Raw genomic sequence first — 57,012 nt, 5'->3', positions numbered from 1 at the left:
TGTCCGACCGCTATGGCTCCGATGTCCTGTCCGGTGACTGGAAGGTCCCCCCACGGGGTCGCTCCCGCGAGGTCGAGGCCGAGACCGGGCTGGTCGTCGAGGACGTCGAGACCGGCTGGTGCGGCGCCGTGGTCCGCGTCGAGAAGGCCGGCGGCATGCGCGTCGTCCACCTCGAGGACCGGCGCGGGCGCACCAAGGGCTTCCCGATGGGACCGGGCTTCCTGCTCGACGGCGCCCCTGTCGTGCTGACCCCACCCACCGCGGCGGCCCGCGCCCAGCTGGCCGAGGCACGGATGGCCGCCTCCCGCACGGCCTCCGGGTCACGGACCGTCGAGGGCGCCCGCGCCAAGGTGGCCAGCGGGTCGCGGATCTTCGTCGAGGGCCGCCACGACGCCGAGCTCGTGGAGAAGGTCTGGGGCGCCGACCTGCGGGTCGAGGGAGTGGTCGTCGAGATGCTCGACGGCGTCGACGACCTCGTCGGGGCGATCGCCGAGTTCCAGCCCGGGCCCGGGCGCCGGATGGGCGTGCTCGTCGACCACCTGCTCCCCGGGACCAAGGAGCACCGCGTCGTCCAGGCCGCCGCCAAGGGGCCGTATGCCGCGCACGTGCGGGTCCTCGGCCACCCGTACGTCGACGTGTGGCAGAGCGTGCGCCCCGAACGGCTCGGGCTCACGGCGTGGCCGGTCATCCCGCGTGGGCAGTCGTGGAAGGACGGCATCTGCGACCACCTCGGCTGGCCCCACGACAGCCAGGCCGACATCGCCCGCGCCTGGAAGCAGATCCTCGGCACGGTCCGCTCCTACGCCGACCTCGAGCCGACGCTGCTCGCAAGCGTCGAGGAGCTGATCGACTTCGTGACGGAGTCGCGAGATTGATACAGCGTGACGGAGTCGCGAGATCAATACAGCGTCACAGAACCTGGCCATTGAGCCCTCGGGTCAGGGTCGGCCCTGACTCGCCCCTGACCACACCCCCGAACCCACCCCGAAAGAGCAGCTCTGCGCCCGATCATGCGTTTCACTGGGTACAGACCCACGCAGACCACGGAGAGAGCCATGACCGACCAACCCCAGCAGCCGCAGTCGAACATTCCGCCACCGCCGCAGCAGCCACCGCAGCAGCCGCCACAGGGCTACGGCGTGGCGCCCCGGCCCATGTCGCCGCAGGACGAGAAGACCTGGGCCACCCTCGTGCACCTCGCGCCGTTCGTGGCGGCTCTGGTGGGCATCCCGTTCCTCGGCCCACTGATCGTCTTCCTCATCGTCAAGGACCGGGGGCCGTTCGTGCGGTTCCACGCGGCGCAGGCCCTCAACTTCCAGATCATCATCACGATCGCGTTCTGGGTCTTCGGCCTGCTGTCGTTCGTCCTGATCGGGATCCCGTTCCTCATCATCACCGCCGTCGCCTGGGTGGTCCTGTCGATCGTCGCGGCGATCAAGGCGAACAACGGCGAGTGGTACCGCTACCCGCTGACGCCCGAGCTGGTGAAGTAGTCGCCTGGTGAAGTAGTCGCCTGGTGAAGTAGTCGCCTGGTGAAGTAGTCGCCTGGTGAAGTAGTCGCCTGGTGAAGTAGTCGCCTGGTGAAGCAGTCGTCTGGGCGAGGAGCTCAGCGCAGACCGAGCAGCCGTCGCACGACGGTGTCCGTGAGCAGCCGGCCCTGCCTCGTCAGCACCACCCGCTGACGACGCAGGGCCGCTGTCGCGTCCACCAGGCCGTCGGCGATCAGGCCCGCGACAGCGACCCGCCCCTCGTCGCGCAGGTCACCGATCGGGAGCCCGTCGACCAGTCGCACGGCCAACAGGACGCGCTCGTCATAGCGCTGCTCGCCGGTGAGGGTCTCGCGGCCGTGTGCGGGGCTGAGTCCCTCGCCGACTCGGGAGGCGTAGGCGTTGGGGTGCTTGACGTTCCACCACCGCACTCCCCCGACGTGGCTGTGCGCTCCGGGGCCGATGCCCCACCAGTTGCCGTCGGCCCAGTAGCCCTCGTTGTGGCGGCAGCGGGCGTCGTCGCGCAGCGCCCAGTTGCTGACCTCGTACCAGCCGTAGCCGGCCGACGCGAGGTGCTCGTCGGCGATCTCGTACTTGGCCGCCTCGTCGTCGTCCTCGGGCGCGGGCACCTGGCCGCGTCGCACCTGGGCGGCGAGCTTGGTGCCGTCCTCGACGACCAGCGCGTAGGCCGAGACGTGGTCGGGCGCGAGGGAGGTGGCGGCGTCGAGGCTGGTGCGCCAGTCGTCCAGCGACTCACCCGGGGTGCCGTAGATGAGGTCGAGGCTGACCTGCAGCCCAGCCGCCCGCGCGGCCTGCACCGCGCGCTCGACGTTGGCCGGGTCGTGGGTGCGTTCGAGCGTGCGGAGCACGTGGGGCACGGCCGACTGCATGCCCAGCGACACCCTCGTGAAGCCGGCCGCGGCGAGCACCTCGAGCCCTTCGGGCGTCACCGAGTCGGGGTTGGCCTCGGTGGTCACCTCGGCGTCCGGAGCCAGCCCGAACCCCGCGCGGATGCCGTGCAGCATCCGGGCCAGGTCGCCGGCGGCGAGCATCGTGGGGGTGCCCCCACCGACGAACACGGTGTCGACCCGGGGGGCGTCACCCAGGACCGCCTCGGCCAGGGACAGCTCGGCCAGGGCGGCATCGGCGAAGGTCGCCACGCTCGCGCCGTCGACCCCCAGCTCGGTCAGCGTGTAGGTGTTGAAGTCGCAGTAGCCGCAGCGCACCGAGCAGAACGGGACGTGCAGGTAGATGCCGAACTGGTGGTGTCCGAGAGTCGCGAGTGACGCGTGCGGCAACCGGCCGTCGGACGGTGCCGGGTCACCATCGGGCAGGGCGCTGGGCATGGCTCCATCCTCGCAGGCGACCGCCCGTGGCCCTGACACGGCGTGTCTCGGCGACACGCCGGAATGGGGTGAAACTGGACCGAGAAACTTGGGGAAACTCTCGCGAAACCCCTTGTGGCGCGGGGGTTGCTCGACTAGAAATACGCCTACGCAATCGCTTCGGCGAGAGCGTCGATCAGGACCTCGGTCTTGATCGTCGAGGGCCTCGGAAACTCATACTTTCCGAGGCCCTCACCTATTGGTCCAGCTCCCCACGTAGGGTCGAGCGGTGACCACTCCCCGCTGGATCGAGCTCGACGGCGTCGTCAACATGCGCGATGTCGGTGGGCTGCCGACGACCGACGGTGGCGTCGTGGCCACCGGCCGCCTGCTCCGGTCCGACAACCTGCAGGACCTCAGCGAGTCTGACGTCGAGGCGCTCGAACAGCTGGGGGTCACCGACGTCGTCGACCTGCGCAGCCATGCGGAGCTGACGCTGGAGGGCCCGGGCCCCCTCCGGGCCCGTGACCTCACGCACCACCACCACTCGCTGTTCCGCGACGACGTCCGCGCGGTCACGGCGCAGGAGGCCCTGGCCCTGCCCTGGTCGACGAAGGACCAGGAGAAGGCCGACGCCCAGCCCCGCCTCGACGACGACTACTGGGCGAGCCACTACCTGGGCTACCTCACCCACCGGCCCGACTCCGTGAGCGCCGCCCTGGCGGTGGTCGCGCGCAGCCGCGGGGCGACGATCGTGCACTGTGCCGCAGGCAAGGACCGCACCGGCACGGTGGTCGGCCTCGCCCTCTCGGTGGCTGGGGTGAGCGATGACGACGTGGTCGCCGACTACGTCGCGACCGGCGAGCGCATCGAGCTCGTCATGGCCCGGCTGATGGCCCGTCCCGCGTACGGCGAGGCGCTCCAGGACCAGCCGGTCGACCACCACCGCCCCCGGCCCGAGACCATGCGACGGATCCTGGAGGTGCTGGCCGAACGCCACGACGGCGCGGCCGGGTGGCTGCGTGCCCAGGGATGGTCGCAGGACGAGGTCAGCGCGCTGCGGGCCAGCCTGCGCGGCTGAGCCGGCCACCCGGCATACCGGCGCCTGTGCGGCGGAGCAGCACGGTCAGCGGGCCGGCTTGTCGGTCACCCAGAGGCGGATGGTGCCCTGTACCACCGCGGTTCCGTCGTCCCGGGTCCCCTTGACCCGCACCGGGATCTCGACGTCGCCGGCGCGCGCCCAGTCGGCCGGGTCGGTCTCGGCGACGCAGGTGATGTCGCTCGTCGCCTTGGCGGTGTACTCGACCTCCATGCCCTTCGGGATCCACCGACGGGTGCTCGGGATCGTCGCCTCGGCGAGCGCACCCATCGCGGCCTCGAGCCCGTTGCAGATCGCGATGACGTGGACCGTGCCGAGGTGGTTCTGCACCCGGCGACGCTTCTTGATCGTCAGCTCGGCGCGGTGGGGACCAAGCTCGACGAACCGCGGACGCGCCGTGCGGAAGTAGGGCGCTGCCTGCTCGAAGACGAGCGAGAACAGCCGCTTGCCCTGCGGGTATGCCGCGAGGCGCCGGTACAGGGCGTAGGTGTCAGTCATGGACCTGACATTACCCGTCGGTAACGTCAGTGGGCAGGCCCCCTACTTCTTGGTGACCGCGTCGTTCGACAGCGCGGCGATGAAGGCCTCTGGCGGCACCTCGACGCTGCCGATATTCTTCATCCGCTTCTTGCCCGCCTTCTGCTTCTCGAGCAGCTTGCGCTTGCGGCTGATGTCACCGCCGTAGCACTTCGCGAGGACGTCCTTGCGGATCGCCCGGATGTTCTCGCGGGCGATGATGCGTGAGCCGATGGCAGCCTGGATCGGCACCTCGAACTGCTGGCGCGGGATGAGGTCCTTGAGCTTCCCGGCCATCATCACGCCGTAGGCATAGGCCTTGTCCTTGTGGACGATCGAGCTGAACGCGTCGACCGTCTCGCCCTGCAGCATGATGTCGACCTTGACGAGGTCGGCCACCTGGTCGCCGTCGGGCTCGTAGTCGAGCGAGGCGTAGCCGCGGGTGCGCGACTTGAGCTGGTCGAAGAAGTCGAAGACGATCTCGGCGAGCGGCAGCGTGTAGCGCATCTCGACGCGCTCCTCGGAGAGGTAGTCCATCCCGCGCAGCGTGCCGCGCTTCTGCTGGCACAGCTCCATGATCGCGCCGATGAACTCGCTCGGCGCGAGCACGGTGGCGCGCACGATCGGCTCGGTGACCGAGCTGACCTTGCCGTAGGGGAACTCGCTCGGGTTGGTGACCGTGAGCACCTTGCCGTCGTCCATCGTCACGTCGTAGACGACGTTGGGCAGTGTCGAGATGAGGTCGAGGTCGAACTCGCGCTCGAGCCGCTCACGCACGATCTCGAGGTGCAGCATGCCGAGGAAGCCGATCCGGAAGCCGAAGCCCAGCGCCGCGGAGGTCTCGGGCTCGTAGACCAGGGCAGCGTCGTTGAGCTTGAGCTTGTCGAGGGCGTCGCGCAGGTCGGGGTAGTCCGACCCGTCGATCGGGTAGAGGCCGGAGAAGACCATCGGCTTGGGGTCGCGGTAGCCCCCGAGCGCTTCCTTGGCCGGCTTCGCCGCGTTGGTGACGGTGTCGCCGACCTTGGACTGGCGCACGTCCTTCACACCGGTGATGAGGTAGCCCACCTCCCCGACGCCCAGGCCCTTGGCCGGAGTGGGCTCGGGCGAGCTGACCCCGATCTCGAGCAGCTCGTGGGTGGCCTTGGTCGACATCATCGCGATCTTCTCGCGGGGGTTCAGGTTGCCGTCGATGACGCGGACGTAGGTCACGACCCCGCGGTAGGTGTCGTAGACCGAGTCGAAGATCATCGCGCGGGCGGGCGCGTCGGGGTCACCGGTCGGCGGAGGCAGCTGCGTGACGATCTGGTTGAGCAGCGGCTCGACGCCGACGCCGGTCTTGCCCGAGACCCGCAGGCAGTCCTCGGGCTCGCAGCCGATCAGGCCGGCCAGCTCCTCGGCGAACTTCTCCGGCTGCGCAGCGGGCAGGTCGATCTTGTTGAGCACGGGGATGATCGCGAGGTCGTTCTCCATCGCGAGGTAGAGGTTCGCCAGGGTCTGCGCCTCGATCCCCTGCGCCGCGTCGACGAGCAGCACCGCACCCTCGCAGGCGGCCAGCGACCGCGACACCTCGTAGGTGAAGTCGACGTGGCCCGGGGTGTCGATCATGTTGAGCGCGTAGGTCGTGCCGTCCAGCTCCCACGGCATGCGCACGGCCTGGCTCTTGATGGTGATGCCGCGCTCGCGCTCGATGTCCATCTTGTCGAGGTACTGGGCGCGCATGTCACGGCCGTCGACGACACCGGTGATCTGGAGCATGCGGTCGGCCAGCGTCGACTTGCCGTGGTCGATGTGGGCGATGATGCAGAAGTTCCGGATCAGGTCCGGCGGCGTTGCGTGCGGCTGCAGCGCGGTGCGGGCCATCGGGGACACGGGTGCTTCAAACCTCACGAGCGTCGGGGAAGAACGGAACGGCCCATCCTCCCATGCGACCGAGGGTGTCAGTGACGCAGCACGGCGCAGGAGGCGTCAAACGGGTCGGCGCCGGGCGGGTTCGTAGGGCTAGACGGGCTGCGCCTGCGGCGGGGTGCGCCGCGTCGAGCGCTGCAGGAGCGCCGACCAGACCGCGATGCCGATCCCCGCGACGCCAGGATGCCCCCGACGCGCGAGGGCCACTCGTAGCCGAGCCCGGCGGAGAGCACGATCGACCCGAGCCAGGCGCCGAGCGCGTTGGCGATGTTGAGGGTCGAGTGGTTGAGCGCGGCCGCGAGCGCCTGCCCCTCGTGGGCCACGTCCATCAGACGCGTCTGGAGCATCGGGACGAGGATGCTCGGCAGCAGGCCGAGCACGAAAACGGCGATCAGGCCGGACCACTTCGCGGCGTGCACGGCCGGGCCGAAGAGGAAGAGCATCACCGCGATCGCGCCCAGGAGGACAGTGATCCCCCGGAGCAGGCCGAGGCGGGAGGCCGGCCCGGAGAGGAGGGCTCCGACCGTCATCCCCACCCCGTACAGCGCGAGGATGAACGGGATCGTGGCCCGGCCGAACCCACCGAGCTCGGTCATCGTCGGGGAGATGTAGGAGAACGTGGAGAACATCCCGCCGAAGCCCACGGTGCCGATCCCCAGGGCCAGCCAGACCTGCGGTCGCTTGAGGGCGGACAGCTCCGACCGCATGGTCACCCCGCCGTCGGGCGGGCAGAACGGCACCCAGCGCCACACGGCGAGGACGGTCAGCAGCGCGATCACTCCCACGGCGGCATACGGCCACTGCCACCCGTAGGCCTGGCCGATCCGCGTGGTGACCGGCACGCCGACGATGTTGGCGACCGTGAGGCCGGTGATCATCATGGAGACGGCCCAGGTGCGCCAGTGTGCCGGCACCAACGACGCCGCCACGAGGCTGCCGACGCCGAAGTAGGCGCCGTGCGGCAGGCCCGACAGGAAGCGCGCCGCCATGAGCAGCCCGTAGCTGTTCGCGAACGCGGACAGCACGTTGGCCACGGCGAAGGCGCCCATCAGCCAGAGGAGCAGGCGCTTGCGCGGCATCTTGGAGCCCAGGGTGGCGAGCACCGGGGCGCCGACGACGACCCCCGCTGCGTAGGCGGAGACCACGTGACCGGCGGTCGGGATGTCGATGCCCACACCCTCCGCGACCTCGGGCAGCAGGCCCATCGTCACGAACTCGGTGGTGCCGATCGCGAAGCCTCCGACGGCCAGGGCCAGCAGCGCGAGGTTGACGTGCGTCGGGCGCACGACGGCGTCGACGCCGAGCTCGCGGGAGGGGTCGGCGAGGGCGTCGGTCACGCGGGTGCAACGACGGGGCGCGCCCGGGACATTCCCGATCAGGGAGGGCCTTTAGAGTCGGACCGACCACCGACAGCTCGAGGGGACCATGTCCGAACCCATCCAGTACGCCTCGCCGCCCGAGACGCCGCTTGGGACACCGCCCAGCACGCCCAGCGCGCCGCCTGGCTACCGCAAGCAGATGCGGTCGCACCTGCGGCACCCCCTGGAGAACCTCTGCCTCGTGGTGGTGATCCTCGGGTCGTTCCTCGTGTGGACGATCTCGACCTACGAGGTCGTGTCGGCGATCATCGACCGACGCCAGCCCGACCCGTATGCCGTGTTCTTCCTGGCCGCGCCGGTGCTCATCTACTTCCTCCGTGGCCAGCTGTATGCCGGGCTGCGGCTGTCCGGAGTGAAGATCTCCCCCACGCAGTACCCCGAGGCGCACCAGATGCTCCTCGACGCCTGCGCCCACTACGGCCTGCCCAAGGTGCCGGACGCCTACGTGGTCCTCGGCAACGGGATGATCAACGCCGCAGCCTCCGGACACGGGTTCCGGCGGTTCATCTTCGTCTACAGCGACCTATTCGAGATCGGCGGCCAGGCCCGCAACCCTGACGCGCTGCGGTTCATCCTCGGCCACGAGGTCGGCCACATCGCGGCCGGCCACACCAGCTACTGGCGGGTCCTGGCGATCAGCGGCGCCCAGTGGATCCCCTTCGTCGGGTCGACCCTGAGCCGCAGCCAGGAGTACACCGCCGACAACTTCGGCTACTCCCTCGTCCCGCACGGCAGCGCCGGGGCCATGTCGACGCTCGCCGCGGGCAAGTACCTCAACCGGACCGTCGACGTGAACGCGCTGGCCGACCGGGCCACCACCGAGAAGGGCTTCTTCGTCTGGGTCGTCAACGCCCTCGCCTCCCACCCCGTGCTGGTTTGGCGCTCGCACGCCCTGCGTGACCGTCGACGCCCCGGCCGCCTGCTGTGGCGGCCGAGGGTCCGCCCGTGACGACGGAGCTCGACTACCGCCACACCTCCACCCGGCCGGCCTTCGCCGACCTACCGGCCTTTCCCGCCCCGGCGGCCACGCCACGCCGCTAGCGTTGCCGACATGGGGGACACGACACGTTCGGCGGTCGCGCAGACCACCTGGCTGCGACGGCTCGTCAGATGGCTGACCGGGGCCTATCCGGGCGACTACACCGGCGTTCCCGAGATGGAGTACTCCCCGGTCGCCGACGGGCGGCCCGACCCCGGCGAGGTGGTCTGGACCTGGGTGCCGTTCGAGGACGACCATCGCCAGGGCAAGGACCGTCCGGTGCTGCTCATCGGGCGCGATGGTCGCTGGCTGCTCGGGGTCATGCTGACCACCAAGCTGCGGGCCGGCACTGACCCTCGGAGACGGACAGCGCCCGACCGGGTCTCCATCGGCGTCGGCGCGTGGGATCGCCAGCGGCGGCCCAGCGAGGTGCGCGTCGACCGCATCATCCGGGTCAAGCCCAGCCGGATCCGGCGGGAGGGCGCGGCCATCGACGCGGCGCGCTTCGCCGCCGTGGCCGATGGCGTGCGCCGCAACGCCTGAAGGCACCGGCTGGGAGCCGTCCTTCGCGAGTCGCCGCGGCAGGCTTGGGCCGCCCCGCCCTCTTCCTTGAGCTCCGCTCGGGCCAGTCGCCTTGTCAGACCCGGGCCGTAGACTCGAACGCATGTTCGAATCATCCGTCATTGCCGAGCCGCTCCGCGCGGAGCTGGTTCGACTGCGTGTGGACGGTCGGCGCCGTTCGGTGGCGGAGCTGGTCGCCCTCGTGCAGCAGTGCCAGTCGATCGCGAACCAGACCGCCGCCCTGCAGGTGCTGGCCATGACCCACCTCGCCGCGATCGAGGACGTCGAGCTCGAGGACGGCACGGTGGTCGAACAGCACCGCGGCCTGGGGCACCAGCGACTCGACGCACCCGCCCTGGTCAGCGACCAGCTCGGCCTCAGCGACGCGGCCGCGACCAGTCGGATGACCAGTGCCGTAGAGATCGTGATCCGAGCGCCCGTCGTTCACGAGGCGATGGCCTCCGGTCGCTTGGACGCCTACCGCGCCGGGGTCGTCTGCGAGGAGCTGCGCGACGCGGACCCGGAGGTGTGCCGCGAGGTCACCACCAGGATCGAAGGAACCCTGGGCACGGAACCGCCCGCCGCCCTGCGCCGCCGCGTGCGGCGCGTGCTGGGAGCCGTCGACGCCGACCTGGTGCGGGCCAAGGCGGCCCGGGCCCGGGCTGCGCGGAGCCTTCGTCGGTGGCCCGGTGACGAGCCCGGGGTCGACACGTGGATGGGGAGCTTCCCGGTGGAGCAGGCCCGCAGCGGTTGGGCAGTCATCGACGGGTTGGCACGGCAGTACGTCCGCGATGGCCGCGCGAGCGGGGTCGACGAGGCCCGGGCCGACGCGCTGATGGACCTGATCCACTCCCGTGCCAAGGGCACCTTCGTGGTCCAGCTGGCCGTGCCCGCTGATCGACGGGCGTCGCACCAGTCAAGTGCGCCCCAGACCGGCCGCACCACCGCCCCGCCCGAGCCGGTGACTGGCCCGGTCACAGGGCCTGGTGAGGATGACGGGCTGGTGACCGTGATGGGGCTCGGGATGCCCGGCGAAACCGTGGTTCGCAGCGCGTGGCTTCGCTCCCTCCCCGACTGCTCCGGCGGCCCTGACGGCTCCGGCGGCCCTGACAACTCCGTCGGCCCTGACAACTCCAACGGCCCTGACGCTTCCGGGCCAGCCGTAGTCGCCTGCCATGCCGACACGGGCGCGCTGCTCGCCACCGCCAGGCGTCCCGGTGACGACCCCCGCGTCGACCGCCGGAGGGGGCGATCGACCGAGTCGCAGGCGTACCGGCCGCCGCCTGCACTCGTCGAGCTGGTCAAAACCCGCGACGGACGATGCCGGTTCCCGGGGTGCACCGTCAGCGCCGTGTTCTGCGACCTCGACCACGTCAGACCGTGGCCGTCCGGTCCGACCGAGGCGGGCAACCTCATGTGCCTGTGCCGCCGTCACCACCGGATCAAGCAGACCGTGGGATGGCGAGTGGGCATCGATCCCGACGCCACCGTCACGTGGACCGACCCGTCCGGGCGCAGGCGCACCACCCTGCCGATCGACTTCCTCCAGCTCGACAGGACCAGACAGCACCGAGACCCGTCTGAGGAGCGTCAGGCGTCCGTCGATCCGTCGTGCCCCACCGAGCTGTCTCGTTCCGACGGCCGGGACGGCAGCCCGTCTTCAGTCCGGACGCCATCACCTGCGACGCGCCGAAGGGAGCAACAACCCTCCGACGAGGTCGGCGTGCTCTGGTCTGCGTGGGAGGACGAGCTCAGTCACGACCTGGCCCGGGCCGAACGCAACCGACGGCGAAGACCTCGCCCGACCTTGCGGCTGAGCCGCCTGTTCCTCCACGGCCCGCCTGCGTCTCGGCACGAGGGTCCGCGCAGCCGATCGGAGCGGGCCGGCGCCGACGGGCTGCCGCCGTTCTGACGGAGACGTTCCGACTAGCGTGAATGGCATGGCCTCTCTGCGTTCGCGACTGACCCAGCTCTGGCGAAGGGGTGCCCCGGCCGCCCCGCCACCGGTGGAGGCACCGAGAACCCGGCAGCCCCAGCCCCAGCCCCAGCCGCAGCCCGGCTCGCAGGCGCAGGTTCGGTCGACCTACCCGGGCGACTTCACCGGGACCCCCGACCTGGCGTACGCGCCCACGCCCGACGGTCAACCCGATCCCGGCGAGATCGTGTGGACCTGGGTGCCGTTCGAGGAGGACCATCGTCAGGGCAAGGACCGGCCGGTGCTGCTGGTGGGACGCGACGACCGGTGGTTGCTGGCCCTGATGCTCACCAGCAAGGACCACGACCGCGACCACGCCCAGGAGGCGCGGCACGGTAGGCACTGGCAGGACATCGGGTCGGGGGCCTGGGACAGCAAGGGCCGCGCGAGCGAGGTGCGGGTCGACCGCATCCTGCGCGTGGACCCTGCGGCAGTGCGGAGAGAGGGTGCTGTCCTCGACCGCGACCGGTTCGACGAAGTGGCCGCGGCAGTCCGCGCGGCGACCTGAGCCACGGCGAACGCGAAGGGCCGGTCACCCCGAGGGGCGACCGGCCCTTGCTGCCGTGGAGGCGACTCGCGTCAGAGCGAGGCGGCCTTCTTCGCCATGGCCGACTTCTTGTTGGCGGCCTGGTTGGCGTGGATGACGCCCTTGCCAGCGGCCTTGTCGAGCTTCTTGCTGGCGGTCGCGAGGGCATCCTTCGCCGCCGCTGCGTCGCCGGCGTCGACGGCCTTCTGGAACTTGCGGATCCAGGTCTTGAGCTCGCTCTTGACGGCCTTGTTGCGCTCGGTCGCCGTACGGTTCGTCTTGATCCGCTTGAGCTGGGACTTGATGTTTGCCACAGGTGTGTCTCTCTTGGTTGGTCGGTGGTTGCCGTTAGAGGGCGGCAGAAGCCTCTCGGGACCAGGCGTGGGGCACCTGTGGTTGAGTGGCTCTGGATGAAGCTGCATGCGCGCACGACCATGCGCGCACGCGACGGGTAAATCTACCAGCGAGTGGGCCACTCCCCCAAAACGTCACCGGCGGGCGTCACCGGCGGGCGTCACCGGCGGGCGTCACCGACCGGTGCGGGCCCGGGTGATCGTGAGCACGGCACGTTCGACGGCGTAGACCGGGTCGCGGCCACCACCCTTGACCTCGAAGTCGGCGTGGGCGACCGCCTGGATCGCCTCGGCCAGGCCCTCCGGACCCCATCCGGACAGACCGCGCCGCGCCTTGTCGACCTGCCACGGCGCCATGCCGAGGTCGCGGGCCACCTCGGCCGACCGACCGCGCCCCGCCGCGCCGACCTTGACCAGCTGGCGCAGCTGCTGGGCGAGCACCGCCACGATGGGCACGGGGTCGACCCCGGTGGCGATGGCGTGCCGCAGCAGGCGCAGCGCGTCACCCGCATTCCCGGCCACCGCGGCGTCGGCCACCTTGAAGCCCGTCGCCTCGACCTTGCCCCCGTGGTACTTGGCCACGAGCTCCTCGTCGATCGTGCCGGTCGTGTCGGCGACGAGCTGCTGGCAGGCCGCAGCGAGCTCGCGCACGTCCTTGCCGACCGCCTCGATGAGCGCACGCACGGCGTCGGGGGTGGCCCGGCGACCCGCCGCCCGGAACTCGTGCGCGGCGAAGTCGGTCTTGTCGCGGTCGGACTTGATGGCCGGGGCCTCGAGGACCCGGGCCTGGGACTTCTTGAGGGTGTCGAGCACCTTCTTGCCACGCTGCCCCGACTTGTGGGTGACGACCAGGGTGACGTCGGGCTCGGGCGCCGCGAGGAAGGCCAGCAGGTCTTCCTGCAGCTCGTCGGGAGCCTCGTCGAGGTCGGCGACGACGATGCACTTCGCTCCCCCGAACAGCGACGGGCTCGCGTGCATGCCGAGCGCGCCGGCCTCGTAGGTCTCGGCGGCGAGCCGGATCACCTCGACGTCGGGGTCGACCACCCGCAGGTCGTCAATGGTTGCGCTCAAGGCCCGGTCGGCGATGACGGCCTCGGGCCCCGAGATCAGCACGAGGGGCGGGACGGTGCGCGTCGCAGTGGCGGTCACGGGCCCAGCCTCCCACGACGGACCGACACCATCGGGAGCGCCGGGGTCACCCGCCGGGGCAGTACGCGTCGCCAGCGGACAGGTCCGGGTGGATCGGTCCCTCCCGGTCCGCCACCGACCCGGCTGCGGTCCGCCCGGCCCGGACCGCGATGACCTCGGCCAGGATCGCCACGGCGATCTCGCCCGGCGCGTTGGCGCCGATGTCGAGCCCGATCGGCGCGTGCACCGTCGCGAGCGCCTCCTCGGTGACGCCGTTCTCCAGCAGCCAGGCCCGCCGCCGCGCCTGGGTGCTGCGCGAACCCATCCCCCCGATGTATGCCGTGCCAGCGTCCAGCCCCGCACGGATCGCCGGGCCGTCCACCCCTTCGTGGTGGCTGGTCACCACGAGGGCGTCGACACCTTCGGGAACGCCGGGGTCGTCCGTCGAGGCCGTCACCGTCCAGCCGAGCGGGGACGCCAGCGTCAGCAGGGCCTCGGCCACCGGCCCGTCACCGACGACGTGGAGCGTGCACGTGTCCGTCATCGCGCCAGTATCGCTCACGGACCGACTGCGTCACTCGAACGACAGCGTCACTCGAACGACAGCGTCACTCGAACGACAGCGTGGCCGCCCCGGACGCCTCCAGGCCGAGGCCCTTGAGCCGGGCAGCGACCACGTCGGCGGGCAGCTCCAGGCTCTCCGCCAGCTCGTCGACCGAGAGCCCCAGCTCCAGCCCGTCGCGCAGCTCCTCGTCCGACTCGGCCGTCCAGGCATGACCGGCCGTCACGGCGGTGCGGGCCGACTCGGCGGGCGGGGGCGCGTCGGCCACCGGCCGCGGGTGCTCGGCCGCGTCCAAGGATCCAGTGATCCCCCGCAACGCCGGCTCGTGCACCTCGACCGGCGGAGCCGCCGTCTCGTCGAGCCGCTTCAGGGCGGCGAGCACGCGCTCGCGATCGGTCGTCGGCCAGAACGGGGGCAGCGAACGCTGGAGGAACCCGGCATACCTCGCGGTCATCATGCGGGAGTCGAGGAAGGCGACCACGCCCCGGTCGTCGGCCCGGCGGATCAGCCGCCCCGCGCCCTGGGACAGCCGCAGCGCGGCGTGGGTGGCGGAGACAGCCATGAAGCCGTTCCCGCCCATCCGGGCGATGGCCTGCGAGCGCGCCGACGACAACGGGTCGTCGGGTCGTGGGAAGGGGATCCGGTCGATGATCACGAGCTGGCACGCCGAGCCCGGCACGTCCACGCCCTGCCACAGCGTCAGGGTGCCGAAGAGGCAGGTGCGGGGGTCGCGCGCGAACTGGCGCACGAGCGTCGTGATCTGGTCCTCGCCCTGGCAGAGGAAGCCGATGTCGCCGTCGAACCGCTCGCGCATGGCCTCGGTGGCCTCCTTGGCCGCCCGCATGGAGGAGAACAGTCCGAGGGTGCGGCCACCCGCTGCCCGCACGAGCGCCTCGATCTCGTCGAGGGTCTGCTCGCTGAGGCCGTCGCGGCCGGGTGCGGGCAGGTGCTGGGCGACGTAGGCGATGGCCTGTTGGGGGTAGTCGAACGGGCTGCCCACGTCGAGCCCACGCCACTCCGGAGCTCCCTCGCCGCGCAGCCCCATCGTGCCGGCCACGGCGTCGAACGTGCCACCGAGCTCGAGCGTCGCCGACGTCATGACGACCGTGCGGTCACCGAAGATCTTGTCGCGCAACAACATCGCCACGCTCATGGGCGCGACTCGCAACACCGAACCGCGGCGCTGGTCGCGGCTGACCCACACGACGTCGAGGTCGCGCTGCTCCAGGATGCGTGACGAGTTCTCGAACATCTCGTCGATGGCGGCCTGGGCCACCTTGCGGGCGCCGTCGGGCTCGACGCCCTTCTCGGGCTTGAGCTCCGACTGCACCTGCCGCGTCGTGTCCCTCACCCGGGCGAGTGCCAGGGACAGCGCGTCGGGTATGCCGTTGAGCTTGCCCTCGGGGAGCTCGTCGAGGACGCCCTGGAGGAAGACCGAGGCGTCGTCGACGGCGTCGGTGGACTCGGCGATGCGCGCAGCCCGCTTGGCTGCCGCCGCGACCATCGAGGGGGTGATCTCGTCGGTGATGGTGGAGGTCACCCGGTCGACCAGCTCGTGCGCCTCGTCGACGACGAGCAGGTCGTGCTCGGGCAGCATCTGCCGGCCCTCGAACGAGTCGATCGCCATGAACGAGTGGTTGGTGACGATGACGTCGCAGTCCTTGGCGGCCTCCCGGGTGCGCTCGACGAAGCAGTCGGCGAACGCCGGGCACTTGCTCCCCATGCACTCGTGGGCGCTGACGGACACCTGCCGCCAGGCCCGTTCGCTCACGCCCGGCACGAGCTCGTCGCGGTCGCCCGACTCCGTGGTCTCGGCCCACTCCCGCAGGCGCACGACCTCCTGGCCGAGCCGGGACGCGGCCCGGTCGACCTCGCCGACCTCGAACAGCCCGTCCTCGTCGTCAGGGAACCCACCCTCGAGCTTGTGGGCGCACAGGTAGTTGCGCCGCCCCTTGACCAGGCCGTACGTCGGCCGCTTCCCGAGCAGCGGGGCGATGGACTCGGCCAGCCGCGGCATGTCACGGTCGACGATCTGGGCCTGCAGCGCCAGGGTCGCGGTCGCGACGACGGCCGGCTTGCCCGTCTTCTGGGCGTGCATGACGGCCGGGATCAGGTAGGCCAGGGACTTACCGGTGCCGGTGCCCGCCTGCACCAGCAGGTGCTCGTCGGTGGCCACGGCATCCTCGACCGCGTGGGCCATCTCGACCTGGCCCGGTCGCTCGACTCCCCCGACTCCCTGGACGGCGGCGTGCAACAAGTCGTCGAGTGAAGCCATTGGGTCAGCGTATGCCGTGGCTCGGGTTCCTCGGGCCAGCGTCCCCAGCGTGCCGCGAACGGCCGTGACCCCGGCGCTCCGAGGAGCGCCGGGGTCACTGGTGGGGGCCGTGTCGTGTCACCTCTCATGCACCCACGTTGGGGCCGGGACCCCGTTCCCGGTCAGGTTGTCGCACGCGACGAACTGGGTGCCCACCCGCTCCGGCGTGCAGAAGTGCGAGGAGGTGGCCTGCGACGGCTGGTCGATCTGGCCCGCGTCCTGCCGAGCGGCGGCGGGCAGCGCGCTCAGGGCGACGACGACGGTCGCAGCGGCGATGACGCCCCAGGCGCGGCTGTTGCGTCGGGTCGAGGTGACGGTGCTCTGGCTTGCGTTCACGGTGTGCTCCTGGTGCTTCGAGAGGTGATCCCTGCTGACACCTCCACGGTCCGGCCGACGGCACCTGAGCCACATCGGGAGCACCCCCTGAGAAACAGCCCTCGACCCCCTCAATATCGGCTGTCGCCCGAGGTCCGGCGGCGACACACTGGAAGACGTGTCACCACCGGACTCGGCACCTGACGACGTCTTCGTCGGCCGAGCCGAGGCGCTCGACGAGCTCGCCTCGGCCATTGCCTCGGCGCGCGCCGGCCAGGGCCGAGCCGTCCTGGTCCTGGGTGACGCCGGAGTGGGCAAGACCCGGCTTGCCCAGCACGCGTGCTCACTGGCCTCGGACTTCCTGGTGCTGAGCGGCGCCTGCCTCGCGATGACCTCGGTGACCGTCCCCTTGCTCCCCCTGCGCGCGGCGGTGGCCACCGTTCCCCCCGGCGAGCGCCCGACGATGACCGGGGTGGACAGTGCACGGACGGCCGAGGACTTCGACGCCTGGCTGGAGCGCCGATGTGCCGAACGCCCGGTTGCCCTGGTGGTCGACGACCTGCAATGGGCCGACCCGGGCACCCTCGACGTCCTCATGTGGGTCCTGGCAGGGCTGACCCCTCGTCGGCTGGCCCTGCTGATGACCGTGCGGCGCGGAGAGCTGGTGGCCGGCCACCCTTTGCACGGTTGGCTGGCCGACGTGCGGCGCCTGCCCGGCTTCGCCGAGATGTCGTTGGGACCGTTGACCCTCGAGGAGACCCGCGAGCAGCTCCGGGGCGTCCTGGGCGACGTGCCGCACCAGAGCCTGGTCAGAGAGGTCTTCGGACGCACCGGCGGGAACGCGTATCTCAACCGGCTGCTGGTACGAGGGGTTGACCCTGCTGCCACGGTCCTCGGACCCGGGGTTCCCGACGACCTTGCCTCGGCAGTGCTCAGGGCCTGGCACCGCCTGGACCTACCCGCCCGTGAGCTGTCGCGGGTCCTGGCGGTCGGAGGGAGGGTGGCCCGCGGGACGATGCTCGACCACGCCGCGGGCCTGGCCGGGGTGACCGACCTGCGGTCGGCGTTGCGGGAGTGCGTGGAGGCCGACCTCCTGGAGGTCGACACCCAGGGTGGGTACTGGTTCCACCACCCTCTCCAGGCCGAGGCTCTCGAGAGCAGCCTCGACCGGCCCGAGCGGCAACGGCTGCACGCTGCCTTCGCCGCCTCCCTGGAGCTGGAGGTGGAGCTGGGGCTGGCCGACGACGTCCACATCGAGACCCTCAGCCTGATCGCCGAGCACCACCACCGGGCCGGTCAGGTTGCGCAGGCGCACGACTGGGCCCTTCGGGCCGCTGACCAGGCAGCGGCCGCCGGCGCGCCTGAGACCGAGCTGCGCCTGCTGCTGCGCGCACTGGCCGTCCAGAGCGAGCCCCCACCTCCGGCCGCCCTCTGGCAGCGGCTGCGCGAGGTGGCCGCGGCCGCGGGGGACGTGCAGGAGGAGCTGCTGGCCGTCGAAGCGCTGCTGGCCACCCTGCAGCCCACGGGGGACGCCTTGGCGCTGAGCGAGCTCCTGGTCCGTCGGCAGCACCTGCGCTTCTCGACGGGCCAAGGCTTCCTCGACCCCACCGAGCTGGGGCGCGCCGTCGAGCTCGCCGCACCCGAACCCGATTCCTGGCAGTACGCCCTCGCGCTGGCGGAGCTGGCGCACGCGAGCCTGTGGCAGGATGATCCGGCCGCCCCCGAGATCGCCGCCCGCGCCCTGGAACGCGCGAGGGCCTGCGCCCACCCCGAGGCGCTGGCCTACGCCCTGGCCGCGAACTCGATGCTGGCCGTCTTCGAAGACCGTTTCGACGACGCCCGACGGATGGGGGGCGAGGCGGTCGCGGCTGCCGCCGAGGCACGGGACGGATGGGCGTTCGTGCACGCCACCCTCTGGGAAGCCAACGCCGTCGACGGCGCGATCACCCCCGAGTGGCGGGCCATGGTGGGCCGTCGCCGGGTCGAGCTGGCCGCTCTGGGCCTGCCGTCCACCTACGTGGCCTGGCTGGCCGGCAACGAGGCCTTCGGACACCTGCACGCCGGGGACCTCGACACCTCGGCCCGGCTGATCCGGGAAGCCCTCGGCGCGACCCCCAGCGCGCTCGTCGACGTGCAGAGCCGACTCAACGCCGCGTGGCTGGCAGCGTTGCAGGGTCGCATCCACGAGGCAGAGGGGCACCTGGCGCGCGCCGACGAGCTCTTCGCGGACACGTCGACCTTCCTCGCCTTCGAGTTCGACGCCGTGCGGGCCATGGTGCTCCTGTGCGGCGGCCACCTGCGCGAGGCCGTCGACGCTGCGGTGTCCGGGACCGCCCTCCCGGGCGCCCCACCCACCATGTGCGAATGGCTGCTCCCGATCGCCGCGCGAGCCCTGGCCGAGCTGGTGCAGCAGGCCCGCGATGCCGGTCGGGACCCGGCTGCGGAGCTCGCCGAGATCGATGCCCTGACCCGCGCGTTTCCGCACGTCCTGGCCGACAAGGGTGGACTGACGCCCGGCTACCGCAACCAGCTGGACGGTCTGGAGGCGATGTACCAGGGAGAGGTGGCTCGGGCCCGGCGCGACGAGGAGGCTCCCCAACGATGGGTCGAGGCGGCCACCGCCCTCCACGGCGTCCTGGCGTGGGAGGAGTGCTACTCCCTGTGGCGTCGGGCGGAGGCGCAGCTCAGTTCCGGACAGCCCCACCGGGACGCGGCCGCCGACGCGCTCCGGCGCGCCCACGTGATGGCCCGCGAGCTCGGGGTGCGGCCGATCGTGGACGAGCTGGAGGCACTCGCTCGGGGCGCGCGCGTCCCGCTGGCCGAACCGCCAGGCCCCCACGAGCTACTCCACGTCGCGGGCACCGCAGGCCTCACCAGGCGCGAGTCCGAGATCCTCGGCCACATCGTGGCCGGCCGGACGTACGGGGAGATCGCGCGGGAGCTGGTGCTCAGCGAGAAGACGGTGAGCTCGCACGTCAGCCACCTTCTGGGCAAGACCGGTACCGCCAACCGGGTCGACCTCGCCCGCTGGGCGAGCCGGCGCAGCGGCTCCCCCGACGGCGGTTGACCCCGTCAGTCGCCGCCGTGGACCTGCAGCGGGCAGCCGTCGAGTCGTCGCGCCATGAAGACCTCGTCACGGTCATCTCCCGGAGCGACCCGGATCACGCCCGGCACCCGACCGACCTCGTCGTAGCCGTGCCGGGCGTAGAACCTCGTCACTCCTGCGCCGCTGCGGGTGCTCAGCAACAGCAGCTCAGCGCCGTCCTCGCGAGCCAGCCGGTGCAGCCCTGCGAGCAGGAGCCCACCCTGTCCGGAGCCCTGCCTGCCCGGCTCGACCATCACGCGGTAGAGCCATGGCGCGTGGCGCCGCAACGGGTTCGGACCGACCACGCACCATCCCCAGCCGACCAGAGCACCATCGGGGTCCCTCAGGGCCCCGGCGAACCCGTCCCCGTCGGCCATCTGCCGCTCGTGCACCGAGAGCAGCTCCGCGACGGCCGAACGTGGCGCGCCCGGCAGGAACCCGACCGCTCCGCCGGCATCGTTGACCCGCTGCCAGAGATCGAGCAGCTCCTCACGGCCGGCGTCGTCGAGGTCGTCGACGCGCGTCACGCGAGGTGCCTCGAAGACCACGGAGTGCGGCTCGTCGGGCAGGTCGTCGGAGAGCACCTCGGTGACAGCCGTGCGCACCAAGCCGCCGGCGAGCGCGGTTCGGACCGAGGCGGTGTTGTGCTCCTTCACCAGGGCGCGCACGGCCAGAGCGGGATACCACTCGGTGGCCATCGCGACGGCTGCCCGGGCGGCTTCGCGAGCCAGTCCGCGCCCCTGCGCCTCGGTGACGAACCGGTAGTAGAGGTTGAGGTGCTCGTCGCGGCGCTGCACGCCCACCCAGCCCAGCGGCATACCGGAGTAACGGTCGCGCGCCACCCAGTAGCCGAAGCCCTGCGTCGCCCAGTGGTCGAGGATCGCGTCGAAGAAGTGCGCGTTCGTCTCCGGTGTGCCGAGGACGTGGGGCGCATGCGTGGAGAGCCGCGCATCACTGTGCACCGCCGCGTGGAAGGCGCGATCCTGCTCGGTGGGACGGGTCAGCCGCAGGCGGGCGGTGCGGGGTTCGGTGTGGTCCTGGGTCACGGCGAGGACGCTACCGAGGGCCACTGACGGCGGTCTCCCTGAGCAGGGTGAGAGGATGGCCGGCGATGCCTTCCGCCCCGCCGCTGACCCTCGACGCCCTGCTGCCCGAGGGGGCCGGGCCCGACGAGGTGTATGCCGCGTTCGAGGGCTGGGCGCGCGACCAGGGCACCCCGCTGTACCCCCACCAGGAGGAGGCGTTGATCTCGCTGCTGGCCGGTGAGAACGTCGTGCTCTCGACCCCGACGGGCTCCGGCAAGTCGCTGGTCGCCACCGGCGCGCACCTCGCCGCACTGGCCACTGACCGGGTCAGCTTCTACACCGCGCCCATCAAGGCGCTGGTGAGCGAGAAGTTCTTCGCGCTCTGCGAGGTGTTCGGCGCCTCCGAGGTCGGCATGCTCACCGGCGACGCCTCGGTGAACCCGGACGCCCCCATCATCTGCTGCACCGCCGAGATCCTGGCCAACATCGCGCTGCGCGAGGGTGCGAACGCCGACGTGGGCCTGGTCATCATGGACGAGTTCCACTTCTACGCCGAGCCCGACCGCGGCTGGGCTTGGCAGGTCCCGCTGCTCGAGCTGCCCCAGGCGCAGTTCATCCTCATGTCGGCCACGCTCGGCGACCTGACCGAGCTGTCGCAGGACCTCAGCCGGCGCACGGGTCGCGGCACCGCGCTCGTGACGGGCACCGAGCGACCGGTGCCGCTGAGCTTCAGCTGGGCCCTCACCCCCCTGCCGGAGACGATCGAGGAGCTGCTCACCACCCACCAGTCCCCGGTCTACGTCGTGCACTTCACCCAGGCCGCGGCCCTGGAGCAGGCCCAGGCACTGCTCTCGCTCAAGGGCACCGTCAAGGCCGACCGGGCCGCCATCGCCGAGCGGATCGGCGGCTTCCGGTTCACGGCGGGCTTCGGTCGCCCCCTGTCCACGCTCGTCCGCTCCGGCATCGGGGTGCACCACGCCGGCATGCTCCCCCGCTACCGCCGGCTGGTCGAGCAGCTCGCCCAGGACGGCCTCCTCAAGGTCATCTGCGGCACCGACACCCTCGGCGTCGGCATCAACGTGCCGATCCGCACGGTGCTGTTCACCGGACTGGTGAAGTTCGACGGGTCACGGCAGCGGATCCTCAAGGCGCGCGAGTTCCACCAGATCGCCGGGCGCGCGGGCCGGGCCGGGTTCGACACCAGCGGCTCGGTGGTCGTGCAGGCTCCTGAGCACGTCATCGACAACGCCCGCGCGATCGCCAAGGCGGGCGACGACCCGAAGAAGCTCAAGAAGGTGCAGCGTCGCAAGCCCGCCGACGGCGAGGTCTCGTGGACCGAGCAGACCTACGACAAGCTGGTCGCGGCCGACCCCGAGCCGCTCGTGTCCCGCATGCGCGTCGACCACTCGATGATCCTCAACGTGGTCCAGCGCCCCGGCGACCCGGTCCGCGCCCTGGGCCATCTGCTGCGCGACAACCACGAGACGCCCCGCAACCAGGCCCGGCTGTCGCGTCGAGCCATCACCCTCGGCAAGAGCATGCTGGACACCGGTGTGCTGCAACGGATCTCGCCGCCGGCGCCCGACGGACGCACCATCGAGGTGCGTGGCGGGCTGCAGGACGACTTCGCCCTCAACCAACCCCTGGCTCCGCTCGCTCTCGCGGCGTTCGACGTCCTCGACCCCGAGTCGCCCACCCACGCGCTCGACGTGGTCTCGGTGATCGAGGCGATCCTCGACGACCCGCGCCAGGTCCTCATGGCCCAGCAGTTCAAGGCCAAGGGTGCGGCCGTCGCCGAGATGAAGGCGGACGGCGTGGAGTACGAGGAGCGGATGGCTCTGCTCGAGGACGTCAGCTGGCCGCGACCGCTCGCCGACCTGCTCGAGGCCACCTTCGAGATCTTCCGGCAGAGCCACCCCTGGGTGTCGGAGTCGGCCCTCTCCCCCAAGTCCGTCGTTCGTGACATGTACGAGCGGGCGATGACGTTCACCGAGTTCGTCTCCACCTACCAGCTGGCCCGGTCGGAGGGGCTGGTGCTGCGCTACCTCACCGACGCCTACCGGACCCTGCGCCAGACGGTGCCGGCTGCGCATCGCAGCGAGACGTTCGACGACCTGTTCGAGTGGCTCGGCGAGACCGTGCGCCAGACCGACTCCTCGCTGCTCGACGAGTGGGAGGCGCTGTCCGATCCCGACGCGAACGAGCGGCTCGAGGAGCTCGAGGGCCTGGCCGCCCACGGCGGCACCCGACCGGCCCGTCCGATCACGGCCAACGAGCGCGCGTTCCGGGTCATGGTCCGCAACGCGATGTTCCGCCGCGTGGAGCTGGCGGCGCTGGACCGGTTCGGCGACCTCGCCCAGCTCGATGCGGCCAACGCCGCCCTCCCCGAGCCCGCCCGGCACACCCTCATGGACCGCGACGCGTGGGACGAGGCCCTCGGCGCCTACTACGCCGACCACGACAGCATCGCCACCGACTCCGACGCCCGAGGACCTCAGCTGCTCGCGGTCACGGCGGCCACCGGGCCTGCGCCGGGCACCGACGAACCCGACCCCGACCACCGCCTCTGGGAGGTGCGCCAGACGCTGCACGACCCCGAGGGTGACCACGACTGGGTGATCGAGGCGGTCGTCGACCTCGACGCCTCCGACGAGGCCGGCGAACCGGTCGTGCTCACGCGGGCGATGCGCCGCCTCTGACGACGACCGTGGGTCAGTGGGTCAGGTCGGCGAAGCGGGCCAGGAACAACGGCCAGGCGTCCTCGGCCGCGAGACCCGTGGCGTAGTCCTGCCATCCCTCGCCATGTCGGTCGATGTGCCGGTGCTCGAGGAGGACCCTGGTCCGGCCGTCCCCCTGGGCAATGAAAGAGACCTCGACCTCACTGGCCTTGTCGGGATCGGTCTCCAGCTGCCACCGCGGGGTGATGTCCCAGGTGAAGACGACTCGCTCCGGCGGGTCGAAGGCGAGCACGCGGGCCCATCGGCAGATCGAGCCATCCGTGGCGCGGTCATAGATGTGGCCGCCGACATGCGACTCGAAGACGGTCTGCTCGATCGGCGCCGAGAGCAGGTTGTACTCGCGCGGCTTGACCTGGTCGAACTGTTCGGTGAAGAGGCGGAAGGCGGTCTCCGCCGGAACGTCGACGGTGATGTCGAGGCTGACGGAGGTGGCGGCTGCGGTGCTGGTCATCGTTCGGTCTCCTTGCGGTGCTGTTCGGTGAGCTGGGCGAAGTTGGTCAGTGCGGCACCCCAGAAGCCGTCCAGCTCGCTCCGGAGGGCGGCCACTCCGACCGGGTCCACCTGGTAGATGCGCCTGGTCCCTTGCGGGCGCACGGCGACGAGCCCGGCGTCCTTGAGCACCTTGAGGTGCTGCGAGACGGCGGGCCTGCTGACAGGGAGGCGCTGGGCCAGCTCCGTCACCGAGGCCGGCCCTGCGGCGAGCAGGCGGACGACGGAGCGGCGGGTGGGATCCCCCAGGGCGATCCACGGGTCCCCGCGTCGTGACGTCTCTACGTAAGTGCTCACTTACGGTAAGTTACGACTTACCGTTCGTGGCGTCAACCCTTCGACCGGGCCACTCCGCCAGGTCCAGCGTCATGAAGACGCTGAACTCGTCGTCGAGGTAGGGACCGAAGGGGCCACACGACGTGAAGCCGTACGCGGCATACAAGGTCCTGGCGGGGGCGAACTCGACCGGCGAGCCGGTCTCCAGGCTCAGGCGTCGGTAGCCACGGCGTCGGGCCTCCGCCACGACGTGGTCGAGCAGCGCAGCGGCGACGCCGCGACGGCGGTGCGCCGGGGCGGTGCGCATCGACTTGAGCTCGCCGTGCGTGGCGTCGAGCTCGCGCAGGGCGGCGCAGCCGAGCACCTGCTCGCCGTCCCAGAGGCTCCAGAACGTGAGGTCCGGCGTGCGCAACCGGTCCAGGTCGAGGGTGTGGACGCTCTCGGGTGGGGAGTATCGCCGCATGTCCTCGACGTGCTCGGCGAGCAGGGCAGCGACCTGCGGTGTCTCGAGGCCGCCGAGGCGGATCTCCACGTCGGTCGGTGGGTCAGGCGGCAAAGGCCGCGAGCTCACCGGCCAGGTCGGGGTGCACCCGGGCCTTCACCAACGTGCCGCTGCCGGTGTGCTCGCTCGAGAGCACCTCGGCCTCCTGGTGCAGCCGGCTGACCAAGTCACCCCGGTCGTAGGGCACCAGCACCTCGACGTCGATGGTCGGTCGCGGCAGCTCCTCGGCGATCAGGGCCCGCAGCTCCTCCATCCCGGCACCGGTGCGAGCCGAGACCACGATCGAGTGCTTCTCGTGCCGCTGGATCCGATCCAGCACCTCGGGGTCAGCGGCATCGGCCTTGTTGACGACGATGACCTCGCGCACCGAGGCCGCGTCGACATCGGCGAGCACCGCGCGGACCGCGCTGATCTGGCCTTCGGGGTCGGGGTGCGACCCGTCGACGACGTGCAGCAGCAGGTCGGCGTCGGCCACCTCCTCCAGCGTCGAGCGGAACGCCTCGACCAGCTGGGTCGGGAGCTGGCGCACGAACCCGACGGTGTCGGCCAGCGTGAAGAGGCGGCCGTCCTCGGTCTCTGCGCGGCGGACGGTCGGGTCGAGGGTCGCGAACAGCTGGTTCTCGACGAGGACGCCGGCGCCGGTGAGCCGGTTGAGCAGCGACGACTTGCCGGCGTTGGTGTAGCCGGCGATCGCGACGCTCGGCACCTCGTTGGCCTTGCGGGAGAGGCGACGCGTGTCGCGGCTGGTCTTCATCTCCTTGATCTCGCGGCGCAGCTTGGCCATCCGGGTGTTGATCCGCCGACGGTCCAGCTCGATCTTGGTCTCACCCGGACCACGCGAGCCCATGCCCTGGCCACCGGCGGCCTGGCCACCGGCCTGGCGGGACATCGACTCACCCCAGCCACGCAGCCGCGGGAGGAGGTACTGCAGCTGGGCCAGCTCGACCTGCGCCTTGCCCTCCTTCGACTTCGCGTGCTGGGCGAAGATGTCGAGGATCAGCGCGGTGCGGTCGATCACCTTGACCTTGACGACGTCCTCGAGCGCGCGCCGCTGGCTGGGCGTGAGCTCGGTGTCGCAGATGACCGTGTCGGCTCCCTCCGCGATGACGACGTCGCGCAGCTCGACCGCCTTGCCGGAGCCGAGGTAGGTGCCCGTGTCGGGCTTGGCCCGGCGCTGCACCAGGCCGGCGAGCACGGTGGAACCGGCGGTCTGGGCCAGTGCCGCGAGCTCGCGCATCGAGTTGTCGGCGTCCTCGGCGGTGCCCTCGGTCCAGACCGCGGCGAGCACCACCCGCTCCAGGCGCAGCTGGCGGTACTCGACCTCGGTGATGTCCTCGAGCTCGGTGGACAGCCCTGCGACCCGGCGCAGTGCAGCGCGGTCCTCGCGCTCGTACTGGTCCCCGTCATAGCCGGCCCCGTCGCTGGGGAGGAATCCGTCCTCGGTCGCCAGCGCGGTGGCCTTCAGGTCAAAGATGTCTGATCGCTTCAGTGTCATATCCCCTCAAGAATCTCACCTTTTCAACGACCGCAGCGACCGGTTTATGTCCTTCCGTCTACCGTTGGGCCCGATGAGCACGCAAGACCACTACTTCACGGCCGAACCCGCGAGCCCTGCCCAGCAGCGCACGATCACCGTGCGGCTCGCGGGCCGCACCGTCGAGGTGCGCTCGGCGGCGGGCATCTTCAGCCCCGGGGGGGTCGACCAGGGCACCGCGGTGCTCCTGCGCCACGCCCCCGCGCCACCGACCGAGGGCACCCTCCTCGACCTCGGGTGCGGCTGGGGACCGATCGCCCTCACCCTCGCGCTGCGCTCACCCGAGGCCACCGTGTATGGCGTGGACGTCAACGAGCGTGCCCTCGACCTGCTCCGCACCACGGCGGCGTCGCTGGGACTCGACCGGCTGCACGCGAGCCAGCCGGACGGCATACCTGAGGGTGTGCGGTTCGACGCGATCTGGTCGAACCCTCCGATCCGGGTCGGCAAGGCGGTGCTGCACGACCTGATGCTCACCTGGCTGCCCCGGCTGGCCCCCGGCGGCGTGGCGCACCTCGTGGTGCAGAAGAACCTCGGCTCCGACTCGTTGCAGCGCTGGCTCGGTGAGCAGCTCGACCCCGACACGTATGCCGTGACCCGGTTCACCTCGGACAAGGGCTTCCGCATCCTCGAGGTGCGGCGCGCCGCCAGCTAGACCAGGTCGGTGGTGCCGTCGGCGACCAGGGCGGCCGGGCCGGCCAGCTCGACCTCCTGGCCGGGGAGCGCGCGCACCCGCAGCCGCCCGCCCGGCACGTCGACGGTCCACGTGTCGGTGACGTCGCCGGCCCAGAAGCGGGTGGCCAGCGCGGCCGCAGCCGCACCGGTGCCACAGGAGCGGGTCTCCCCCACGCCCCGCTCGTGGACGCGCATACGGACGTGGCCCGCACCCATCGGCCGGACGAACTCGACGTTCGTGCCGTACTCGGGAAGCGGGTTCACCACCGGCGGCAGGTGCAGGTCGAGGGACTCGAGGTCGACGGTCTCCGGCAGCGCCACGACGGTGTGCGGGTTGCCGAGGTCGAGCGTCAACGCCGAGAGGGGTTCGTGGCGCTCGAGGTGGACCAGCGCGTCGAAGCCCTCCTCGTCGGCGATGGCCGGTTGGGCCAGGCGCCACGGACCGAGGTTGACCGCGATCAGCTCGGGTGACTCGAACCGCACGACCTTGGTGCCGGCCCGCGTCGCGATGGCGAACTCGTCGGCGGTCTCCAGGCCCTCGCGTCGCAGGTAGGTCGCGAAGACCCGGGTGCCGTTGCCGCACATCTCGGCGACACTGCCGTCGGCGTTGCGGTAGTCCATGAACCAGCGCGCCCCGGCCGCCTGGGACAGCACCCCGGGCTCGGTGGCGAGGGCGGTCGGGACGACCCGGATGACACCGTCGCCGCCGATGCCGGCCCGACGGTCGGCCAGCAGGGCCACCTGCTGCGCCGAGAGGTCGCGGACGCCCTCGAGGTCCGGCACGAGGACGAAGTCGTTCTCGGTGCCGTGGCCCTTCGTGAAGGCGGTCTGGTCAGCCATGCGCACCATTGTCGCTGATGGCGGCCTGCACCACCGCAACCGCCTGCTCGGCGAGGTTCGGCGCCAGGGCATCGAGCCAGGTGATGCGGGGGTCCGGGTTGAACCACGACTCCTGTCGACGGACCAGCCGGCGGGTCAGCGCGGTGGTTTCCTCCTGGGCCTGCTCGGTGGTCATCAGGCCATCGAGCTCGGCGAGCGCCTGCGCGTAGCCCAGCGCCCGTGCGGCGGTCCGGCCCTGCCGGAGCCCGAGCGTCTCCAGGTGGCGCACCTCGTCGAGCAGCCCCTCCTCCCACATCCGGCGGACCCGCGTGGCCACCCGGTCGTCGAGCAGGTCGCGCGGCAGCCGCAGCCCCAGCACGACGGTCGGCTGGAGGTAGGTGCGGGTCGGCATCGTGGCCGAGAACGGTCGACCGGTCAGCTCGATGACCTCGAGCGCGCGGACGATGCGGCGCGTGTTGCCGGGCTCGATGGCCGCCGCCGCAGCAGGGTCGAGCTCCTCCAGCCGGGCGAAGGTGGCGGGCGTGCCCTCGGCCTCGGCGCGGTCGGCCAGCCTCGCCCGCACCGCGGGGTCGGTCGGGGGGATCTCGAGCACGTCGAGCGCCGCCCGGACGTAGAGCCCCGAGCCGCCGGCCAGGATCGGGTGGTGCCCCCGGGACTGGATCGCCGCGAGGTCCTCGCGCGCCGCGACCTGGTAGGCGGCCACGCTGGCCTCCTCGACGACGTCGAGCACGTCCAGCTGGTGGTGCGGTATGCCGCGTCGCTCGCCCGGCGGCACCTTGGCGGTGCCGATGTCCATGCCCCGGTAGAGCTGGCTGGCGTCGGCTCCGACGACCTCTCCGCCCAGGGCTTCCGCGAGGTCGAGCGCGAGGTCGGACTTGCCCGTCGCGGTCGGGCCGACGACGGCGACGACCAAACTCACAGGTCGTGCTCGTGGTCGTGGTCGTCGTCGTGGCCGAACGGGTCGGGGTCCACTCCCGGGAGCCACGCGAAGCCGGGCTTGCCCCAGCCCTGCTTCTTGACGGCCCTACGGGCCTTCTTGCCCCAGCGCTCGTTCAGGCGGTCGACGTAGAGGAAGCCGTTGAGGTGGTCGTACTCGTGCTGCATGCACCGGGCGAACCAGCCGCTCGCCTCGAACGACACCTCGGCGCCGTCGACGTCGAAGCCCGTCACGGTGGCCCGCTCACCACGCTTGAGGGGGAAGCTCTCACCCGGCACCGACAGGCAACCCTCCGCCTCGTCGTGCGGGTCGGGCTCGTCGACCGACGGCTTCGTGGCGGTGACGTAGGGGTTGACGATGACGCCGCGGGTCGGCACGCCGTCGTCGTTGTCCATCTGCCAGGTGAAGACGCGCAGCCCCACGCCGATCTGGGGTGCGGCCAGCCCCACACCGTGCGCCGCGTCCATGGTCTCGAACATGTCGGTGACCAGGTCGCGCAGGTCGTCGTCGAACTTCTCCACGGGTTCGGCGCGACGGTGGAGCACCGGCTCCCCGGTGATGACGATGGGGCGAACTGTCATGCGCGGGAGTCTTTCAGATCACCCACAGGTCACCGGCACGAAGGGTCTGGAGCGGCCGTCGGTCGGCCCAGACCCGGCATCCCGAGGGAGACGGCAGGCTTGCCGGGGACGGGCGCGTCCTGCAGTGCCGCCCACGCGTCGCCGCCCGAGGTGCGACGCACCGAGTAGCTGCCACCCCCCAGGGCCGCGTCGGCGACGAGGTGGTGCGGGGCGCCGTAGGTGACGCCCACCGTCACCAGATCGCCCGGACGCGGGCGCTCGGCACTGTCGGGCACCGCGAAGTGGACCAGCCGGTTGTCCCGCGCCCGTCCCGACAGGCGGTGGGTCTCGGTGTCCTTGCGACCCTCGCCCGTCGCCACCAGCACCTCGACGTCACGGCCCTCGACGGTGCGGTTCTCGGCCCAGGAGATCTCCTCCTGGGTGGCCAGCAGGCGTTCGTACCGCTCCTGCACGACGGCCTTCGGGAGCTGGTCGGGCATCGTCGCGGCGGGCGTCCCCGGGCGGATGGAGTACTGGAAGGTGAAGGCGCTCGCGAAGCGCGACTCGCGCACCACCCGCAGGGTCTCCGCGAAGTCCGCCTCGGTCTCCCCCGGGAACCCGACGATGATGTCCGTCGTGATCGCGGCGTCCGGGATCTGCTCGCGGACGCGGTCGATGATCCCGAGGAACTTGGCACTGCGGTAGGACCGGCGCATCGCCCTGAGCACCCGGTCGGAGCCCGACTGCAGCGGCATGTGCAGGCTGGGCATGACGTTGGGCGTCTCGGCCATGGCGGTGATGACGTCGTCGGTGAAGGCGGCGGGGTGCGGGCTGGTGAAGCGCACCCGCTCCAGCCCGTCGATGTCGCCGCAGGCGCGCAGGAGCTTGCCGAACGCCAGGCGGTCGCCGAACTCGACGCCGTAGGTGTTGACGTTCTGGCCGAGCAGGGTCACCTCGACGACTCCCTGCTGGACCAGCGCCTGGACCTCCGCCAGCACGTCCCCGGGGCGACGGTCGGCCTCCGTGCCGCGCAGGCTCGGGACGATGCAGAACGTGCAGGTGTTGTTGCAGCCCACCGAGATCGACACCCAGCCGGCGTAGGCCGAGTCGCGTCGGGTCGGCAGGGTGCTCGGGAACACCTCGAGGCTCTCGAGGATCTCGACCTCGGCGCGCTTGTTGTGCCGGGCCCGGTCGAGCAGGGCCGGCAGGCTCCCGATGTTGTTGGTGCCGAAGACGACGTCGACCCACGGCGCCCGCTGCACGATGGTCGCGCGGTCCTTCTGGGCCATGCAGCCACCCACGGCGATCTGCATGTCGGGGTTCCTGGTCTTGGCCGGTCGCAGCTGGCCGAGGTTGCCGTACAGCTTGTTGTCGGCGTTCTCCCGCACCGCGCAGGTGTTGAAGACGACGACGTCGGCCGCCTCCGGGCGGGCGCCCGAGGGCAGGCTGTTGACGTCGACGTACCCGGCCGTCTCGAGCAGGCCGGCGAGGCGCTCGGAGTCGTGCACGTTCATCTGGCACCCGTGGGTGCGGACGTCGTAGGTCTTGGCAGCGCTCGGGGGCGCGGTGGCGTGCGTCGTCATGGCACCGCCAAGGGTACGTGGTCAGTGGGTGCGGAGGTCGACGAGGAGCGGAGGCGACGCGACCAGGAGCAACACGAGCGCCGGCGCGATCAGGACCGGGAAGCCGACGGCGAGGTAGCCGGCCGCGCCGAGCACCCCGCCGACGAAGAACAAGCCGACCAGACCCGCGAGCATGCCGAGCTTTCCGAGGTCGGCTCGCACCGGAGGCTCACCCGACCTGCGGCTGCGGTAGACGAGCTTGCCGAGCTCGATCCCGATGTCCGTGACCATCCCGGTGACGTGGGTGGTGCGGATCTGAGCGGCCGAGATCTTGGTGATGATGGCGTTCTGCAGACCCATGGTGAAGCAGAGCACGACCACGAACACGTGGTCACGGTGTTCCCACACCAGCCGGTCCGCGACGGCACCGAAGGCCAGGATCAGGAGCGCCTCGACGACGAGCACGTTGGCGTAGCGCCCGTGCAGGCCACGACGTCGCCCCCAGTTGAACAGCAGCGCGCACGTCATGGCCCCGAGCACGAAGGCCGAGATGGCCTCCACGCCCACCCAGACCAGCGAGAACGACCCCAGGACGAGGTGGTCCGCGACGGACGCGGTCAGGCCGGTCATGTGCGAGGTGTACACCGACACGGCGACGAACCCGACCGAGTTGAGCGTTCCGGCGATGAGGGCCAGCAGCGCGGCGAGGTACTGGTTCCGGCGGAGGGTGCGCTCCGGGCCGGCCAGGGTGCGCAGGCGCCGGGCGACGACCGTGCCCCACCCCAGGGGAGCTGCGGGCACGTCGGGAGCGGTCACAGCCGGAGGGTACGCCCGGGACAGTCAGGTCAGTCGCGTTGGTGCTCGGGGGCCGAGTTGATGGCCTCCCGGATGACGGCCATGGCCAGGTCGGCCGGGTAACCCTTGCGGGCGAGCATGCCGGCCAACCGCCGCTTCTGCACCAGCGGCTCCAGCCCGTGCATGGACCGGAGCTTCTTGGCGACGAGCTGCGCGGCCCGGTCACGCTCGGCCTCGGGCTCGATCTGCTCGAGGGTCGCCCGGGCCGTCTCGTCGTCCACGCCCTTGGTGCGCAGCTCGCGCGCGAGCGCCCGCTTGGCCAGGCCTCGACCGGCCTGTTGGGAACGCACGAGCATCCCCGCGTACGCCTCGTCGTCGACCAGCCCCACGTCGGTCATCCGGTCGAGCACTGCCTCGGCGACGTCGTCGGGGCAGTTGCGGGTCCGTAGCTTGTCGCGCAGCTGCTGACGGCTCTTGGGTGACAGGGCCAGCTGACGCAGCACGATCTGGCGCGCCACGTCGTAGGCGTCCGGCTCGCCGTCGCGGGTCTGGAGGTCGTCCTCGGGGTCGCCAGGGGGAACAGTCGTCGCGGCCAGGGCAGTCTCGAAGGCTGCCCTGGCCGCGTCGTGTCGATCAGTCATGTCGATCTGGGTGGTTCAGAGCTCAGAACTCGACGGGAACCTCGGGCACCGCTGCGTCAGCAGGCTTGTCGACCTGCGGGCCGATGCCGAGCTTCTCCTTGATCTTCTTCTCGATCTCGTTGCCGAGGTCGGGGTTGTCCTTGAGGAACTGCCGGGCGTTCTCCTTGCCCTGCCCGAGCTGGTCGCCCTCGTAGGTGTACCAAGCGCCCGCCTTACGGACGAAGCCCTGCTCGACCCCCATGTCGATCAGGCCCCCCTCGCGGGAGATGCCCTGGCCGTAGAGGATGTCGAACTCGGCCTGCTTGAACGGCGGGGCCACCTTGTTCTTGACGACCTTGACCCTGGTGCGGTTGCCGACCGGGTCGCTGCCGTCCTTGAGGGTCTCGATGCGACGCACGTCCAGGCGCACCGAGGCGTAGAACTTCAGCGCCTTGCCACCCGTGGTGGTCTCGGGCGAGCCGAACATGACGCCGATCTTCTCGCGGAGCTGGTTGATGAAGATGGCCGTCGTGCCGGTGTTGTTGAGGGCACCGGTGAGCTTGCGCAGGGCCTGCGACATCAGACGGGCCTGCAGACCCACGTGGCTGTCACCCATCTCGCCCTCGATCTCGGCGCGCGGCACGAGCGCGGCCACCGAGTCGATGACGATGATGTCGATGGCGCCGGACCGGATCAGCATGTCGGCGATCTCGAGCGCCTGCTCCCCGGTGTCGGGCTGGCTGACCAGCAGGGCGTCGGTGTCGACGCCCAGCTTCTTGGCGTAGTCGGGGTCGAGGGCGTGCTCGGCGTCGATGAAGGCCGCGATGCCGCCGGCCTTCTGCGCACTGGCCACCGCGTGGAGGGCGACCGTCGTCTTGCCCGAGGACTCCGGGCCGTAGATCTCGACCACGCGGCCGCGCGGGAGACCGCCGATGCCGAGCGCGACATCGAGCGCGATCGAGCCGGTCGGGATCACGTCGATCGGGGGGCGGACGTCGTCGCCGAGACGCATGACCGCGCCCTTGCCGAACGACTTCTCGATCTGCCCCATGACGCTGTCGAGGGACTTTGCCTTCTGGTCCACCGTTGCGGAGTTCGCTCCAGCCATTCTGGCCACCATTCCTTCTTTCGCTTCGAGTCGGGCGCGCCTGCCTTCGACCCTCGGGCAGCTGCTCTGCTTCGGGTCAGACGCTAGGTGTCGGCACCGACAGCCGTCCGGGTCGCTCGCACGACCTGTGGACGGTGGCTCTGTGGCAGTTCCACCTGGGGATGAATCTACCGAACACCTGTTCGAAATCCGGCATGCGACACGCGACACGCCGCGAACCACGATCCAGTCAGCTCGGCGGTCAGGGCAGCGGTCAGGGCAGCGGTCAGGACAGCGGTCAGGACAGCGGTCAGGACAGCCGTCAGGTCAGCGGTCCGGATCCTCGACCCGTGCGCCGCATCGGCGTGTGCGGAATGCCGTCCTCGAGGAACCCACGCCCACTGGGAGCGAAGCCGAACCCGGCATACCAGTCCACGAGGTGCGACTGCGCGTCCAGCACCACGGCCCGCTCCCCGGCCAGGGCCAGGGCCGCCCGCACGAGGCTGGCGGCCAGCCCCCGGCCGCGGGCCGACACCGCCGTGGCGACCCGTCCGATCCGCAGCTGGTCGCCGTCGTCGAGCAGCCGCAGGGTGGCCACCGGCTCGCCGTCCTGCTCGACCCACAGGTGCCGCGTCAGCGGTTCGAGGTCACGACCGTCGAGGTCGAGGTAGGGACAGTCCTGCTCCACCACGAAGACCGCCGAGCGCAGCGCCCACAGCCGGTAGGCCGTCAGGGGGTCGAGGTCGGCGAAACGCGCCGTCCGGACGTCGGGGGTCGGGGTCGATGACGTCATGAGAGCAGCAGCTTCTCGAGCCGGCGCGCCGCGCCCACGACCCCGATGGCGCCGAGCGCGGCGAGGTAGCCGACGTGGGCCAGCACACCCCAGCCGACCTCCCCGAGCATGAGCGCCCGCTCGAGCGCCACCCCGTGGTAGAGCGGCGTCACGCGCACCACCCACTGCAGCGCCTCGGGGTAGGTGGAGAGCGGGAAGAACGTCGCGGAGAACAGGAACATCGGCTGGATCGCGAGGGTGATGTAGTCGAAGTGCACCCACGACTTCATGAACGTCGTGGCGAACATGCCGAGCGCGGCGAAGGCGAACCCGATGAACACGGCTGCCGGCAGCGCCAGGACCGCCCACCAGGACCCCACTGCCCCGGCCAGCAGGGCGAGCACGAGGAAGGCCGCGGAGTAGAGACCGCCCCGGACCAGTGACCAGGCGATCTCACCGACCGCGATGTCGCGTGGCCCCATCGGCGTGGCCAGCACCGCGTCGTAGAGCTTGGCATAGCGCAGCTTGAAGAACACGTTGAAGGTCGAGTCGAAGACGGCACCGTTCATCGCGGAGGCCGCCAGCAGGGCGGGGGCGACGAACTGCGGGTAGGAGACCTCGGCGCCCGAGTCGGTCGTGACGGTCTGCACCAGCGCGCCGATCCCGATGCCGAGGGAGAACAAGTAGAACACCGGCTCGGCGAAACCCGTGACCAGGGCGATCCACCCGTGCCGGAACGACCTGATGTTGCGCTCCACGAGCATGCGCGCGAGACCGGCCCCGGCGGGCATCGGCACGAGGCTGGTCAGCCGAGTCATGGTCGGGGCGCTCACGGGACCAGCCTCGTGGCGAAGGAGCGCTCGGCGAGCCACCAGCCGACCGCGACGTAGGCCGCGAGGACCAGCACGTGACCGACGAACGGCGCCACCGACACGGTGCCCGTGGCCACGTCGCGACAGGCCTCGACCCCGTGCCACAGCGGCGTCACCCAGGCGATCGGCTGCATCCAGGCGGGGAGCTGCTCGATCGGGAAGAAGGTGCCGGAGAAGAGCATCAACGGCGTGACCACCCACCGGAAGAGGATGTTGAAGCCGCCGTCACCCTCCTGCCGCGCCGTGAACGCGAAGATCGGGGTGGTGAACGCCATCCCCGTGAGGATCGCGATCGGCAGGCAGAACACCGCAGCGACCGACCGGAAACCCCCGAACAGCGCGGCCACCCCCATGAAGATGGTCGTGGCGGTGGTCAGGTGGGCCGCCACCGCGAGGAAGTGGCCGCGCAGCACGTCGCGGACCGACATCGGCGACGCGAGCATGGCGTGGTAGCCCATGTTCCACTTGATGTAGCCGAGGACCTGGTAGGTCGACTCCCCCATCGCCACCCACATCGTCTGGGTCGCCACGATCGCCGGCACGACGAACTGCAGGTAGGGCAGCCCGTCGACCCCACCCACCCGGGCGTTGACCAGTGACCCCAGCCCGACACCCATCGCCAGCAGGAAGAACAACGGCGAGAGGAACCGGCCGATGATGCTGCCCCGCCACGTGCGCCGGTAGACCGTGAGGAAGTACGCGAACACCGCGAGCACGCGCTCCCCGGTCGAGAGGGGCGGACGCGGGCCGTGCGCGGCCCGGGTGAGCGCGTCGGGGTGGAGGGGCGCGGCCGACGCCATCAGTCGACCAACGTCCGGCCGGTCAGGTGCAGGAACACGTCCTCGAGGGTGGCCCGTCGCACCAGGGCCGACAAGGGCTCGATGCCGCGCGAGTGCACCACCGCGGCCGCCCGGTCGCCGTCGTCGGCGTAGACGAGCAGCCGGTCGGGCAGGACCTCGACCCGCTCGCCGATCCCGGTGACCTGCTCCGCGACGTCCTTGTGGTCCTCGGCGTCGAACCGCAGCTCGAGCACCTCGCGCGTGGAGTACTCGTCGATGAGCGACCGGGGCGACCCCTCGGCGACGATGCGCCCGTGGTCCATCACGACGAGCCGGTCGCACAGCTGCTCGGCCTCGTCCATGTAGTGGGTCGTGAGGACGAGCGTCACACCCGACCGCTTGAGCCGGAAGAGCCTGTCCCACAACACATGTCGGGCCTGCGGGTCGAGCCCGGTGGTCGGCTCGTCGAGCAGCAGGATCTCGGGTGAGTTGATCAGCGACCGCGCGATGGTGAGGCGTCGCTTCATGCCGCCGGACAAGGGCTCGACCTTGTCGCCGGCGCGGTCGGTCAGCTGGGCGAAGTCGAGCAGCTCGGCGGCTCGGGTGCGGACCTCCTTGCGGGACAGGCCGAAGTAGCGGCCGTAGACCCAGAGGTTCTCCTCGACGGTGAGCTCCTCGTCGAGGGTGTCGCGTTGGGGGCAGCTGCCGAGCCGGGCGCGGATGGCGGGACCGTGGCCGGCGGGGTCGAGCCCGAACAGCCGCAGCTCGCCACTGGTCACCGGCGACACACAGCCCACCATCCGCATGGTCGACGACTTGCCCGCACCGTTGGGACCGAGGAACCCGAAGCACTCCCCCTTGCGCACCGCGAAGTCGATGCCGTCCACCGCGGTGAACTCCCCGAACGTCTTGGTCAGCCCGGTGGCGCTCAGCAGGATCTCCTCGGTCACCGGCGCCACGCTACCGACCCGGACCGACGTCGCTCATCCGCTTTTGGCCTGGGCGAGCTCCTCGACGAGCACGCGAGCCAGCTCGGTCGCGGGCAGGGAGCGCAGGCGCTCGTGGCCGGTGCCGGCCCACAGGTGCACCAGCTCCGCCTCACCGGTGGACTTGCCGTGGGCGCGCAGCGGGGCCGTGAGGTGGTGGACGTGGGGGTATGCCGCGGGCGCGGCCTCCGTGAAGAGCTCGGTCCACGTCGTGGTCAGGGCGCGGGCGCTGCGACCCGTGAACGCGCGCGTCACCGTGGTGCCGCGACGGTGGGTGAGCTCGTGCCGGTGGACCGGGGCCGTTCCCGCTTCGGGGCAGCCCAGGAACGCGGTGCCGAGGGCGACCGCGGCGGCTCCGGCCCGCAGCACGTCGGCCGCCTCGGCTCCGGTCATCACGCCGCCGGCCCCCATGATCGGCAGGTCGGTGCGGCGGGCCACCTCCGCGACCAGCGGCAGCAGCTCGAGCTGGGTGTCGCCGGTGTCCACGGGGCCGCCACGGTGACCGCCGGCCTCCCATCCCTGCACCACGAGGCCGTCGACCGCGAGCGCCTCGGCCCACTCGACCTCGGACGGCTCGTTGACCGTGACCCAGACCTCAGTGCCCGACTCCTGCAGCCTGCCGACGACGTCGGCCGGCGGCCACCCGAACGCGAAGCTCACCAGGGCCGGAGCCGCGTCGACCAGCACGTCGACCTTGGCGGCGAAGAAGTCGTCGTCGTAGCGGGGCGTGCCCAGCTCGACCCCCGCCGCGGCTGCCCACGGAGCCAGCAACGCGGCATACCCCAGGGCTTCCTGGTGCATCAACGGGAAGTCGGGGGACGGCGCGAACACGTTGACGGCGAAGGGTGTCGGCGTGAGGGCGCGCAGCTCGGCGAGGTCGGCGCGCAGCCGCTCCGGGGTGAGGTAGGCGCCGGCCAGGAACGGGAACACCCCGCCGTCCGCGGCGGCCGCGGCGAGCGCGACCGTCGACGGCCCGCCGGCCATCGGTGCGAGGACCAACGGGTGGGCGGACCAGTCGACCGAGGTCACCGTGCGGGCCGTCGCTCGATCCCGAGCCGGCGCGACTCGGGCACGTCCATGGCGTCACAGAGCGCCAGCCAGACCCGGCGCGGGCTCTCCCCCGCCTCGAGGGCCTGGGCCACCGTGCGGTCACCGAGGACGCCCAGCACGTGGTGCTGCGCGAGCGAGCTGGCGTAGGTCTCGCCGAACTCGTCGTTCATCAGGTTCCAGAAGTGGCTCAGCCGCACGGGCAGAGTCTAGGACGCTCCGACGACACGACCGACCGGTCAGTCGAGGTGGTGGAACCGCGGCCAGAGGACGTCCCACGGCTCGCGGGGGTCGCGACACACTGCCACGGGGGCGTCCTGCTCCTCGTTGTCCACGCCGACGCCGTTGTCCAGGCGGTCGACCACCTCGCAGGACCCGAACAGGCCGGCCACCTCGTCGAGCTGGTAGCCGACGACCACGACGACCGTGCTGGCGTCCGCGGGTCGGCCGACGGTGGCCAGCGAGTTCTGCCCACTCACCGCGCGCGGCAGCCCCAGGGCCGGACCGAACCGCGCGACGGCGCCCGCCTCGCCGTAGTTGGAGGTGATCACCTCCGTGGGGTGCAGCGCCGACCCCCGGTATGCCGCGGCGACCTGGCCCACGTAGCGCTCCCATCCGACCTGGTCGGCGACGAGGGGACCGAGGTCCGGCAGCGGGGTGCCACCGACGCGCGCGAGGGGGACCACGGGAAGGGCGAGCGTGAGCGAGACGGCCGCGTTGACGGCGAGCAGCCCGACGGCCACCCCGCGCAGGACCCGGCGCGAGGTGAGCCAGCGGGCGACCGGGACGCAGCCCGCGGCATACATCACGGCCAGCAGGTGGATCGGGTAGTGCGGCTGGGCGCCCGACACGACGGTGAAGACGATGACCACGACGGCCCCTACGACCAGGTAGCCGACGGTGGTGTGACGCTCGCGCCGCAGCAGCCAGACCAGGCCGGTCCCCCAGACCGCCACGAGCGGCGGGCCGAGCATGACCAGCAACAGCAACGGCAGCTGGGCCCGGACCTCCTGCGCGTTGTTGTCCGACAGTGCGGCGCCCATGGCGAGCTGCGGCCAGTCGTGGGTCGCCTGGTAGACGAGGTTGGGCAGGCTCACGACGACGGCGACGAGGGCCCCGGCCCACGCGCTCGGGGAGCGAAAAGCCTGACGCGGCCCCAGTGCCGCGAGACCGAGCAGCAGCCCGGCACCCACGACGACGACCACCAGGCGGTTGTAGGTCGAGAGCCCGGCCACGAGACCCGCCGCGAGCCACCAGTGCCGCGAGCCGGCAGTGGCCCGGAGGACGGCCAGGACGACGAGGGCAAGCAGCAGGAGGTCCATGGTGGACGTGAGCAGGAGGTGGCCGAGCATCAACGGCATCGCCGCGAAGGCGTAACCCCAGGCCGCCATCGCCTGGGCACCGCGCCCGCCGCCGAGCTCGCGGCAGACCAGGGCGACCACCACGACGGACAGCACGGTGGCGACGGTGGCCGGGAGACGGAGCGCCCACGGCTCGTCCGCGAGGTGGGTGGTCAGCCTGGCGAGCAACGGGGTGAGCGGAGGCTGGTCGACGTAGCCCCACGCGGGAGGGAGCATCCGGAAGTAGAGCTCGTCCCGGTGGTAGCCGTACCCGACCGAGCCAAGCGTCAGCGCGACGGCCTGGACCGCTGCCGCAGGGAGGACCGCGCCCCAGTGGACGCGCTCGGCCGACATGGCGGCCAGCCTGCCCGTCAACGCCCTGCCTGTCGAGGCCGCTGTCAGTCTCGGGTGAGAGGCTGTCACCCTCATGGCAGCAGACGTGCTCGACAGGTTCTCCCCCGCCACCGCGGCGTGGTTCAGGGGCTCCTTCACTGCGCCCACCGCCGCGCAGGCGGGGGCCTGGGAGGCCATCTCCTCCGGGCAGCACGCCCTGGTCGTCGCCCCCACCGGGTCGGGCAAGACCCTGTCGGCGTTCCTGTGGGCGCTCGACCGGCTGGCCGCCGAGCCACCCCCGGCCGAGAAGCTCAAGCGCTGTCGCGTGCTCTACGTCTCCCCCATGAAGGCGCTCGCCGTCGACGTCGAGCGCAACCTGCGCTCACCCCTGGTGGGCATCGGCCACGCGGCCACGCGGCTCGGCGTGGCGCCACCCGACATCACCGTCTCGGTGCGGTCCGGCGACACCCCTGCGGGTGAGCGCCGCGCCTTCGCCCGCACACCCACCGACGTGCTGATCACGACGCCGGAGTCGCTGTTCCTCATCCTCACCTCGCAGGCCCGCGAGGCCCTGGCCGGCGTGGAGACCGTCATCCTCGACGAGGTGCACGCCGTCGCCGGCACCAAGCGTGGCGCCCACCTCGCCCTCAGCCTCGAGCGGCTCGACGCGCTGCTCGAGAAGCCCGCCCAGCGGATCGGGCTGTCTGCCACCGTCGAGCCGGTCTCCGAGGTCGCCCGCTACCTCGCCGGGGGTCGCCCGGTCGAGATCGTGCGCCCGCCGTCGACCAAGGAGTGGGACCTCGACGTCGTGGTCCCCATCGCCGACATGTCCGCCCTCGGGGAGGTCATCGAGGACGACCTGTCCGGGCCCGCCTCCGGGGCCGAACGCCGCGCCTCGATCTGGCCCCACGTCGAGGAGCGGATCGTCGACCTCGTGTCGTCCCACCGCTCGACGCTGGTCTTCGCCAACTCGCGCCGTCTCGCCGAGCGGCTCACCGCCCGGCTCAACGAGATCTGGGACGAGCGGCTCGAGACCATGCGCGAGGCGCAGGGCGACGCGTCACCCGAGCCGGCCCCGCGGCACGCCGGCAACCGCACCCCGGCCCAGCTGATGGCTCAGTCGGGCGCGTCGTCCGGCGCACCCGCCGTGCTGGCCCGCGCGCACCACGGCTCGGTCAGCAAGGAGCACCGCCAGCTCATCGAGGAAGACCTCAAGGCCGGGCGGCTGCCGGCCGTGGTGGCGACCAGCTCGCTGGAGCTGGGCATCGACATGGGCGCCGTCGACCTCGTCATCCAGGTCGAGTCCCCGCCCTCGGTCGCGTCGGGTCTGCAACGCGTCGGCCGGGCCGGCCACCAGGTGGGGGCGGTGTCCCGGGGCGTGTTGTTCCCGAAGTTCCGCGGCGACCTGGTGCAGACCGCCGTGGTGGTCGAGCGGATGCGGGCCGGCGCCATCGAGTCGCTGCGGGTGCCGGCCAACCCGGTCGACGTCCTGGCCCAGCAGATCGTCGCCATGTGCGCCCTCGACGAGTGGACCGTCGACGACCTCGAGTCCGTGGTCCGCAAGGCCACGCCGTTCGCCGCGCTGCCGCGCTCGATCCTCGAGTCGGTGCTCGACATGCTGTCGGGGCGCTACCCGAGCGACGAGTTCGCCGAGCTCCGTCCGCGGATCGTCTGGGACCGCGTCACCGGCGTCCTCACCGGCCGGCCCGGGGCCCAGCGCCTCGCCGTCACCTCCGGCGGCACCATTCCCGACCGCGGACTGTATGCCGTGTTCCTGGCCTCCAGCGAGGGTGCCGGCCGCCGTGTGGGCGAGCTCGACGAGGAGATGGTCTACGAGTCGCGGGTCGGCGACGTCTTCACCCTCGGCACCTCGACCTGGCGGATCGAGGACATCACCCACGACCGCGTCCTCGTGACCCCTGCACCCGGCCTGCCCGGGCGGTTGCCGTTCTGGAAGGGCGACCAGCAGGGCCGACCCGCCGAGCTGGGCCGGGCCGTGGGGGCCTTCGTCCGCGAGGTCGTCGGCCTCTCGCCCGAGAAGGCCCGCGCCCGGGTCGCGGCCGCCGGGCTCGACGAGTGGGCTGCCGACAACCTCCTCGGCTACCTCAAGGAGCAGCAGGAGGCCACCCGTCACGTGCCCGACGACCGCACGATCGTCGTGGAGCGGTTCCGCGACGAGATCGGCGACTGGCGGGTGGCGGTGCACTCCCCGTTCGGGGGACAGGTCCACGCCCCGTGGGCGTTGTGCGTCTCGGCGCGGATGCGTGAGCGCTACGGCGTGGACGTCCAGGCGATGCACGGCGACGACGGCATCGTCTTCCGGCTGCCCGACCTCGAGTTCGAGGACGACGGCGGCTCCGGCCGCGGAGTGGGCGCCGAGCTGCTCGAGCTCGTGCGGCTCGACGCCGACGACGTGCACGACCTCGTCACCTCCGAGATCGGCGGGTCCGCGTTGTTCGCGGCCCGCTTCCGGGAGTGCGCCTCACGGGCCCTCCTGCTCCCCCGTCGCCGGCCGGACCGTCGGCAACCCCTGTGGCAGCAACGCCAGCGGGCCGCCCAGCTGCTCGAGGTCGCCAGCCAGTACGCGTCGTTCCCGATCGTGCTCGAGACGGTGCGCGAGTGCGTCCAGGACGTGTTCGACGTGCCCGGGCTGACGGCGCTGATGCGCTCCATCGAGTCCCGTGAGGTCACCCTCGTCGACGTCGAGTCGACCCAGCCGTCGCCCTTCGCCCGCTCGCTGATGTTCGGCTACGTCGCCCAGTTCCTCTACGAGGGCGACTCACCACTGGCCGAGAAGAGGGCCGCCGCGCTCGCCCTCGACCCGACCCTGCTCGCCGAGCTGCTCGGACGCGGTGAAGGGCTCTCGCTGCGCGACCTGCTCGACCCGGCCGAGGTGACCCGCACCGAGTCCGAGCTCCAGAGGCTCGTGGCGGAGCGCGCGTGCCGTGATGCCGAGGACGTCGCCGACCTGCTGCGCGTGCTGGGCCCGCTGCCGCTCGACGCGATCCGGGCGCGGTCCAAGGACACCTTGACGCACCAGGAGATCGGCGGCTGGCTGGTCGAGCTGGAGGGGGCCCGTCGGGTCATCCGGGTCCGGGTCGCGGGTCAGGAGCGATGGGCGGCGATCGAGGACGCCGGTCGCCTGCGTGATGCCCTGGGCTGTTCGTTGCCGGTCGGCATCCCGCAGACCTTCATGGAGTCGGTGCCCGACCCGCTCGGCGACCTCGTCCGTCGCTACGCCCGCACGCACGGCCCCTTCCCCGCCGCCTCGGTCGCCGCGTGGTGGGGCGTGGGCCCGGCGGTGGCCCTCGACGCGCTGCGCCGGCTGGTCTCCTCCGGCCGGGTGGTGGAGGGCGAGCTGCTCCCGACCGAGAACGGTGGGGGCGTCCACGGCCTCGACTACTGCGACGCCGAGGTGTTGAGGCTGCTGCGCCGTCGTTCGCTGGCTGCGCTGCGGGCCGAGGTGGAGCCGGTCCCTGCCGTCGAGCTTGCCCGGTTCCTGCCCCAGTGGCAGTCCGTCGGTGGCGGCCTGCGTGGTCGCGAGGGACTGGTGCGGGCGGTGGAGCAGCTCGCCGGGGCGGTCGTGCCGGCCAGCGCGCTCGAGAGCCTCGTCCTGCCGTCCCGGGTCGTCGACTACTCCCCTGCCCTGCTCGACGACCTCACCAGCAGCGGCGAGGTGCTGTGGCGCGGCCACGGTGCGCTGCCCGGCGACGACGGCTGGGTGTCGCTGCACCTCGCCGACACGGCCCACCTCACGCTCGCGCCGCTCACCGACAGGGTGCTCGGCGAGAGCGAGCAGGCCGTGGTCCACGCGCTGGCCGGCGGTGGCGCCTACTTCTTCCGCACCCTCGCCGACGCCGTGGGCAGCACCGACGACGAGCAGCTCCTGGCCGACCTCTGGACCCTCACCTGGGACGGCCGGGTCAGCAACGACACCCTCACCCCGCTGCGTGCGCTCCTCTCGGGCGGTCGCACCAGCCACAAGCGCAGCCGCTCCGGTCCCCGGACGACCCGGTATGCCGGCCGGCGGGGTTCACTGGGTGCCCTGTCCGGTCAGCGCGGGCTGGGCCGGCCCTCGCTGCCGACGCGCAGCGGTCCGGCGGGCGGTGCCGGTCGCTGGTCGCTGCTCCCCGAGGGGGAACCGGACGCCACCGTCCGCGCCTACGCGACGGCCGAGGTGCTGCTCGACCGCTATGGCGTGGTCACCCGCGGCTCGGTCGTGGCCGAGGAGGTGCCGGGCGGGTTCGCCGTGGTCTACCGCGTGCTGGCCGCTGCCGAGGAGTCCGGTCGGGTGCGACGCGGCTACTTCGTCGAGTCGCTCGGGGCCTCGCAGTTCTCCACCACCGGCGCGGTCGACCGGCTTCGGGCCGGCGCCAGGCCGGTCGGCGACGAGGCCGACCGGAGTGTCCCTGCCATGGTCCTGGCGGCGACCGACCCGGCCAACGCCTACGGGGCCGCCCTCCCGTGGCCGGACCGGGCGATCGGGCCGCAGGGTCCGGACCACGACGCTGACCAGGCCGCTGGCAAGGGCGCTGGCAAGGGCGCCGGCAAGCGCGGTCACCAACCGGCTCGCAAGGCCGGGGCGCTCGTCGTGCTCGTCGACGGCGAGCTCGTCCTCTACGTCGAGCGCGGCGGCAAGACGCTCCTCTCCTGGACCGACGACGTCCAGTCGCTCCAGGGTGCCGCCGACGCCCTGGCCCTCGCGGTCCGCGAGGGTGCCCTCGGACGGCTCACCGTGGAGAAGGCCGACGGTGGCTCGGTGCTCGGCTCCGCCCACCCGCTCGCGACCGCGCTGGCCAATGCCGGGTTCCATGCGACGCCGCGCGGACTGCGGCTGCGGCGATGACCACTGCCCCGACGCCGGTGGGCCGGGACCGCAGTGCCTGAGGGCGACACCGTCTGGCGCACCGCCCATCGGCTCCACCAGGCACTGGCCGGAGCCGAGGTCGTCCTCTGCGACCTGCGCTTCCCCAGCGTGGCCACGCTCGACCTGCGCGGTGTCCACACCCTCGAAGTGGTCAGCCGTGGGAAGCACCTGCTCCACCGGTTCGACAGCGGGGTCACGCTGCACTCGCACCTGAAGATGGAGGGACAGTGGCGGGTCGAGACCCCGGCGGACACCCCGCGCTGGCTGCGTCGCGACGACCTGCGAGCCGCCGTCGGCACGGCGTCGTGGAGCGCGCTCGGGCTGCGCCTGGGGCTGCTCGAAGCCGTGCCGACCAGCGCGGAGGACACCCTCGTCGGGCACCTCGGGCCCGACCTGCTCGGGCCGGACTGGGACCTGGCCGTGGCCCTGGCCAACCTGCGGGCCTCCACCGACCCGATCGGGGCGGCGCTCCTCGACCAGCGCAACCTGGCCGGGATCGGCACGCTCTGGGCGAGCGAGGCGCTCTTCCTGTCGCGCCTCGGGCCATGGACCCCGGCCGCCGACCTCGACGACGCCGACCTCGAACGACTGGTCACCCGGGCCCACACCCTGCTCGACCAGTCCCGCCACCACGCCGTGCAGTCGAGCACGGGCCACCGCAGGAAGGGCGAGGAGCACTACGTCCACGCCAGGTCGGGTCGCCCCTGTCGGCGCTGCGGTGCGACGATCCGGGTCGCGATGATCGGGCCCCCCGGGCGGGAGCGGACGATGTTCTACTGTCCCGGCTGCCAGCACGGGCTGGGCCCCACCGATGACGGCCGGCCCCAGCGCCCCCTCGGGTCGACCTCGGGGCGGGCGACGTCCTACCGCCGAGCCTGAGCGACCCGGGCGAGGATCTCCTCGACCACCGCTGACTTGGCGTCGGCGTAGTCCTGCACGTAGCGCCAGCGCCGGGCGGCCAGCTCGCGCTTCACCGCGGCGTAGCGCGCGCGGTCGTCCTCGTGCGTGCGCAGCCAGTCGCGGAAGTCGAGCATCCTGCCGATCTCGCCCGCCCCGTAGCGGGGCGACAGCACGTGCAGGTTGATGCTGTGGGGGTCACCGTCCGCGACGCGTCGGGACAGCACCCGGTGCTCCATCCAGTGCGGTTCGCGCACCCGCACGCGGTAGCCGAGACCGAGCAGCGAGGGTACGTAGGACGGCTCGTCGGCGGAGTCGGGCACCTGCAGGAGGATGTCGAGGATGGGCTTGGCCGGCAGACCCGGCACCGAGGTCGAGCCCACGTGGTCGACGGCGAGGGCCGTGCCGCCCAGGACGGTCTCGATGGCGTGCCGGTCGGAGTCGAACTCCACGGCCCACAGCGGGTCGTGGTCGACGAGGACGACCTGCTCGGCATAGGGCTGCGGAGCAGGCGGGACCGTGCGCTCGTCAGGCAGCGGAGGCGGAGACCAGGGCCGATGCGGGCAGCGGCAGCGAGACGGGCGCGGTGAGCGCCTCGGTCTCGGCAACCCGCTCGGAGACCTGTCCGAGCACCTCGGACAACGGCAGGTGCAGAGCCCCACAGATGGAGGCCAGCAGCTCGGACGACGCTTCCTTCTCGCCGCGCTCGACCTCACTGAGGTAGCCGAGCGAGACGGAGGCGGCGGCGGACACCTCGCGCAGGGTGCGGCCCTGGGTCTGGCGTTGCTCGCGGAGCACGTCACCAAGTTCACGACGAAGCAGAATCATGACGCCTCCTTCACTGCTCGTGCGGTCATTGCTGCTGACGGCCATGGTCGTCGCGCGGACTGTGGGCACCAACGTTACCCCGAGGCCCTGACGCTTCGCGCGCAGGATTCGCAGAACACGCGGTACGAGGAGGTCAACCGTCCGCGGGCTGAGAATCTTCCGTCCCACTCACCCCACCCGCCACGGCCTCCGTGAGAAGGCCCAGGGCCGCGTCGACGGTGCGGGCCCGGATGGTCCCCCGGTCGCCGGACAGCGCCAGCTCGCGCACGAGGACCCGGCCCTCCATGGCGACCGCAACGAACACGGTGCCGACCGCCCGGCCGTCCTGTGGTTCCGGACCGGCGACCCCGGTGGTGGCGACGCCGACCTCGGCCCCGAGCACGCGGCATACGCCGGTCGCCATCTGGCGCGCCACCTCGGCCTGGACGGCGCCACCGGTGGCGAGCAGGTCAGCATCGACCCCGAGCACCTGCGCCTTGAGCTCGGTCGCATAGGCCACCACCGCACCCCTGACCACCGCCGAGGCGCCGGGCACGTCGGTGAGCGCCGCGCAGACCAGGCCGCCGGTGAGGGACTCCGCGGTCGCCACGGTGCGTCCCGTCGCGACGAGCGCGGCCACCACCTGCGCCGGTGTCGTCATCCCTGTCGCGCCGCGCGACGGGCTCGCTTCATCGCCGACCGCTCGCTGGTCTGGCGCAGCCGCAGCGCCTTGACCGCGATGTCCAGACCGGTCACCACGGTCACCGTCACCGCCAGACCCACGATGACGTCGGCCACGGCCGTCCAGGTGTCAGCGCCGGAGAACGACGCCAGCGGCAGCGTGAAGAGCAGGAGGCCGAAGAACTGCAGCGTGGTCTTGACCTTGCCACCGCGACCGGCCGGCATGACGCCGTGCCGGATGACGAAGAACCGCAGGACCGTGACCCCCCACTCGCGCACGAGCACCAGGAGGGTGACCCACCACGGGAGCTCGCCGAGGATCGACAGACCCACGAAAGCCATGCCCATCAGCGCCTTGTCGGCAATGGGGTCGGCGATCTTGCCGAAGTTGGTGATCAGCCCCTTGCGCCGGGCGATGTCACCGTCGACGCGGTCGGTGAGGGTGGCCACGACGAAGACGCCAGCAGCGGCCCAGCGCATGCCCGGCCGTCCTCCCCCGTCGAAGAGCAGCAGCCAGCCGTAGACCGGGACGAGCAGGATCCGGGTCACGGTGAGGGCGTTGGCGATGTTCCAGGTGCTCGGGGGCGGCACCGCGACGGGGGCGGCGGCCGGGTCGGGAGCCGGTGCGGACTCACTCAGCATGGCGCGGCCAGCAGGTCGATCCCCTCGGTGCCGGTGACCACCGCGCGCACGATGTCGCCGACGGCGACATCGGGGAACTCGGCGGGGTCGAGCAGCGTGACTCCGTCGACGTCGGGCCCCTGGTGGGCGGCCCGGCCGACCACCGAGGTCTCGTCGTCGTCGTCCCCATCGCTCGGCACGGACTCGACGAGCACGTCGACCTGCTCCCCGATCCGCTCCTCGGCGCGCTGGAGGTTGAGCTCCTCGATCAGGGCGGTGAAGCGCGAAACGCGTTCTGCCACCACGTCTTCGGAGAGCTTGTCGCCGTAGGACTCGGCCTCGGTGCCGTCCTCGTCGGAGTAGCCGAACACACCCACGACGTCGAGGCGGGCGGCCACGAGGAACGCCTCGAGCTCGGCCAGGTCGTCCTCGGTCTCCCCGGGGAAGCCGACGATGACGTTGCTCCGGATGCCGGCCAGCGGCACCCTGGCGCGGACCTCGTCGAGCAGCCCGAGGAACGCCTCCCGCCCGCCGAAGCGCCGCATCGAGCGCAGCAGCGGTGCAGAGGCGTGCTGGAAGGAGATGTCGAAGTAGGGGACGACACCGGGCACGGACGCCATGGCGTCGAGCAGTCCTGGGCGGATCTCGGCCGGCTGCAGGTAGCTGACCCGGACCCGCTCGATCCCGGGGACGGCGGCGAGGTCAGGCAGGATCTTCTCGAGCAACCCGAGGTCACCGAGGTCCTTGCCGTAGGACGTGGAGTTCTCGCTGACGAGGAAGAGCTCCTTGACTCCGCGCTCCCCCAACCAGCGTGCCTCGGCGATGATGTCGTGCGGCCGCCGGGAGACGAAGGCGCCGCGGAACATGGGGATGGCACAGAACGCGCACCTGCGGTCGCAGCCGCTGGCGATCTTCAGCGGCGCCCAGGGGCGTCCGTCGAGGCGGGCCCGGATGACGCGCGGACCGGAGGCCGGGACCGGGCCGTCGATGGTGACGTCCACCGGCTCGGACGACAGCATCTCGGACGACAGCAGCTCGGACGACAGCAGCTCGGGCGACGCGGGGCCGGCGGTGTTGCCGTGCCCGGGCAGTGCCACGCCGGCCGAGCCGTCCTGGCGCTGCAGCGGTGACAGCGGGAGCAGCTGCCGACGGTCGGACGGCACGTGTGAGGCGGGCGCGTGCCCGTCGAGGATGTTGCGCAGGTGCGTGGACATGTCGACGTAGGAGTCGAAGCCCAGCACGGCGTCGGCCTCGGGGAGCTCGTCGGCGAGCTGCTGCCCGTACCGCTCGGCGAGGCAGCCGACGGCCACCACCTTCTGCGTCTTGGAATGCCCCTTGCGGGCCGAGGCCTCGAGCAGCACGTCGATCGAGTCCTTCTTCGCCTGCTCGACGAACCCGCAGGTGTTGACCACCGCGACGTCGGCGTCGTCGGCGTCGTCGACGAGCAGCCACCCCTCGGCCGCCAGCCGGCCGGCGAGCTCCTCGGAGTCGACCTCGTTGCGGGTGCACCCCAGGGTGACCAGGGCGACGCTGCGCTGTGCTGTCGAGCTCATGCGCCCACTCTAAGGGTGGGTAGCGTGGCGCTATGACCGCCACAGCCGATGCGACCACTGCCCGGATCAGCGCCCTCCTCGCCCGTCACCCCGTGGTGGACGGGCACAACGACCTCCTGTGGGAGGCGCGCGAGCAGGTCGGGTACGACTTCGACCGGCTCGACCTCGAGGCCGGCGGCACCCCGACCCACACCGACCTCCCCCGGCTGCGCGAGGGCGGGGTCGGCGGACAGTTCTGGTCGGTCTTCGTGCCGGCGACGCTGAGCGGCGACGACGCGGTGAGCGCCACCCTGGAGCAGATCGATGCGGGCCACCAGATGGTGGCGAGGTATGCCGGTCAGCTGGCTTTCGCGCGCACCGCTGACGACATCGAGGCGGCCTGGGAGTCCGGGCGGATCGCCTCGCTCCTCGGGGCCGAGGGCGGCCACTCGATCAACAGCTCGCTCGCGACCCTGCGGATGCTGCACGTGCTCGGGGTCCGCTACCTGACGCTCACCCACAACAGCAACGTCGACTGGGCGGACTCCGCCACCGACGAGCCGGTCCATGGCGGCTTGTCCGCGTTCGGCGTCGAGGTGGTGCGCGAGATGAACCGGATCGGCATGCTCGTCGACCTCAGCCACGTGTCGGCCGACACCATGCGGGATGCCCTGCGCGTCGCGGAGGTGCCGGCCATCTTCAGCCACTCCTCGGCGCGGGCCGTCTGCGACAGCCCGCGCAACGCGCCCGACGACGTGCTGGAGTCGTTGCGCGACAACAACGGCGTCTGCATGGTCACCTTCGTCCCGACCTTCGTCAGCCCGCAGGCCGCCGCGTGGCGGCACGAGCTGAACGACATCGCCGCCGGGCAGGGCATCACGCCGGCCGACGCGGCATACACCGCGTTCTACGACGACTACGCGGCCGCGCACCCGACCCCGACGGCCACCTTGGCCGACGTCGTCCGGCACGTCGAGCACGTGCGCGAGGTGGCCGGCGTCGACCACGTCGGGCTCGGAGGCGACTACGACGGGGTGGGCACCCTGCCCGAGGGGCTGGAGGACGTCACCGGCTACCCCCGGCTGCTCGCCGCGCTCGCGGACCGCGGCTGGTCCGACGACGACCTGGGCAAGCTCACCAGCGGCAACATCGTGCGCGTCCTGCGGGACGCCGAGGCAGGCGCGAGGGCGCTGCAGGAGCAGCGTGGTCCGAGCCTCGCCACGATCGGTGAGCTCGACTCCTAGCTGGCTCCGGCCTCCTCGACGGACTCAGTTGCGCCAGCGCGTGATGGTGAGACCGACGACGCGCGCGATGATCAGCGCGACGTACATGACGCCCGCCACCTGTTCGATGATCACGACCGACCTGGCCAACGGCAGCACGGCGGTGACGTCGGACAGCCCGACGCTGGTGAGGTTGGCGAACGACAGGTAGAGCAGCTCGAGGAAGGTGCGGTGGCCCTCTCCCTGGTAGGCGGTGAACGACCCCGGGACGACCACCTGCACCGCCATGAAGAGGTGCGCGAACATCCACGAGACCACCGTGAAGTTGGCGCCCACGGCGAAGACCTCGTCGCGGGTGACCCACGAGTCGTCGAAGAGGTAGCGGATCAGCCCGTACCCCGTGTAGCCGTAGAACGCGGCGTGCAGCACGGCGGACCAGAAGACGACCTGCTGGTTCGTGGGTGCGAACCCCTCGGCGATGGTGAGGGCGACGACGGGGATCCCGAGGACGACCGCCACCCAGGTCAGGGCTGGCGTCGCGCGCACGGCATACACGGCGATCGACAGGACGAGGACGCCGAACACCCCGATGAGGGTGCGCCCCAGCGGGGTGTCACCCGCGAAGGGGTAGGCCAGCACCTCGAGCAGCTGGGCTGCGAGCAGCACCCCGCTCGGGTGGCCCTTGACGGCGTCGAACCATTCGCGCATGGCGACCACCCTAGGGGTGGCCGTCACCGTGGCGGCGCGGCGCAGGGTCAGGCGGTGACGACCTGGACCCGCAGCGTGCGGGCCGCGACCACGGCCGCGAGGGTCGCGGTGGTCGCCATGACCAGGGCCATCGGGACGGCCGAGCCGGAACCCATGACACCGATCAGCGGAGCGGCCGCTCCACCGATGACGAACTGCGACGCACCGAGCAGGGCCGCGGCAGTCCCGGCCGCCTCACCGTGCCGGGTCAAGGCAAGTGCCGGCGTGTTGGGCAGGGTAAGGCCGCACGCGAAGAGCAGGAACCACAGCGGCACGAGGATCAGGGTGAGGCCCCCGAAGCCGGTCGCGGCGGACGCGAGCAGGAGGAGGGCAGCCGTGGCGCCGATCGACACCCCGGCCCGGACCAGCTGGCGCGGCGCGAACTTCTTGAGCAGGAACGGGTTGAGCTGCGAGCCGGTGAGGAAGCCGAGGGAGTTCACCCCGAAGGCGAGCCCGAACTGGGCGACGCTGAGGCCGTAGATGTCCTGCAGCACGAACGACGATCCGCCGATGTAGGAGAACAGGGTGGCGAACATCAGGCCGCTGATCAGGACGAGCCCGACGAAGGTCCGGTCGCGCAACAGGCTGGCATAGGTGGCGAGGACCGGACGCAACGCGAGCGGGCGACGCCGCTCGACGGGGAGGGTCTCCCGGAGCGCGAGGCTCGCGAGCGTCACCATCAGCACGCCGGCGACGGCGAGGATGACGAACACCCCGCGCCACGACGTCAGCTGCAGGATGAAGCCACCGAGTGTCGGCGCGAGCACCGGGGCCAGACCCATGACGAGCATGAGGCGCGAGAGCATCGTCGCGGCGGCGGAGCCGGCGAAGAGGTCACGGACCATGGCCATGGAGACGACCGCGACAGCCGCGTTGCCGAGCCCCTGGATCGCGCGACCGACGGTCAGCAGCTCGATGGAGGGGGCGAACGCACAGAACACCGACGCCGCGATGTGCAGCGCCAGTCCGGCGATCAACGGGCGCCGGCGGCCCACGGCGTCGGCCAGCGGACCCACGAGCAGCTGACCCAGGCCCATGCCGAGCAGGATGCCCGTGAGGGTGCCCTGGACGGCCGACTCCGACGCGGCGAGGTCACGCGTGATGGACGGCAGGGCGGGCAGGTAGGTGTCGATCGTCAGTGGCCCGATGGCGATCAGTGCACCGAGGACGAGGACGAACCGGACGTAGGAACGCCCCGTCGGCGCCACCGGCGCGGCGGGCGCAGCAGTGGCGGACGTGGGGGCAGTGCGGGCAGTGGTCGTCTCGGGGGCGGCAGTCACCCTTGCGCAACGACATGGGGCACGGGATCCATTCCATCCCGTGCCCCATTTCTCACCAACTGGTGTTGCTCAGTCGCGGCCGGTCAGCTCCCACGCGTCGGTCGACTCCTCGACCTCGTCGAGCCCGTCGTGGGCCCGGGCCACCGGGTCGTTCGCGTAGCGCGGGTCCGGCTCGGCGGCATACCCCGTGCGGACCTCGTCGGTGCGCTCGACGGACTCGTGGGTGCCGGACGGCGACCCCGAGAGCGCATCGACGTCGAACACCGGCTCCGGATCGGCCACGACGTCGCCGCGCATCAGCGCGAGCGTCATCGGCAGGTCGTCGAGCTTGACCAGCACGTCGCGGGCCTTGGAGCCCTCGGAGGGACCCACCACGCCCCGCGACTCGAGCAGGTCCATGAGCCGTCCTGCCTTGGCGAAGCCGACCCGCAGCTTGCGCTGGAGCATCGACGTCGAGCCGAACTGCGTCGTCACGACCAGCTCGGTGGCCTGCAGCAGCAGCTCGAGGTCGTCACCGATGTCGTCGTCCACCTGCTTCTTGGCCGCGACCACGGTGACGTCGTCGCGGTAGTCGGGCTTGAGCTGGCCGGTCACGTGCTTGACCACCTGCTGGATCTCCGACTCGGTGACCCAGGCGCCCTGCACGCGCATCGTCTTGGAGGCACCCATCGGCAGGAAGAGCGCGTCACCCTGGCCGATCAGCTTCTCGGCTCCGGGCTGGTCGAGCACGACCCGGCTGTCGGCGAGCGAGGAGGTCGCGAACGCCATCCGCGACGGCACGTTGGCCTTGATCAGGCCGGTGACGACGTCGACCGAGGGTCGCTGGGTGGCCAGCACCAGGTGGATGCCGGCGGCGCGCGCGAGCTGCGTGATGCGGACGATCGACTCCTCCACGTCGCGCGGCGCGACCATCATGAGGTCGGCGAGCTCGTCGACGATGACCAGCAGGTAGGGGTAGGGGTGGATGGTCCGCTCCGACCCGGGCAGCGGCTTGACCTTGCCGGCCTTGACCGCCTTGTTGAAGTCGTCGATGTGCTTGAACCCGAACTGCGCGAGGTCGTCGTAGCGGGTGTCCATCTCACGGACCACCCAGGCCAGCGCCTCGGCGGCCTTCTTGGGGTTCGTGATGATCGGGGTGATGAGGTGCGGGATCCCCTCGTAGGCCGTGAGCTCGACGCGCTTGGGGTCCACCAGGACCATGCGCACCTCGTCGGGCGTCGCCCGCATGAGGATCGAGGTGATCATCGAGTTCACGAAGCTCGACTTGCCGGCGCCGGTGGCGCCCGCGACCAGCAGGTGGGGCATCTTGGCGAGGTTGGCGATGACGTAGCCACCCTCGACGTCCTTGCCCACGCCCATGACCATCGGGTGCTCGTTGCCGCGCGCGGCCTGGCTGCGCAGGACGTCGCCGAGGCTCACCTTCTCGCGGTCGGCGTTGGGGATCTCGATGCCGATCGCGGACTTGCCCGGGATCGGCGAGAGGATGCGCACGTCTGCCGACGCGACGGCATACGCGATGTTCTTGGACAGCGCGGTGACGCGCTCCACCTTCGTGCCGCGGCCGAGCTCGACCTCGTAGCGGGTGACCGTCGGGCCGCGGCTGAAGCCGGTGACCTGGGCGTCGATGTCGAACTGCTCGAGGACCTGGGTGAGCGACTCGACGACGCGGTCGTTGGCGGCGCTGCGGGTCTTGTGGGGTGAGCCGGGCTCGAGGATCGCGTTGTCGGGCAACGTGTAGGTGATGTCGCCGGCGAGGGCGAGCTGCTCGACACGCTGCGGGAGCGGCGTCGTGGGCGGCGCCTCGAGGGCGGCCTTGACCTCGATCACGGGGCTCTTCGCTGCAGTGCTCGACTCCGGAGCAAGGACTCCCGGAGTGGTGGGGCGCTTCTCGCCGGGACGGAACCGGCGTCCGTCGGGGGCCACCAGGGCGGCCTGCTCGAACGCCTCGTCACCCTCGAGCGGACCCTCCGGGTCGATGACCCGGCGACGACGCTTGGGCTTCTCCTCGGCGACCTCCAGGGGCGCCGCGGCGCCGTCGTCGGGGTGGCCACGGTGGAGCAGGTGGTCGCGCAGGTCGGAGAGGCGCGTGGGGATCATGTGCACCGGGGTCGCGGTCATCACCAGCAGGCCGAAGAAGCCCAGCATCAGCAGGATCGGCACGGTGCCGTAGACCGACACCGCGGCCTCGAGCGGGCTCGAGGCCAGGAACCCGATGATCCCGCCACCGTCCCGCATGCCCTCGGCGCCCTGGGGCGGGGTCGGGATGCCCGCGGCGACGTGGGCCAACCCGGAGGCCGCGAACGCGAGGGCACCCAGGCCCACCCCGATGCGGGAGTTGGCCGAGTCCTCCTGCGGCGCGCGCAGGAAGCGGATGCCCAGGAAGAGCAGGGCGAGTGGCACGGCATACGCCACGACTCCGAAGGTGCCTGCGACGACGGCGTGCACGATGTCACCGAGGGCGCCGTCGAAGGCCCACCACTCACGGGCGGCCACGAGGATCGACAGTCCGATGAGGAAGAAGCCGAGCCCGTCACGGCGGTGCTCGGGCTCGAGCTCACGGGCGCTGGTGCCGACCCGGCGCACGGCGCCACCGGCCACGTGCGCCATGCCCATCCAGGTGCCCCGGACCGCGCGAAGGGGCAGCGGCAGCCCTCCCCCCTTGGTCTTGCCACGGGCGGAGGTCTTGCGGGGTGTGCTGCTCTTGCGGTTGGCGGGGCGTGTTGCGGTGCCCCGGCTCCCGGACGAGCGCGACCCTGCTGCTGATCGTGCTGAGGTGGACGGACGTGTCGCCATGCTCCGCAGGCTACGCGAAGGTCACACCGGAAACACGCGTCACACGCGTATCACCGGGGGGCAATCTGCCCCCACCGTCCCTCATCCGAACGGTCGACATCTGGTCGCGATTGGGTCGCCCGAGGCCCTTTCCCCTTACCAAGAGGCGACCCCAGGTGACACGCTCGGCCTTGCGTCTGGCGGGGCCTGCGCCGACGACCAGCAGTGGTCGTCGGCGCAGGCGCGCATCGAGGGGGAACCGGTCGCGGGACCCGGCTCTGCCGACCCCCCGCCAGGCCACGTCGCAGACCGCTCGAGTCCTCGCGGTCCACGTCTCAGATGACGGGAAGCTCTGCCCACGGGCTGGATCGCCCCGTGCTCGACGCCCTACTCTCGACACCAGGTCATGAGTGTCAGCGCGAAGCCCCGGCTTGCTGACCAGCAACCCTCCTCCGCGGTGGGGTGCTCCGGGTGACGACCGGGCCGTCTGCACCCGCAGCCGGCAAGCGCGGACCCGGGAGCACGTTCGGGTCCCACCCGGACCAGGAGCACTACCCATGTCGATCGCGAGCACCCCGCCACCCGCCTTCCGCCGGAGCGCGCCCCTCGCCCACGCCCGCACCCACCTGCGCCCCGTCCCGGACGCGCACACCTGGGGCGAGGTCGGACCGCTTCCTGCCGTGGTCTCCGAGTCGCTGCCCGTGCCGACCCTCGAGGGCACGGTCGACTACGCCAACTTCGACCACGCCGCCTCGACCCCGGCCCTGGTGAGCGTCAAGGCCGCCGTCGACAGCGCGCTGCGCACGTACTCCTCGGTGCACCGCGGCAACGGCTGGGCCTCCCGCGTGACCTCCTCCTGGTACGAGCAGGCCCGGGCCGAGGTGCGCGCGTTCGTCGGGGCGCGCGAGGGCGACGAGGTCGTCTTCACCCGCAACAGCACCGACTCCTTCAACCTGCTGGCCCGTTGCCTCCCCCGCGACACCCAGGTGTTCGTCTTCGAGACCGAGCACCACGCGGCCCTCCTGCCGTGGTCACCCCGTCGGACCCACCGCCTCCCGGTGCCCGGCAGCGTCGGTGACGCCGCGGTGCTGCTGCGGACGGCGCTGCGTGAGCACCCGGGCCGCCACAAGCTGGTCGTGCTCGCCGGCGCCTCCAACGTCACCGGCGAGATCTGGCCGATCCGCGAGCTCGCGGCGATCGCGCGTCGGGGCGGTGCCCGCGTCGTCCTCGACGCAGCGCAGTACGCACCGCACCGCCCGGTCGACCTCGACGACCTCGGGGTCGACTACGTGGTGCTGTCGGGTCACAAGCTCTACGCGCCGTTCGGCGCCGGGGTGCTGGCCGGACGGGTCGACTGGCTCGACGCGGCCGCGCCGTACCTCGCCGGGGGCGGGGCCACCAAGGCAGTCACCACCCGCGGGGTCGTGTGGCAGGACGGCGCGGCCCGCCACGAGGCCGGCAGCCCGAACGTCATCGGCGCCGTCGCCCTCGCCGCGGCCTGCCACAGCCTGCGCTCCCACGCCGAGGCGATCGAGGCCCACGAGGCGGCCCTCGGGCGCCGGCTGCTCGACGGCCTGGCCGCCATCGACGGCGTCGAGACCTACTCCCTCTTCAGCCCCGACCACGAGCGCGTGGCCGTCGCGACCTTCACCGTCGACGGCGTGGAGTCCTCGCTCGTCTCCGCCGCCCTGTCGGCCGAGCACGGGATCGGCGTCCGGGACGGCAAGTTCTGCGCGCACCTGTGCGTCGACGCCCTGCTCGACGACCCGTATGCCGCGGCGTCGACGACCGCGGTCCGCGCCAGTGTCGGGCTGGCCACGACGGCCGAGCACGTCGACCGGCTGCTCGCCGCCGTGGCCGAGCTCGCCGAGCACGGCCCGCGGGCCGAGTACGTCGAGGGTCCGCAGGGCTGGGCGCCGGTCAACGACCCGCGCGCCCTGGACGTCGCCCGCCCCTGGTAGCCGACCCGCGGCATACCCCGGCCGACAGCTCGCACCCCACCCGCCACCCCTTTATCGGGTTACCCGATAAAGGGGCGCTTCACCCGGGAACGGTTCTCGGGTGGAGCGCAACCTTGTCGGGCGGACCCAGCACAGGTCAGGCCTGGATGACGACCGGGATGATCATCGGGCGGCGACGGATCTTGCCGCCCACCCAGCCGCCGATGGCCCGGCGCATGACCTGCTCGAGCTGGTGGGAGTCGGTGACCCCGTTTCCGGTGGCCTCCGCCAGCGCCTGCTCGATCTTGGGGCGCACCTGGCTGAAGATCTCGTCGTCCTCGGCGAACCCGCGGGCCTGGATCTCGGG

At 71.7% G+C, this 57,012-nt stretch carries 51 protein-coding genes and 1 riboswitch (2 of these 52 cut by a window edge); of the genes, 14 read left to right on the top strand and 37 right to left on the bottom strand.

The genetic code is table 11. The features are described from left to right. Both ACXJKD_RS16790 and ACXJKD_RS16785 read left to right on the top strand, forming a co-directional pair. A protein-coding gene (locus ACXJKD_RS16790; protein WP_457255772.1) for a DUF3097 domain-containing protein crosses the window boundary here: on the top strand, positions 1 to 875 show its 3' portion. It extends 1 nt beyond the left edge of the window; 875 of the gene's 876 nt are visible here — the last part of the coding sequence; only part of the start codon is in view: it crosses the left edge, with 2 bases visible at positions 1 to 2; the stop codon is at positions 873 to 875. A gap of 180 nt (positions 876 to 1,055) precedes the next feature. Beyond that, on the top strand, positions 1,056 to 1,493 hold the full coding sequence (locus ACXJKD_RS16785) for a DUF4870 domain-containing protein (protein ID WP_457255770.1): 438 nt from the start codon (positions 1,056 to 1,058) through the stop codon (positions 1,491 to 1,493). Positions 1,494 to 1,606: 113 nt separating this feature from the next. Here ACXJKD_RS16785 and hemW read toward each other — a convergent pair whose 3' ends face one another. Continuing rightward, positions 1,607 to 2,833, bottom strand: coding sequence for a radical SAM family heme chaperone HemW (hemW, locus tag ACXJKD_RS16780; RefSeq protein ID WP_457255768.1), 1,227 nt, complete (start codon positions 2,831 to 2,833; stop codon positions 1,607 to 1,609). Positions 2,834 to 3,101: 268 nt separating this feature from the next. Here hemW and ACXJKD_RS16775 point away from each other — a divergent pair, with 268 nt between their 5' ends. After that, positions 3,102 to 3,893: a tyrosine-protein phosphatase gene (locus tag ACXJKD_RS16775; RefSeq protein ID WP_457255767.1), complete on the top strand. Its 792-nt coding sequence runs from the start codon at positions 3,102 to 3,104 to the stop codon at positions 3,891 to 3,893. Between the two features lie 45 nt (positions 3,894 to 3,938). On the opposite strand, the gene ACXJKD_RS16770 is transcribed toward ACXJKD_RS16775, so the two are convergent. The 3 genes from ACXJKD_RS16770 to ACXJKD_RS16760 form a co-directional block, all read right to left on the bottom strand. Continuing rightward, positions 3,939 to 4,409, bottom strand: coding sequence for a hotdog fold domain-containing protein (locus tag ACXJKD_RS16770; RefSeq protein ID WP_457255765.1), 471 nt, complete (start codon positions 4,407 to 4,409; stop codon positions 3,939 to 3,941). Between the two features lie 42 nt (positions 4,410 to 4,451). Next, positions 4,452 to 6,287, bottom strand: coding sequence for a translation elongation factor 4 (gene lepA, locus ACXJKD_RS16765; protein WP_457255883.1), 1,836 nt, complete (start codon positions 6,285 to 6,287; stop codon positions 4,452 to 4,454). Between the two features lie 77 nt (positions 6,288 to 6,364). Then, positions 6,365 to 7,669, bottom strand: a complete 1,305-nt coding sequence (locus ACXJKD_RS16760) for an MFS transporter (protein ID WP_457255763.1) — start codon at positions 7,667 to 7,669, stop codon at positions 6,365 to 6,367. Positions 7,670 to 7,757: 88 nt separating this feature from the next. Between ACXJKD_RS16760 and ACXJKD_RS16755 the strand changes: the two genes are divergently transcribed. The 4 genes from ACXJKD_RS16755 (at position 7,758) to ACXJKD_RS16740 (ending at position 11,734) form a co-directional block, all read left to right on the top strand. Continuing rightward, on the top strand, positions 7,758 to 8,660 hold the full coding sequence (locus ACXJKD_RS16755; protein WP_457255762.1) for a M48 family metallopeptidase: 903 nt from the start codon (positions 7,758 to 7,760) through the stop codon (positions 8,658 to 8,660). Between the two features lie 102 nt (positions 8,661 to 8,762). After that, a complete protein-coding gene (locus ACXJKD_RS16750; RefSeq protein WP_457255761.1) occupies positions 8,763 to 9,233 on the top strand; it encodes a type II toxin-antitoxin system PemK/MazF family toxin in 471 nt (156 codons plus the stop codon). 121 nt (positions 9,234 to 9,354) lie between these two features. Then, positions 9,355 to 11,163: an HNH endonuclease signature motif containing protein gene (locus ACXJKD_RS16745; protein ID WP_457255759.1), complete on the top strand. Its 1,809-nt coding sequence runs from the start codon at positions 9,355 to 9,357 to the stop codon at positions 11,161 to 11,163. A gap of 28 nt (positions 11,164 to 11,191) precedes the next feature. Continuing rightward, positions 11,192 to 11,734 (top strand): type II toxin-antitoxin system PemK/MazF family toxin, encoded by a 543-nt coding sequence (locus ACXJKD_RS16740; RefSeq protein WP_457255757.1) that lies wholly within the window; start codon positions 11,192 to 11,194, stop codon positions 11,732 to 11,734. Positions 11,735 to 11,805: 71 nt separating this feature from the next. On the opposite strand, the gene rpsT is transcribed toward ACXJKD_RS16740, so the two are convergent. The 5 genes from rpsT to ACXJKD_RS16715 form a co-directional block, all read right to left on the bottom strand. Further along, a complete protein-coding gene (rpsT, locus tag ACXJKD_RS16735) occupies positions 11,806 to 12,066 on the bottom strand; it encodes a 30S ribosomal protein S20 (RefSeq protein WP_056923530.1) in 261 nt (86 codons plus the stop codon). Positions 12,067 to 12,279: 213 nt separating this feature from the next. Then, on the bottom strand, positions 12,280 to 13,254 hold the full coding sequence (gene holA, locus ACXJKD_RS16730) for a DNA polymerase III subunit delta (RefSeq protein ID WP_457255755.1): 975 nt from the start codon (positions 13,252 to 13,254) through the stop codon (positions 12,280 to 12,282). A 46-nt stretch (positions 13,255 to 13,300) separates the two neighbouring features. Continuing rightward, positions 13,301 to 13,777 carry an XdhC family protein gene (locus ACXJKD_RS16725; RefSeq protein WP_457255754.1) on the bottom strand — a complete coding sequence of 159 codons (477 nt, stop codon included), beginning with the start codon at positions 13,775 to 13,777 and terminating at the stop codon, positions 13,301 to 13,303. 64 nt (positions 13,778 to 13,841) lie between these two features. Then, on the bottom strand, positions 13,842 to 16,070 hold the full coding sequence (locus tag ACXJKD_RS16720; protein ID WP_457255752.1) for an ATP-dependent DNA helicase: 2,229 nt from the start codon (positions 16,068 to 16,070) through the stop codon (positions 13,842 to 13,844). 117 nt (positions 16,071 to 16,187) lie between these two features. Beyond that, positions 16,188 to 16,445, bottom strand: coding sequence for a hypothetical protein (locus tag ACXJKD_RS16715; RefSeq protein ID WP_457255750.1), 258 nt, complete (start codon positions 16,443 to 16,445; stop codon positions 16,188 to 16,190). 157 nt (positions 16,446 to 16,602) lie between these two features. Here ACXJKD_RS16715 and ACXJKD_RS16710 point away from each other — a divergent pair, with 157 nt between their 5' ends. Beyond that, positions 16,603 to 19,491, top strand: a complete 2,889-nt coding sequence (locus ACXJKD_RS16710; protein ID WP_457255749.1) for a helix-turn-helix transcriptional regulator — start codon at positions 16,603 to 16,605, stop codon at positions 19,489 to 19,491. 5 nt (positions 19,492 to 19,496) lie between these two features. Here ACXJKD_RS16710 and ACXJKD_RS16705 read toward each other — a convergent pair whose 3' ends face one another. Continuing rightward, a complete protein-coding gene (locus ACXJKD_RS16705; RefSeq protein ID WP_457255747.1) occupies positions 19,497 to 20,555 on the bottom strand; it encodes a GNAT family N-acetyltransferase in 1,059 nt (352 codons plus the stop codon). 65 nt (positions 20,556 to 20,620) lie between these two features. Here ACXJKD_RS16705 and ACXJKD_RS16700 point away from each other — a divergent pair, with 65 nt between their 5' ends. Further along, positions 20,621 to 23,233 carry a DEAD/DEAH box helicase gene (locus ACXJKD_RS16700; protein ID WP_457255746.1) on the top strand — a complete coding sequence of 871 codons (2,613 nt, stop codon included), beginning with the start codon at positions 20,621 to 20,623 and terminating at the stop codon, positions 23,231 to 23,233. 13 nt (positions 23,234 to 23,246) lie between these two features. On the opposite strand, the gene ACXJKD_RS16695 is transcribed toward ACXJKD_RS16700, so the two are convergent. Genes ACXJKD_RS16695 through hflX form a run of 4 tightly spaced genes read right to left on the bottom strand, consistent with a single transcriptional unit; the run spans position 23,247 to position 26,034 of the window. Next, positions 23,247 to 23,723 (bottom strand): SRPBCC family protein, encoded by a 477-nt coding sequence (locus ACXJKD_RS16695; protein WP_457255744.1) that lies wholly within the window; start codon positions 23,721 to 23,723, stop codon positions 23,247 to 23,249. After that, positions 23,720 to 24,058: an ArsR/SmtB family transcription factor gene (locus ACXJKD_RS16690; protein ID WP_457255743.1), complete on the bottom strand. Its 339-nt coding sequence runs from the start codon at positions 24,056 to 24,058 to the stop codon at positions 23,720 to 23,722. The genes ACXJKD_RS16695 and ACXJKD_RS16690 overlap by 4 nt, the downstream gene beginning before the upstream one ends. A 10-nt stretch (positions 24,059 to 24,068) precedes the next feature. Further along, the gene (locus tag ACXJKD_RS16685) at positions 24,069 to 24,569 is read right to left on the bottom strand and encodes a GNAT family N-acetyltransferase (protein WP_457255741.1); all 501 of its coding nucleotides are present in this window, start codon (positions 24,567 to 24,569) and stop codon (positions 24,069 to 24,071) included. A 13-nt stretch (positions 24,570 to 24,582) separates the two neighbouring features. Beyond that, complete coding sequence (gene hflX / locus ACXJKD_RS16680; protein ID WP_457255739.1) at positions 24,583 to 26,034, bottom strand: GTPase HflX; 1,452 nt, start codon at positions 26,032 to 26,034, stop codon at positions 24,583 to 24,585. A gap of 73 nt (positions 26,035 to 26,107) precedes the next feature. On the opposite strand from hflX, the gene ACXJKD_RS16675 reads away from it, so the two are divergent. Beyond that, the gene (locus ACXJKD_RS16675) at positions 26,108 to 26,728 is read left to right on the top strand and encodes a class I SAM-dependent methyltransferase (RefSeq protein ID WP_457255738.1); all 621 of its coding nucleotides are present in this window, start codon (positions 26,108 to 26,110) and stop codon (positions 26,726 to 26,728) included. Here the strand turns inward: ACXJKD_RS16675 and dapF are convergent. From dapF to ACXJKD_RS16605, 14 genes are all read right to left on the bottom strand, one after another. Next, positions 26,725 to 27,588: a diaminopimelate epimerase gene (gene dapF / locus ACXJKD_RS16670; RefSeq protein ID WP_457255736.1), complete on the bottom strand. Its 864-nt coding sequence runs from the start codon at positions 27,586 to 27,588 to the stop codon at positions 26,725 to 26,727. The genes ACXJKD_RS16675 and dapF overlap by 4 nt on opposite strands. After that, on the bottom strand, positions 27,581 to 28,507 hold the full coding sequence (gene miaA, locus ACXJKD_RS16665; RefSeq protein ID WP_457255734.1) for a tRNA (adenosine(37)-N6)-dimethylallyltransferase MiaA: 927 nt from the start codon (positions 28,505 to 28,507) through the stop codon (positions 27,581 to 27,583). Before miaA ends, dapF begins: the two co-directional genes overlap by 8 nt. Next, a complete protein-coding gene (gene def / locus ACXJKD_RS16660) occupies positions 28,504 to 29,106 on the bottom strand; it encodes a peptide deformylase (RefSeq protein ID WP_457255732.1) in 603 nt (200 codons plus the stop codon). The genes miaA and def overlap by 4 nt, the downstream gene beginning before the upstream one ends. A gap of 29 nt (positions 29,107 to 29,135) precedes the next feature. Then, a complete protein-coding gene (miaB, locus tag ACXJKD_RS16655) occupies positions 29,136 to 30,668 on the bottom strand; it encodes a tRNA (N6-isopentenyl adenosine(37)-C2)-methylthiotransferase MiaB (protein ID WP_457255730.1) in 1,533 nt (510 codons plus the stop codon). 21 nt (positions 30,669 to 30,689) lie between these two features. After that, positions 30,690 to 31,463, bottom strand: coding sequence for a YoaK family protein (locus ACXJKD_RS16650; RefSeq protein ID WP_457255729.1), 774 nt, complete (start codon positions 31,461 to 31,463; stop codon positions 30,690 to 30,692). A 29-nt stretch (positions 31,464 to 31,492) separates the two neighbouring features. Then, entirely contained in the window at positions 31,493 to 32,083 is a 591-nt protein-coding gene (locus ACXJKD_RS16645; RefSeq protein ID WP_457255728.1) for a regulatory protein RecX, read from the bottom strand. Positions 32,084 to 32,105: 22 nt separating this feature from the next. Further along, on the bottom strand, positions 32,106 to 33,170 hold the full coding sequence (gene recA, locus ACXJKD_RS16640) for a recombinase RecA (protein ID WP_457255727.1): 1,065 nt from the start codon (positions 33,168 to 33,170) through the stop codon (positions 32,106 to 32,108). Positions 33,171 to 33,471: 301 nt separating this feature from the next. Continuing rightward, positions 33,472 to 33,942: a GNAT family N-acetyltransferase gene (locus tag ACXJKD_RS16635; RefSeq protein ID WP_457255725.1), complete on the bottom strand. Its 471-nt coding sequence runs from the start codon at positions 33,940 to 33,942 to the stop codon at positions 33,472 to 33,474. Then, positions 33,939 to 34,754 carry an ABC transporter permease gene (locus ACXJKD_RS16630; protein WP_457255724.1) on the bottom strand — a complete coding sequence of 272 codons (816 nt, stop codon included), beginning with the start codon at positions 34,752 to 34,754 and terminating at the stop codon, positions 33,939 to 33,941. Before ACXJKD_RS16630 ends, ACXJKD_RS16635 begins: the two co-directional genes overlap by 4 nt. Beyond that, positions 34,751 to 35,593 carry an ABC transporter permease gene (locus tag ACXJKD_RS16625; RefSeq protein ID WP_457255723.1) on the bottom strand — a complete coding sequence of 281 codons (843 nt, stop codon included), beginning with the start codon at positions 35,591 to 35,593 and terminating at the stop codon, positions 34,751 to 34,753. The genes ACXJKD_RS16630 and ACXJKD_RS16625 overlap by 4 nt, the downstream gene beginning before the upstream one ends. Next, positions 35,593 to 36,522, bottom strand: a complete 930-nt coding sequence (locus ACXJKD_RS16620; protein ID WP_457255721.1) for an ABC transporter ATP-binding protein — start codon at positions 36,520 to 36,522, stop codon at positions 35,593 to 35,595. Before ACXJKD_RS16620 ends, ACXJKD_RS16625 begins: the two co-directional genes overlap by 1 nt. 33 nt (positions 36,523 to 36,555) lie before the next feature. Further along, a complete protein-coding gene (locus ACXJKD_RS16615) occupies positions 36,556 to 37,587 on the bottom strand; it encodes a nitronate monooxygenase (protein ID WP_457255719.1) in 1,032 nt (343 codons plus the stop codon). After that, positions 37,584 to 37,805 (bottom strand): DUF3046 domain-containing protein, encoded by a 222-nt coding sequence (locus ACXJKD_RS16610; protein ID WP_457255718.1) that lies wholly within the window; start codon positions 37,803 to 37,805, stop codon positions 37,584 to 37,586. The genes ACXJKD_RS16615 and ACXJKD_RS16610 overlap by 4 nt, the downstream gene beginning before the upstream one ends. Before the next feature lie 39 nt (positions 37,806 to 37,844). After that, positions 37,845 to 39,299: a glycosyltransferase family 39 protein gene (locus ACXJKD_RS16605; protein ID WP_457255716.1), complete on the bottom strand. Its 1,455-nt coding sequence runs from the start codon at positions 39,297 to 39,299 to the stop codon at positions 37,845 to 37,847. A gap of 73 nt (positions 39,300 to 39,372) precedes the next feature. On the opposite strand from ACXJKD_RS16605, the gene ACXJKD_RS16600 reads away from it, so the two are divergent. Both ACXJKD_RS16600 and ACXJKD_RS16595 read left to right on the top strand, forming a co-directional pair. Further along, positions 39,373 to 44,124, top strand: coding sequence for an ATP-dependent helicase (locus ACXJKD_RS16600; RefSeq protein WP_457255714.1), 4,752 nt, complete (start codon positions 39,373 to 39,375; stop codon positions 44,122 to 44,124). 33 nt (positions 44,125 to 44,157) lie between these two features. Next, positions 44,158 to 45,024, top strand: coding sequence for an Fpg/Nei family DNA glycosylase (locus ACXJKD_RS16595; RefSeq protein WP_457255713.1), 867 nt, complete (start codon positions 44,158 to 44,160; stop codon positions 45,022 to 45,024). Here ACXJKD_RS16595 and ACXJKD_RS16590 read toward each other — a convergent pair. The 5 genes from ACXJKD_RS16590 to rimO form a co-directional block, all read right to left on the bottom strand. Further along, positions 45,009 to 45,578, bottom strand: coding sequence for a GrpB family protein (locus tag ACXJKD_RS16590; protein WP_457255881.1), 570 nt, complete (start codon positions 45,576 to 45,578; stop codon positions 45,009 to 45,011). The genes ACXJKD_RS16595 and ACXJKD_RS16590 overlap by 16 nt on opposite strands. Next, positions 45,571 to 45,870: a helix-turn-helix domain-containing protein gene (locus ACXJKD_RS16585; protein WP_457255712.1), complete on the bottom strand. Its 300-nt coding sequence runs from the start codon at positions 45,868 to 45,870 to the stop codon at positions 45,571 to 45,573. Before ACXJKD_RS16585 ends, ACXJKD_RS16590 begins: the two co-directional genes overlap by 8 nt. 133 nt (positions 45,871 to 46,003) lie before the next feature. Beyond that, entirely contained in the window at positions 46,004 to 46,510 is a 507-nt protein-coding gene (locus ACXJKD_RS16580) for a CinA family protein (RefSeq protein WP_457255710.1), read from the bottom strand. Continuing rightward, complete coding sequence (locus ACXJKD_RS16575) at positions 46,507 to 47,172, bottom strand: CDP-alcohol phosphatidyltransferase family protein (RefSeq protein ID WP_457255709.1); 666 nt, start codon at positions 47,170 to 47,172, stop codon at positions 46,507 to 46,509. Before ACXJKD_RS16575 ends, ACXJKD_RS16580 begins: the two co-directional genes overlap by 4 nt. Further along, the gene (gene rimO / locus ACXJKD_RS16570; RefSeq protein WP_457255708.1) at positions 47,166 to 48,704 is read right to left on the bottom strand and encodes a 30S ribosomal protein S12 methylthiotransferase RimO; all 1,539 of its coding nucleotides are present in this window, start codon (positions 48,702 to 48,704) and stop codon (positions 47,166 to 47,168) included. The genes ACXJKD_RS16575 and rimO overlap by 7 nt, the downstream gene beginning before the upstream one ends. Positions 48,705 to 48,736: 32 nt before the next feature. On the opposite strand from rimO, the gene ACXJKD_RS16565 reads away from it, so the two are divergent. Then, on the top strand, positions 48,737 to 49,927 hold the full coding sequence (locus ACXJKD_RS16565; protein WP_457255707.1) for a dipeptidase: 1,191 nt from the start codon (positions 48,737 to 48,739) through the stop codon (positions 49,925 to 49,927). Between the two features lie 24 nt (positions 49,928 to 49,951). On the opposite strand, the gene ACXJKD_RS16560 is transcribed toward ACXJKD_RS16565, so the two are convergent. The 3 genes from ACXJKD_RS16560 to ACXJKD_RS16550 form a co-directional block, all read right to left on the bottom strand. Continuing rightward, positions 49,952 to 50,614, bottom strand: a complete 663-nt coding sequence (locus ACXJKD_RS16560; protein WP_457255706.1) for an ion channel — start codon at positions 50,612 to 50,614, stop codon at positions 49,952 to 49,954. A 47-nt stretch (positions 50,615 to 50,661) separates the two neighbouring features. Next, positions 50,662 to 51,933, bottom strand: coding sequence for a multidrug effflux MFS transporter (locus ACXJKD_RS16555; protein ID WP_457255705.1), 1,272 nt, complete (start codon positions 51,931 to 51,933; stop codon positions 50,662 to 50,664). 69 nt (positions 51,934 to 52,002) lie between these two features. Next, entirely contained in the window at positions 52,003 to 54,726 is a 2,724-nt protein-coding gene (locus ACXJKD_RS16550; RefSeq protein WP_457255704.1) for a DNA translocase FtsK 4TM domain-containing protein, read from the bottom strand. A gap of 381 nt (positions 54,727 to 55,107) precedes the next feature. Next, positions 55,108 to 55,220: riboswitch (SAM riboswitch) on the top strand. A 42-nt stretch (positions 55,221 to 55,262) separates the two neighbouring features. Between ACXJKD_RS16550 and ACXJKD_RS16545 the strand changes: the two genes are divergently transcribed. Then, positions 55,263 to 56,666 carry an aminotransferase class V-fold PLP-dependent enzyme gene (locus ACXJKD_RS16545; RefSeq protein ID WP_457255703.1) on the top strand — a complete coding sequence of 468 codons (1,404 nt, stop codon included), beginning with the start codon at positions 55,263 to 55,265 and terminating at the stop codon, positions 56,664 to 56,666. A 136-nt stretch (positions 56,667 to 56,802) separates the two neighbouring features. Here the strand turns inward: ACXJKD_RS16545 and ACXJKD_RS16540 are convergent, their stop codons facing one another. Continuing rightward, a protein-coding gene (locus tag ACXJKD_RS16540; protein ID WP_056923559.1) for a ribonuclease J crosses the window boundary here: on the bottom strand, positions 56,803 to 57,012 show its end. It continues 1,476 nt past the right edge of the window; the window shows 210 of its 1,686 coding nt (coding positions 1,477–1,686); its start codon lies off the right edge, out of view; the stop codon is at positions 56,803 to 56,805.

The sequence above is a fragment of the Pedococcus sp. P5_B7 genome, from assembly GCF_054049895.1.
This window is presented reverse-complemented; position numbering and strand designations above follow the sequence as displayed.

Bases quoted from the DNA above. Each gene is read 5' to 3' on its own strand.
- ACXJKD_RS16785 (WP_457255770.1), top strand. From the start codon at position 1,056: ATGACCGACCAACCCCAGCAGCCGCAGTCGAACATTCCGCCACCGCCG.
- hemW (WP_457255768.1), bottom strand. From the start codon at position 2,833: ATGCCCAGCGCCCTGCCCGATGGTGACCCGGCACCGTCCGACGGCCGG.
- ACXJKD_RS16770 (WP_457255765.1), bottom strand. From the start codon at position 4,409: ATGACTGACACCTACGCCCTGTACCGGCGCCTCGCGGCATACCCGCAG.
- lepA (WP_457255883.1), bottom strand. From the start codon at position 6,287: ATGGCCCGCACCGCGCTGCAGCCGCACGCAACGCCGCCGGACCTGATC.
- ACXJKD_RS16755 (WP_457255762.1), top strand. From the start codon at position 7,758: ATGTCCGAACCCATCCAGTACGCCTCGCCGCCCGAGACGCCGCTTGGG.
- ACXJKD_RS16750 (WP_457255761.1), top strand. From the start codon at position 8,763: ATGGGGGACACGACACGTTCGGCGGTCGCGCAGACCACCTGGCTGCGA.
- ACXJKD_RS16745 (WP_457255759.1), top strand. From the start codon at position 9,355: ATGTTCGAATCATCCGTCATTGCCGAGCCGCTCCGCGCGGAGCTGGTT.
- ACXJKD_RS16740 (WP_457255757.1), top strand. From the start codon at position 11,192: ATGGCCTCTCTGCGTTCGCGACTGACCCAGCTCTGGCGAAGGGGTGCC.
- ACXJKD_RS16725 (WP_457255754.1), bottom strand. From the start codon at position 13,777: ATGACGGACACGTGCACGCTCCACGTCGTCGGTGACGGGCCGGTGGCC.
- ACXJKD_RS16720 (WP_457255752.1), bottom strand. From the start codon at position 16,070: ATGGCTTCACTCGACGACTTGTTGCACGCCGCCGTCCAGGGAGTCGGG.
- ACXJKD_RS16700 (WP_457255746.1), top strand. From the start codon at position 20,621: ATGCCTTCCGCCCCGCCGCTGACCCTCGACGCCCTGCTGCCCGAGGGG.
- ACXJKD_RS16695 (WP_457255744.1), bottom strand. From the start codon at position 23,723: ATGACCAGCACCGCAGCCGCCACCTCCGTCAGCCTCGACATCACCGTC.
- hflX (WP_457255739.1), bottom strand. From the start codon at position 26,034: ATGACACTGAAGCGATCAGACATCTTTGACCTGAAGGCCACCGCGCTG.
- ACXJKD_RS16675 (WP_457255738.1), top strand. From the start codon at position 26,108: ATGAGCACGCAAGACCACTACTTCACGGCCGAACCCGCGAGCCCTGCC.
- dapF (WP_457255736.1), bottom strand. From the start codon at position 27,588: ATGGCTGACCAGACCGCCTTCACGAAGGGCCACGGCACCGAGAACGAC.
- def (WP_457255732.1), bottom strand. From the start codon at position 29,106: ATGACAGTTCGCCCCATCGTCATCACCGGGGAGCCGGTGCTCCACCGT.
- miaB (WP_457255730.1), bottom strand. From the start codon at position 30,668: ATGACGACGCACGCCACCGCGCCCCCGAGCGCTGCCAAGACCTACGAC.
- ACXJKD_RS16645 (WP_457255728.1), bottom strand. From the start codon at position 32,083: ATGACTGATCGACACGACGCGGCCAGGGCAGCCTTCGAGACTGCCCTG.
- recA (WP_457255727.1), bottom strand. From the start codon at position 33,170: ATGGCTGGAGCGAACTCCGCAACGGTGGACCAGAAGGCAAAGTCCCTC.
- ACXJKD_RS16635 (WP_457255725.1), bottom strand. From the start codon at position 33,942: ATGACGTCATCGACCCCGACCCCCGACGTCCGGACGGCGCGTTTCGCC.
- ACXJKD_RS16625 (WP_457255723.1), bottom strand. From the start codon at position 35,593: ATGGCGTCGGCCGCGCCCCTCCACCCCGACGCGCTCACCCGGGCCGCG.
- ACXJKD_RS16605 (WP_457255716.1), bottom strand. From the start codon at position 39,299: ATGTCGGCCGAGCGCGTCCACTGGGGCGCGGTCCTCCCTGCGGCAGCG.
- ACXJKD_RS16600 (WP_457255714.1), top strand. From the start codon at position 39,373: ATGGCAGCAGACGTGCTCGACAGGTTCTCCCCCGCCACCGCGGCGTGG.
- ACXJKD_RS16585 (WP_457255712.1), bottom strand. From the start codon at position 45,870: ATGATTCTGCTTCGTCGTGAACTTGGTGACGTGCTCCGCGAGCAACGC.
- ACXJKD_RS16580 (WP_457255710.1), bottom strand. From the start codon at position 46,510: ATGACGACACCGGCGCAGGTGGTGGCCGCGCTCGTCGCGACGGGACGC.
- ACXJKD_RS16575 (WP_457255709.1), bottom strand. From the start codon at position 47,172: ATGCTGAGTGAGTCCGCACCGGCTCCCGACCCGGCCGCCGCCCCCGTC.
- rimO (WP_457255708.1), bottom strand. From the start codon at position 48,704: ATGAGCTCGACAGCACAGCGCAGCGTCGCCCTGGTCACCCTGGGGTGC.
- ACXJKD_RS16565 (WP_457255707.1), top strand. From the start codon at position 48,737: ATGACCGCCACAGCCGATGCGACCACTGCCCGGATCAGCGCCCTCCTC.
- ACXJKD_RS16560 (WP_457255706.1), bottom strand. From the start codon at position 50,614: ATGCGCGAATGGTTCGACGCCGTCAAGGGCCACCCGAGCGGGGTGCTG.
- ACXJKD_RS16550 (WP_457255704.1), bottom strand. From the start codon at position 54,726: ATGGCGACACGTCCGTCCACCTCAGCACGATCAGCAGCAGGGTCGCGC.
- ACXJKD_RS16545 (WP_457255703.1), top strand. From the start codon at position 55,263: ATGTCGATCGCGAGCACCCCGCCACCCGCCTTCCGCCGGAGCGCGCCC.